This is a genomic window from Moraxella lacunata, assembly GCF_002027545.1.
Classification (GTDB): Bacteria; Pseudomonadota; Gammaproteobacteria; order Pseudomonadales; family Moraxellaceae; genus Moraxella; species Moraxella lacunata.
The window spans coordinates 1-55,052 of the sequence record NZ_MXAN01000055.1 but is presented as its reverse complement, the minus strand read 5'-3'; the positions used below and the strand labels follow the sequence as shown (position 1 = coordinate 55,052).

Annotated in this window: 68 protein-coding genes (1 of these 68 running past the window's edge); 21 read left to right on the top strand and 47 right to left on the bottom strand. The window is 45.3% G+C overall.

Annotation, left to right across the window (positions count from 1 at the left end):
- From bioB to rnr, 3 genes are all read right to left on the bottom strand, one after another.
- A protein-coding gene (bioB, locus tag B5J94_RS08435) for a biotin synthase BioB (RefSeq protein WP_062499690.1) crosses the window boundary here: on the bottom strand, window positions 1–210 show its start. Its footprint begins 846 nt before the window's first position; 210 of the gene's 1,056 nt are visible here — the first part of the coding sequence; the start codon lies at window positions 208–210; its stop codon lies beyond the left edge, outside the window.
- 148 nt (window positions 211–358) lie between these two features.
- On the bottom strand, window positions 359–739 hold the full coding sequence (locus tag B5J94_RS08430; RefSeq protein WP_062499698.1) for a roadblock/LC7 domain-containing protein: 381 nt from the start codon (window positions 737–739) through the stop codon (window positions 359–361).
- Between the two features lie 389 nt (window positions 740–1,128).
- On the bottom strand, window positions 1,129–3,369 hold the full coding sequence (rnr, locus tag B5J94_RS08425; protein ID WP_062499700.1) for a ribonuclease R: 2,241 nt from the start codon (window positions 3,367–3,369) through the stop codon (window positions 1,129–1,131).
- 83 nt (window positions 3,370–3,452) lie between these two features.
- Between rnr and rimI the strand changes: the two genes are divergently transcribed.
- Window positions 3,453–3,920, top strand: coding sequence for a ribosomal protein S18-alanine N-acetyltransferase (gene rimI, locus B5J94_RS08420; protein WP_062499702.1), 468 nt, complete (start codon window positions 3,453–3,455; stop codon window positions 3,918–3,920).
- Window positions 3,921–4,037: 117 nt separating this feature from the next.
- On the opposite strand, the gene B5J94_RS08415 is transcribed toward rimI, so the two are convergent.
- Complete coding sequence (locus tag B5J94_RS08415) at window positions 4,038–4,781, bottom strand: RluA family pseudouridine synthase (protein WP_062499704.1); 744 nt, start codon at window positions 4,779–4,781, stop codon at window positions 4,038–4,040.
- A 223-nt stretch (window positions 4,782–5,004) separates the two neighbouring features.
- Between B5J94_RS08415 and trxA the strand changes: the two genes are divergently transcribed.
- Window positions 5,005–5,331 (top strand): thioredoxin, encoded by a 327-nt coding sequence (gene trxA, locus B5J94_RS08410; RefSeq protein ID WP_197035900.1) that lies wholly within the window; start codon window positions 5,005–5,007, stop codon window positions 5,329–5,331.
- A 111-nt stretch (window positions 5,332–5,442) separates the two neighbouring features.
- Here trxA and B5J94_RS08405 read toward each other — a convergent pair whose 3' ends face one another.
- Window positions 5,443–5,934, bottom strand: a complete 492-nt coding sequence (locus tag B5J94_RS08405; RefSeq protein WP_062499708.1) for an RNA pyrophosphohydrolase — start codon at window positions 5,932–5,934, stop codon at window positions 5,443–5,445.
- Window positions 5,935–6,415: 481 nt separating this feature from the next.
- On the opposite strand from B5J94_RS08405, the gene B5J94_RS08400 reads away from it, so the two are divergent.
- The 6 genes from B5J94_RS08400 to B5J94_RS08375 all read left to right on the top strand — a co-directional run bounded on the left by B5J94_RS08400 (window position 6,416) and on the right by B5J94_RS08375 (window position 11,925).
- A complete protein-coding gene (locus B5J94_RS08400; protein WP_079364061.1) occupies window positions 6,416–6,829 on the top strand; it encodes an OsmC family protein in 414 nt (137 codons plus the stop codon).
- A 2-nt stretch (window positions 6,830–6,831) separates the two neighbouring features.
- Window positions 6,832–7,257: an MAPEG family protein gene (locus tag B5J94_RS08395; RefSeq protein WP_062501433.1), complete on the top strand. Its 426-nt coding sequence runs from the start codon at window positions 6,832–6,834 to the stop codon at window positions 7,255–7,257.
- Window positions 7,258–7,659: 402 nt separating this feature from the next.
- Window positions 7,660–8,730 (top strand): 5'-nucleotidase, encoded by a 1,071-nt coding sequence (locus B5J94_RS08390; protein WP_062501431.1) that lies wholly within the window; start codon window positions 7,660–7,662, stop codon window positions 8,728–8,730.
- Between the two features lie 208 nt (window positions 8,731–8,938).
- Window positions 8,939–9,256: an H-NS histone family protein gene (locus tag B5J94_RS08385; RefSeq protein WP_062501429.1), complete on the top strand. Its 318-nt coding sequence runs from the start codon at window positions 8,939–8,941 to the stop codon at window positions 9,254–9,256.
- A 487-nt stretch (window positions 9,257–9,743) separates the two neighbouring features.
- The gene (locus tag B5J94_RS08380; protein WP_079364057.1) at window positions 9,744–10,532 is read left to right on the top strand and encodes a single-stranded DNA-binding protein; all 789 of its coding nucleotides are present in this window, start codon (window positions 9,744–9,746) and stop codon (window positions 10,530–10,532) included.
- Window positions 10,533–10,692: 160 nt separating this feature from the next.
- Window positions 10,693–11,925 (top strand): beta-ketoacyl synthase N-terminal-like domain-containing protein, encoded by a 1,233-nt coding sequence (locus B5J94_RS08375; RefSeq protein ID WP_062499859.1) that lies wholly within the window; start codon window positions 10,693–10,695, stop codon window positions 11,923–11,925.
- A gap of 113 nt (window positions 11,926–12,038) precedes the next feature.
- Here B5J94_RS08375 and B5J94_RS08370 read toward each other — a convergent pair whose 3' ends face one another.
- Both B5J94_RS08370 and B5J94_RS08365 read right to left on the bottom strand, forming a co-directional pair.
- On the bottom strand, window positions 12,039–12,374 hold the full coding sequence (locus tag B5J94_RS08370) for a type II toxin-antitoxin system HicB family antitoxin (RefSeq protein WP_062499857.1): 336 nt from the start codon (window positions 12,372–12,374) through the stop codon (window positions 12,039–12,041).
- Between the two features lie 15 nt (window positions 12,375–12,389).
- On the bottom strand, window positions 12,390–12,677 hold the full coding sequence (locus tag B5J94_RS08365; protein ID WP_062499861.1) for a type II toxin-antitoxin system HicA family toxin: 288 nt from the start codon (window positions 12,675–12,677) through the stop codon (window positions 12,390–12,392).
- A gap of 134 nt (window positions 12,678–12,811) precedes the next feature.
- On the opposite strand from B5J94_RS08365, the gene B5J94_RS08360 reads away from it, so the two are divergent.
- The 4 genes from B5J94_RS08360 (at window position 12,812) to B5J94_RS15025 (ending at window position 16,996) form a co-directional block, all read left to right on the top strand.
- The gene (locus tag B5J94_RS08360) at window positions 12,812–14,167 is read left to right on the top strand and encodes an anthranilate synthase component I family protein (protein ID WP_062499855.1); all 1,356 of its coding nucleotides are present in this window, start codon (window positions 12,812–12,814) and stop codon (window positions 14,165–14,167) included.
- 121 nt (window positions 14,168–14,288) lie between these two features.
- Window positions 14,289–15,407, top strand: coding sequence for an acyl-CoA dehydrogenase family protein (locus B5J94_RS08355; protein WP_062499853.1), 1,119 nt, complete (start codon window positions 14,289–14,291; stop codon window positions 15,405–15,407).
- Between the two features lie 21 nt (window positions 15,408–15,428).
- Window positions 15,429–16,784 carry an FAD-dependent oxidoreductase gene (locus tag B5J94_RS08350; RefSeq protein ID WP_062499851.1) on the top strand — a complete coding sequence of 452 codons (1,356 nt, stop codon included), beginning with the start codon at window positions 15,429–15,431 and terminating at the stop codon, window positions 16,782–16,784.
- An 89-nt stretch (window positions 16,785–16,873) separates the two neighbouring features.
- The gene (locus B5J94_RS15025) at window positions 16,874–16,996 is read left to right on the top strand and encodes a hypothetical protein (RefSeq protein ID WP_265734267.1); all 123 of its coding nucleotides are present in this window, start codon (window positions 16,874–16,876) and stop codon (window positions 16,994–16,996) included.
- Between the two features lie 256 nt (window positions 16,997–17,252).
- On the opposite strand, the gene B5J94_RS08345 is transcribed toward B5J94_RS15025, so the two are convergent.
- A complete protein-coding gene (locus B5J94_RS08345) occupies window positions 17,253–17,798 on the bottom strand; it encodes a porin family protein (RefSeq protein ID WP_062499850.1) in 546 nt (181 codons plus the stop codon).
- 782 nt (window positions 17,799–18,580) lie between these two features.
- Here B5J94_RS08345 and B5J94_RS08340 point away from each other — a divergent pair.
- Window positions 18,581–19,231, top strand: coding sequence for a phosphoglycolate phosphatase (locus tag B5J94_RS08340; RefSeq protein ID WP_062498698.1), 651 nt, complete (start codon window positions 18,581–18,583; stop codon window positions 19,229–19,231).
- A 72-nt stretch (window positions 19,232–19,303) separates the two neighbouring features.
- On the opposite strand, the gene B5J94_RS08335 is transcribed toward B5J94_RS08340, so the two are convergent.
- The 34 genes from B5J94_RS08335 to B5J94_RS08170 form a co-directional block, all read right to left on the bottom strand.
- Window positions 19,304–20,830 (bottom strand): fumarate hydratase, encoded by a 1,527-nt coding sequence (locus tag B5J94_RS08335; protein ID WP_062498699.1) that lies wholly within the window; start codon window positions 20,828–20,830, stop codon window positions 19,304–19,306.
- 474 nt (window positions 20,831–21,304) lie between these two features.
- Window positions 21,305–21,664 carry a 50S ribosomal protein L17 gene (gene rplQ / locus B5J94_RS08330; protein ID WP_029102652.1) on the bottom strand — a complete coding sequence of 120 codons (360 nt, stop codon included), beginning with the start codon at window positions 21,662–21,664 and terminating at the stop codon, window positions 21,305–21,307.
- Window positions 21,665–21,682: 18 nt separating this feature from the next.
- Window positions 21,683–22,687, bottom strand: a complete 1,005-nt coding sequence (locus B5J94_RS08325; protein ID WP_062498700.1) for a DNA-directed RNA polymerase subunit alpha — start codon at window positions 22,685–22,687, stop codon at window positions 21,683–21,685.
- Between the two features lie 22 nt (window positions 22,688–22,709).
- A complete protein-coding gene (gene rpsD / locus B5J94_RS08320; RefSeq protein ID WP_029102650.1) occupies window positions 22,710–23,351 on the bottom strand; it encodes a 30S ribosomal protein S4 in 642 nt (213 codons plus the stop codon).
- A gap of 11 nt (window positions 23,352–23,362) precedes the next feature.
- Window positions 23,363–23,755 carry a 30S ribosomal protein S11 gene (gene rpsK, locus B5J94_RS08315; protein WP_003656963.1) on the bottom strand — a complete coding sequence of 131 codons (393 nt, stop codon included), beginning with the start codon at window positions 23,753–23,755 and terminating at the stop codon, window positions 23,363–23,365.
- Window positions 23,756–23,775: 20 nt separating this feature from the next.
- A complete protein-coding gene (rpsM, locus tag B5J94_RS08310; RefSeq protein WP_029102649.1) occupies window positions 23,776–24,132 on the bottom strand; it encodes a 30S ribosomal protein S13 in 357 nt (118 codons plus the stop codon).
- A 128-nt stretch (window positions 24,133–24,260) separates the two neighbouring features.
- On the bottom strand, window positions 24,261–24,377 hold the full coding sequence (rpmJ, locus tag B5J94_RS08305) for a 50S ribosomal protein L36 (protein ID WP_036364264.1): 117 nt from the start codon (window positions 24,375–24,377) through the stop codon (window positions 24,261–24,263).
- 14 nt (window positions 24,378–24,391) lie between these two features.
- Window positions 24,392–25,714: a preprotein translocase subunit SecY gene (gene secY / locus B5J94_RS08300; RefSeq protein ID WP_062498701.1), complete on the bottom strand. Its 1,323-nt coding sequence runs from the start codon at window positions 25,712–25,714 to the stop codon at window positions 24,392–24,394.
- A 3-nt stretch (window positions 25,715–25,717) separates the two neighbouring features.
- Complete coding sequence (gene rplO / locus B5J94_RS08295; RefSeq protein WP_062498702.1) at window positions 25,718–26,158, bottom strand: 50S ribosomal protein L15; 441 nt, start codon at window positions 26,156–26,158, stop codon at window positions 25,718–25,720.
- Window positions 26,158–26,337 (bottom strand): 50S ribosomal protein L30, encoded by a 180-nt coding sequence (gene rpmD / locus B5J94_RS08290; RefSeq protein ID WP_062498703.1) that lies wholly within the window; start codon window positions 26,335–26,337, stop codon window positions 26,158–26,160. The genes rplO and rpmD overlap by 1 nt, the downstream gene beginning before the upstream one ends.
- Window positions 26,338–26,352: 15 nt before the next feature.
- Window positions 26,353–26,850, bottom strand: coding sequence for a 30S ribosomal protein S5 (gene rpsE / locus B5J94_RS08285; protein WP_029102645.1), 498 nt, complete (start codon window positions 26,848–26,850; stop codon window positions 26,353–26,355).
- A gap of 2 nt (window positions 26,851–26,852) precedes the next feature.
- Complete coding sequence (gene rplR, locus B5J94_RS08280; protein WP_062498704.1) at window positions 26,853–27,203, bottom strand: 50S ribosomal protein L18; 351 nt, start codon at window positions 27,201–27,203, stop codon at window positions 26,853–26,855.
- Between the two features lie 15 nt (window positions 27,204–27,218).
- Window positions 27,219–27,752, bottom strand: coding sequence for a 50S ribosomal protein L6 (gene rplF / locus B5J94_RS08275; protein WP_062498705.1), 534 nt, complete (start codon window positions 27,750–27,752; stop codon window positions 27,219–27,221).
- Window positions 27,753–27,936: 184 nt separating this feature from the next.
- The gene (gene rpsH / locus B5J94_RS08270) at window positions 27,937–28,335 is read right to left on the bottom strand and encodes a 30S ribosomal protein S8 (protein ID WP_029102642.1); all 399 of its coding nucleotides are present in this window, start codon (window positions 28,333–28,335) and stop codon (window positions 27,937–27,939) included.
- Between the two features lie 11 nt (window positions 28,336–28,346).
- The gene (gene rpsN, locus B5J94_RS08265; protein ID WP_062498706.1) at window positions 28,347–28,652 is read right to left on the bottom strand and encodes a 30S ribosomal protein S14; all 306 of its coding nucleotides are present in this window, start codon (window positions 28,650–28,652) and stop codon (window positions 28,347–28,349) included.
- Between the two features lie 10 nt (window positions 28,653–28,662).
- Window positions 28,663–29,199 carry a 50S ribosomal protein L5 gene (rplE, locus tag B5J94_RS08260; protein WP_029102640.1) on the bottom strand — a complete coding sequence of 179 codons (537 nt, stop codon included), beginning with the start codon at window positions 29,197–29,199 and terminating at the stop codon, window positions 28,663–28,665.
- 20 nt (window positions 29,200–29,219) lie between these two features.
- The gene (gene rplX / locus B5J94_RS08255) at window positions 29,220–29,537 is read right to left on the bottom strand and encodes a 50S ribosomal protein L24 (protein WP_029102639.1); all 318 of its coding nucleotides are present in this window, start codon (window positions 29,535–29,537) and stop codon (window positions 29,220–29,222) included.
- Between the two features lie 18 nt (window positions 29,538–29,555).
- Entirely contained in the window at window positions 29,556–29,924 is a 369-nt protein-coding gene (rplN, locus tag B5J94_RS08250) for a 50S ribosomal protein L14 (RefSeq protein ID WP_029102638.1), read from the bottom strand.
- A gap of 131 nt (window positions 29,925–30,055) precedes the next feature.
- Window positions 30,056–30,328: a 30S ribosomal protein S17 gene (gene rpsQ, locus B5J94_RS08245; protein WP_029102637.1), complete on the bottom strand. Its 273-nt coding sequence runs from the start codon at window positions 30,326–30,328 to the stop codon at window positions 30,056–30,058.
- On the bottom strand, window positions 30,325–30,522 hold the full coding sequence (gene rpmC / locus B5J94_RS08240) for a 50S ribosomal protein L29 (protein WP_062498707.1): 198 nt from the start codon (window positions 30,520–30,522) through the stop codon (window positions 30,325–30,327). Before rpmC ends, rpsQ begins: the two co-directional genes overlap by 4 nt.
- Window positions 30,522–30,935: a 50S ribosomal protein L16 gene (gene rplP, locus B5J94_RS08235; protein WP_029102635.1), complete on the bottom strand. Its 414-nt coding sequence runs from the start codon at window positions 30,933–30,935 to the stop codon at window positions 30,522–30,524. The genes rpmC and rplP overlap by 1 nt, the downstream gene beginning before the upstream one ends.
- A gap of 3 nt (window positions 30,936–30,938) precedes the next feature.
- The gene (gene rpsC, locus B5J94_RS08230) at window positions 30,939–31,664 is read right to left on the bottom strand and encodes a 30S ribosomal protein S3 (RefSeq protein WP_029102634.1); all 726 of its coding nucleotides are present in this window, start codon (window positions 31,662–31,664) and stop codon (window positions 30,939–30,941) included.
- Window positions 31,665–31,666: 2 nt separating this feature from the next.
- On the bottom strand, window positions 31,667–31,996 hold the full coding sequence (gene rplV, locus B5J94_RS08225) for a 50S ribosomal protein L22 (RefSeq protein WP_029102633.1): 330 nt from the start codon (window positions 31,994–31,996) through the stop codon (window positions 31,667–31,669).
- 8 nt (window positions 31,997–32,004) lie between these two features.
- Window positions 32,005–32,280, bottom strand: a complete 276-nt coding sequence (gene rpsS, locus B5J94_RS08220; RefSeq protein ID WP_062498708.1) for a 30S ribosomal protein S19 — start codon at window positions 32,278–32,280, stop codon at window positions 32,005–32,007.
- 12 nt (window positions 32,281–32,292) lie between these two features.
- Window positions 32,293–33,120: a 50S ribosomal protein L2 gene (gene rplB / locus B5J94_RS08215; protein WP_062498709.1), complete on the bottom strand. Its 828-nt coding sequence runs from the start codon at window positions 33,118–33,120 to the stop codon at window positions 32,293–32,295.
- An 11-nt stretch (window positions 33,121–33,131) separates the two neighbouring features.
- Window positions 33,132–33,461, bottom strand: a complete 330-nt coding sequence (gene rplW, locus B5J94_RS08210; RefSeq protein WP_029102630.1) for a 50S ribosomal protein L23 — start codon at window positions 33,459–33,461, stop codon at window positions 33,132–33,134.
- Window positions 33,458–34,060: a 50S ribosomal protein L4 gene (gene rplD, locus B5J94_RS08205; protein WP_062498710.1), complete on the bottom strand. Its 603-nt coding sequence runs from the start codon at window positions 34,058–34,060 to the stop codon at window positions 33,458–33,460. The genes rplW and rplD overlap by 4 nt, the downstream gene beginning before the upstream one ends.
- Window positions 34,061–34,074: 14 nt before the next feature.
- Window positions 34,075–34,713, bottom strand: coding sequence for a 50S ribosomal protein L3 (gene rplC / locus B5J94_RS08200; RefSeq protein WP_062498711.1), 639 nt, complete (start codon window positions 34,711–34,713; stop codon window positions 34,075–34,077).
- Between the two features lie 44 nt (window positions 34,714–34,757).
- Window positions 34,758–35,069 carry a 30S ribosomal protein S10 gene (gene rpsJ, locus B5J94_RS08195; RefSeq protein ID WP_003656991.1) on the bottom strand — a complete coding sequence of 104 codons (312 nt, stop codon included), beginning with the start codon at window positions 35,067–35,069 and terminating at the stop codon, window positions 34,758–34,760.
- A gap of 477 nt (window positions 35,070–35,546) precedes the next feature.
- Window positions 35,547–37,235, bottom strand: coding sequence for an Rne/Rng family ribonuclease (locus B5J94_RS08190; RefSeq protein WP_062498712.1), 1,689 nt, complete (start codon window positions 37,233–37,235; stop codon window positions 35,547–35,549).
- A 142-nt stretch (window positions 37,236–37,377) separates the two neighbouring features.
- Window positions 37,378–37,968 carry a Maf family protein gene (locus B5J94_RS08185; RefSeq protein ID WP_062498713.1) on the bottom strand — a complete coding sequence of 197 codons (591 nt, stop codon included), beginning with the start codon at window positions 37,966–37,968 and terminating at the stop codon, window positions 37,378–37,380.
- Window positions 37,968–38,456, bottom strand: a complete 489-nt coding sequence (mreD, locus tag B5J94_RS08180) for a rod shape-determining protein MreD (RefSeq protein ID WP_062498714.1) — start codon at window positions 38,454–38,456, stop codon at window positions 37,968–37,970. The genes B5J94_RS08185 and mreD overlap by 1 nt, the downstream gene beginning before the upstream one ends.
- A 31-nt stretch (window positions 38,457–38,487) precedes the next feature.
- Window positions 38,488–39,339 carry a rod shape-determining protein MreC gene (gene mreC, locus B5J94_RS08175; RefSeq protein ID WP_062498715.1) on the bottom strand — a complete coding sequence of 284 codons (852 nt, stop codon included), beginning with the start codon at window positions 39,337–39,339 and terminating at the stop codon, window positions 38,488–38,490.
- Between the two features lie 93 nt (window positions 39,340–39,432).
- Entirely contained in the window at window positions 39,433–40,464 is a 1,032-nt protein-coding gene (locus B5J94_RS08170; RefSeq protein ID WP_062498716.1) for a rod shape-determining protein, read from the bottom strand.
- A 593-nt stretch (window positions 40,465–41,057) separates the two neighbouring features.
- Here B5J94_RS08170 and gatC point away from each other — a divergent pair.
- The 6 genes from gatC to B5J94_RS08140 all read left to right on the top strand — a co-directional run bounded on the left by gatC (window position 41,058) and on the right by B5J94_RS08140 (window position 48,742).
- A complete protein-coding gene (gene gatC / locus B5J94_RS08165) occupies window positions 41,058–41,345 on the top strand; it encodes an Asp-tRNA(Asn)/Glu-tRNA(Gln) amidotransferase subunit GatC (RefSeq protein WP_062499658.1) in 288 nt (95 codons plus the stop codon).
- A 14-nt stretch (window positions 41,346–41,359) separates the two neighbouring features.
- Window positions 41,360–41,962: a hypothetical protein gene (locus B5J94_RS08160; protein WP_062499660.1), complete on the top strand. Its 603-nt coding sequence runs from the start codon at window positions 41,360–41,362 to the stop codon at window positions 41,960–41,962.
- A 26-nt stretch (window positions 41,963–41,988) separates the two neighbouring features.
- On the top strand, window positions 41,989–43,473 hold the full coding sequence (gene gatA / locus B5J94_RS08155) for an Asp-tRNA(Asn)/Glu-tRNA(Gln) amidotransferase subunit GatA (RefSeq protein WP_062499661.1): 1,485 nt from the start codon (window positions 41,989–41,991) through the stop codon (window positions 43,471–43,473).
- Between the two features lie 3 nt (window positions 43,474–43,476).
- A complete protein-coding gene (locus B5J94_RS08150) occupies window positions 43,477–43,983 on the top strand; it encodes a GNAT family N-acetyltransferase (protein WP_062499663.1) in 507 nt (168 codons plus the stop codon).
- 93 nt (window positions 43,984–44,076) lie between these two features.
- Entirely contained in the window at window positions 44,077–45,546 is a 1,470-nt protein-coding gene (gene gatB / locus B5J94_RS08145; RefSeq protein ID WP_062499665.1) for an Asp-tRNA(Asn)/Glu-tRNA(Gln) amidotransferase subunit GatB, read from the top strand.
- 334 nt (window positions 45,547–45,880) lie between these two features.
- Entirely contained in the window at window positions 45,881–48,742 is a 2,862-nt protein-coding gene (locus B5J94_RS08140) for a TonB-dependent receptor domain-containing protein (protein ID WP_062499666.1), read from the top strand.
- Window positions 48,743–48,852: 110 nt separating this feature from the next.
- Here the strand turns inward: B5J94_RS08140 and B5J94_RS08135 are convergent, their stop codons facing one another.
- On the bottom strand, window positions 48,853–49,359 hold the full coding sequence (locus tag B5J94_RS08135) for a hypothetical protein (RefSeq protein ID WP_143821937.1): 507 nt from the start codon (window positions 49,357–49,359) through the stop codon (window positions 48,853–48,855).
- Window positions 49,360–49,379: 20 nt separating this feature from the next.
- Here B5J94_RS08135 and B5J94_RS08130 point away from each other — a divergent pair, with 20 nt between their 5' ends.
- Window positions 49,380–49,646, top strand: coding sequence for a hypothetical protein (locus B5J94_RS08130; protein ID WP_370582810.1), 267 nt, complete (start codon window positions 49,380–49,382; stop codon window positions 49,644–49,646).
- A gap of 92 nt (window positions 49,647–49,738) precedes the next feature.
- On the opposite strand, the gene B5J94_RS08125 is transcribed toward B5J94_RS08130, so the two are convergent.
- From B5J94_RS08125 to B5J94_RS14805, 4 genes are all read right to left on the bottom strand, one after another.
- Window positions 49,739–50,446 (bottom strand): hypothetical protein, encoded by a 708-nt coding sequence (locus tag B5J94_RS08125; RefSeq protein ID WP_062499672.1) that lies wholly within the window; start codon window positions 50,444–50,446, stop codon window positions 49,739–49,741.
- A gap of 229 nt (window positions 50,447–50,675) precedes the next feature.
- Window positions 50,676–50,888: a hypothetical protein gene (locus B5J94_RS08120; RefSeq protein ID WP_065255104.1), complete on the bottom strand. Its 213-nt coding sequence runs from the start codon at window positions 50,886–50,888 to the stop codon at window positions 50,676–50,678.
- Between the two features lie 254 nt (window positions 50,889–51,142).
- On the bottom strand, window positions 51,143–52,420 hold the full coding sequence (locus tag B5J94_RS08115) for a glutamate-5-semialdehyde dehydrogenase (protein ID WP_062501163.1): 1,278 nt from the start codon (window positions 52,418–52,420) through the stop codon (window positions 51,143–51,145).
- 227 nt (window positions 52,421–52,647) lie between these two features.
- Window positions 52,648–53,499 (bottom strand): hypothetical protein, encoded by an 852-nt coding sequence (locus B5J94_RS14805; RefSeq protein WP_228144565.1) that lies wholly within the window; start codon window positions 53,497–53,499, stop codon window positions 52,648–52,650.
- A 242-nt stretch (window positions 53,500–53,741) separates the two neighbouring features.
- Between B5J94_RS14805 and argA the strand changes: the two genes are divergently transcribed.
- Window positions 53,742–55,034 (top strand): amino-acid N-acetyltransferase, encoded by a 1,293-nt coding sequence (argA, locus tag B5J94_RS08105; RefSeq protein ID WP_062501165.1) that lies wholly within the window; start codon window positions 53,742–53,744, stop codon window positions 55,032–55,034.
- Window positions 55,035–55,052 lie beyond the last annotated feature (18 nt).

Here is a 55,052-nt window from a genome sequence, read left to right as displayed (position 1 = left end):
TGTCTTATCACGATGATGTCCCGACTGCGAGCAGTAGCCACAGTCCTCAGGGCAGTTACCTGTTTTGATGGATAGTAGCGTGCTGATTTGTACCTCGTTGGCATTAAAATGCCTGCGATGAACGCTTTGGGCTTGCATGAGCAAATCCATGAGCGGTAAATCAAACAGATGAGCGATGTCCTGACGAGTGATTGGCTTGGCTGGCAACATGATTTCTCCCCAATCAATGATGACCTAATCGGTGAATAAATGATTATTTTAAAAAATAAGTGAATGATTGTAAAGTTTTTTGTGGTTTTATAAATGATATGGTCAAAAAAACGGCATTATCTGCCGTCTTTTGATTGTGTGGTACTGCCTATGCCATTTGACCGTTTAGCAGCTCTTGCACGCTTTGCGATGTTTTGTTGATGTCATGAAAGACCATACCCAGTTTGGCACTTGGACATGCCATGACAGTCAATAGTAAGTTCTTGGCCGTGGCACTGACGATGACATAGCCTGCTTTACTTTGCACAATCACACGTTCACTTTTGTTGCCAAGTAGCGTCTCAATCATGCGTTCACTGACTGACAGTAAGGCAGCACTCATGGCACTGATGCGTTCTTCGTTGACCGCCACAGGCAGATGTGATGCCATCATCATGCCATCGTCGGTGATGATGGCTGAGGCTTCAATTTCAGTAGAGTTGGCATGTAATTCATCTAGGATGTTGTTAAATTGAGTAATGTCTAGCATGGTTTAGCTCCCCCATTTTGCACATTTGTGTTCTGACACACAAAAACCAATACGATGGATAATAGACAAGATAAACTAATTCAAAAAAACAAATTATAAAAATTATCATCGTTGATTAAATTAATTAATATCAAGTCTTGTCATTATACACCCCATACGTTCAAATGCAAGTCATTTTTGGAGAAATCCATAAAAATTTTAATGAATTTATCATGATATAAGTTATTGATAAATATGAATTAAAATTCGTCAATGTTTATTAATATTTTCTAAATGATAAAAACATGATGACTAAAAATACAAAAATTTTATCTCATTTTTGGCTTTATTTTATTTCATCGTTTGACCAATAAAGGTGAATTATCTGTCTTTTACTTTGATAAGACAAATTATCTTTTTTTGCCACTCATTTTTCTCTTAGTAGGTTTTGCCATCTTCTCACCCCCCACTTTCTCCATCAACGCAAAATCCACTTGCAATAAGTCCATATTAACCCCTACCACTTTGACGTTAAGCTCCTCGCCCAATTTAAAGGTTGAGCCTTTCTCGCCAATCAGGGCTTGTTCACGCTCGTTGTACTCATAGTACTGGGCAGATAGGTTTGAGATGTGAATCAGTCCGTCAATGAACAATTCATTTAACGTAACAAACAAACCAAAACTCGTTACGGTGGTAATCGTCCCCACAAACTCATCGCCCAAATGCCGTTGCATATAATGGCATTTTAGCCATGTTTCTACATGACGAGATGCCTCTTCGGCACGGCGTTCGGTGTTGGAGGTCTGCTCGCCTGCGTCATCTAGGGTTTTATAAATGGTAGCTTTGGGTTTGGTATTGGTAACCTTATCCTTAATGGCTCGGTGGAGCATGAGGTCAGGATAGCGGCGAATGGGGCTGGTAAAGTGGCTATACTCATCATACGCCAAGCCAAAATGCCCGATGTTGTCAGGACTGTAATTCGCTTGCATCATGGAGCGAAGGAGCATGGAGTGAATGCTCTCGGTATCCGCTCGCCCTTCGGTTGCTTTGATGATACGCTGATAGTCGGCATGGGTGGGCGACTCGGTGGGAAAAGACAGCCCAAACGATTTGACGTACTCGGACAGTTTGGCGGACTTTTCATCGCTGGGCTTGTCGTGGTTGCGATACAAGACGGGTAATTTATGTTCTAAGGCAAAATTTGCCCCACAAGTATTGGCAAGGAGCATCATCTCTTCGATGAGCTTATGGGCATCACCACGTGTGCGTTTTTTGATGTCTTTGATGTCGCCGTCTTCGCCAAATACGATGTAGCTTTCGGCAGTTTCAAATGCCATCGCACCACGCTCTTCCCGTCTTTTATCTAGAATTTGATAAAGCTGATACAAGGTATCTACCGATTTACATACATCAGGATTGTTGACCAAATCATCGGGCAGGGTTTCGTTGGTGGGGTCGTCAAAATAAGCATTTACCTGATTATAGGTGAGTCGTGCTTGTGAATGCATGACCGCAGGATAAAACTCATAGCCTGTTATCTTGCCTGCCCGAGACAGCTTGATATCAGCAACCATACACAATCTGTCCACTTTTGGGTTTAGCGAACACAAGCCATTGGATAAGACCTCTGGGAGCATGGGGATAACACGATGAGGAAAATACACACTCGTACCACGCTCATAAGCATCCACATCAAGGGGAGATTGGGGGGTTACATAATGGCTGACATCAGCGATGGCAACCACAACACGGTAGTTACCGCCAGAGCGTTTGCAAGCATAGACTGCATCATCAAAATCACGTGCATCTTCGCCGTCTATCGTGATAAGTGGCAAATCTTTCAAATCCACACGCCCTTTAAAATCTGTCTCGGTTGGCTCGCCATAGCTGTCGGCTTGTTCTAGGGTGGCTTTGCTAAACTCATGCGGTATGGCGTGGTTTAGCAAGGTCGTCTCGATGATAAGCTCACGGTCGTTTAAGTTGGTTAAAATCTCATCAATCTTACCTGTGGCGTACTCTTGATAAGTGGGCATGTCAATGATGGCAACTTTCACGCTATCGCCCACGTTTACCCCATGATAAGACACATCATCATCACTTAGAGTAATGGGCTGATGAGCGTTCGCCCCTGATAACTGAACAAAATAGCCGTCATCATCCCTATCAAGCACGCCCACAAATTCGGTGCTGGCACGGTGTAGCACGGTTTGGATACGGGCCTCAGGCTTGCCACGAAACTCGGTGGCAACTGCTTCTACCGTGTCGCCGTCAAAGACCACACGCATTTGCTTTTCATGGATAAATAGGTCGGGCATATCATCAAGCACGACAAAGCCAAAGCCCTTGGCACTTGCTGATACCTTGCCTGTTACGGTGGTGGGTAGGGGGGCAATGCTAAAATGAATGCCGTCCGTGCGTTCTAGTTGGTTGTCCCGTAGCATGGCTTTTAGGCGGTTGGTTAGGGCAAAAAACCGCTCATCATCGCCCAAAATCTCAAAATGCAGTCCCAAACTCTCCGCCGTGGCAGGTTTGCCGTCATTGTTCATTTGGGCGACAGTTTGTAAGATAAGCAGGCGAGAGGGAATGGGGTTTTGATATTTGTTGGCTTCATCGGTGGCGTTGGGGTCGTTCCACGTTGGTGTTTTTTTCATGCGTTTCTCTTTATAAAAAATTTGGTTAAATCTTAATGTTTGAGTTATCATAACATATTTAGCCACGAAATCATGTAACTTTTATGACAGTTTTTTTAAATTTTGCCACGCCCGACACCGCCCAATCATCAGGCTATGTGTCCGACATTGCACGGGTGGAGCGTGAGCTGTTTGATGACGCTTGGGACGGCTTGGCGGTGCATTCGGTGCTGGGGCAGTTTGGGGCGGGGGTGCTTATCGCTTGTGATGACGATGATGAAATGCTCGGCTATTGTATTTATCAAATCGTTTTTGAGACGGCAGAGATTTTACGCATTGCCACAGACAGCCGTTATCAACAGCAGGGCGTGGGCGGTGGTTTGCTGACCGATTTTGTCAAATTAGGTAAGGACAAAGGGGCAGAGCGGATACTCTTAGAAGTGCGAGCCGACAACTCGTCCGCCATACGTCTGTATGAGCGACATGGCTTTTATCAAATAGACGTGCGAAAAGGGTACTATAAAGACGAATGGGGGCAAACGGACGCACTGATTTTGCAAAGGGATTTGTAAATTTTTAAAATGGGTAAATGATAGGCATGCAAGGGCAAATCACATCCACCCCCATGACAACAATTTTAGCATGAATAAATTACCCCACACCCCAATTTAAGCCTTTTTAATAACACCTTAAAACGGCACTTCACTTTCCCAATCCAGCCAAGCCCCATGCGTGGGGTGTTTTAGGCGAAGTTTGTGGGCGTGCAGATTGAGACGTGGGGCAAGCTCCAAGGCAGTATTTTCAGCATAAATCGGGTCGCCAATCATCACATGACCGATATGAACACAGTGAACTCGTAGCTGATGACTTCTGCCCGTGATAGGGCGTAGAGTCAGACGAGTTACGGCATGAGCCTTACCTGCCTTATCGGTGCGTAGCTCGTGGTGCATGACTTCATAATGCGTCAAGGCTCGCTTACTCCAACTCATGTCCACGATATGACGGGGCTTAGTGGTCGGCTCGTAGCGGACGGGCACGTCAATCACGCCTTTTTTGTCGTCCGCCAGTACCGTGCCAAACACCACCGCTTGATACTCTTTGCTGACCATACGGTCAATGAACTGCTTGGCAATGTGGCTTTGGCTGTGTTCGTTTTTGGCAAAAATAATCAGCCCTGAGGTATCCATATCAAGGCGGTGAATGAGCTTGATATTGGGATAAACCCGCAGCAGCCGTGATTGCAAGCTCACCTTCAACGTGCGTCCGTCCACACTAAGAAGCCCTGCCGGCTTATCCCCCACCCAAATGTCATCGTCTTCATAGACGGTGATTGAGCGGATAAAATTTTTAAAAAATTCATCATCATACTCACGCTCTTGGGCGTTCATCAGGGAGATTTTGTCATCAGATAGGCGGTCGTGGCGGTCGGTCATGGGTTTTATGATAGTTTAATGATTTGGATTAATGGGGCGAATTGATGATTTTTGTAAATTTAATCATCATTTGCCAAAAAGTTTGTTATTATAGCACGAAGTTTTGGGGATATTGCGATGATTTGATTTGCCCTAATCCACCGATTAATAGGACTTATCATCACACACTTGAAAGTCATCAAGACACCCCCATTATACACACATTCACTTATTTACAAAGGTAATACCCATGAGCATTATTAACACCACCGATGCCAACTTCGACCAAGACGTACTACAAGCCGACAAGCCCGTTCTCGTGGACTTTTGGGCGGCGTGGTGCGGTCCATGTAAAGCCATTGCCCCTGTCCTAGAAGACCTAGATGCCGAATATGGCGACAAATTCCAAATCGTCAAAGTTAATGTAGACGACAACCCAGAGACATCAGCACGCTTTGGCATTCGTAGCATTCCAACTTTGTTCGTGTTCAAAAATGGCGAGAAAGTCGATACCGTGGTTGGTAGCCGTCCTAAGTCAGAGTTTGTTGAATTGCTAAACAAGCATTTATAATATCAAACACACCCAAAAGCCTGCCCTGTGCAGGTTTTTTTATACCCCCATAAAAAACAAGCCATGACTATCATGACTTGTTTTTATGACTTAACTTATATCACAGCCTTATCAAAGCCTTAGCCCCTTTTTTAGGGGCAACCGCTCGGCAAGTTCTAACAATGCCTTTTGGTACACGCCCCGTTTAAACGGCACAACCTGCCCCAAAGGATACCAGTAACTCACCCACGCCCATTCGTCAAACTCAGGGGTTGCGGTGTCAAAGCGGATAAAGTCGGTGTTTTTTTCATCTAAGCGTAGCAAAAACCACTTTTGTTTTTGCCCGATACAGAGTGGCTCTTGCCCCAGTCGCACATAACGCTTGGGCAGGCGGTAACGAAGCCAGTCATGCGTTACCCCTAGCACTTCCACGTGGTGCGGACATAAGCCCACTTCTTCATACAATTCACGGTACATCGCATCAAGCGGTGTTTCACCCCTGTCAATCCCACCTTGTGGAAATTGCCAGCTGTCGTGTCCGATTCGTTTTGTCCAAAGCACTTGCCCTTCTGTATTTGCCAAGATGATACCGACATTGGCTCGAAAGCCGTCTGAATCAATCATGACCAACCTTAATGTAATAAATTGAAAGAACGCCAAAATTTTGGCAAATTATTGCTGTCTATTAAACCAAATTTTTACCAAAAAGTGTAACATTATTTTGCTTAAAAATGTTGCAAATGGTAAATAATGGCAATAAATGCCGATTTTGGGCGTGTTTGTTGGCAAAATTAACCTATTTATCATTGTCATTATTGTCAAAATACTGTCAAAATGCACAAAAATCAAACCCAACCTTTAACGCTCAAAAATTTACCGCTCTGTCATTTTGTGCTACAATGCCCCATTATGTTTAATTATTTTGGTAGCGGTCTAAAAAGTATGCTGAATTAGGTTTTCCGTTCGCCCTGAGCCATGCCTGCGGGTAGGAAAACCGTTATGGTTCGACAAGCTCACCACGAACGGTTTTCCTTGTAGCATACTTTTTGAACCAGAGCCATTATTTTTATTAAAATTTATCAAAAAAGGTAATCCCATGAGCGACATGAGTGCCAGTGTAACATGGCTAAATAACGAAGCGATTAATTTTGAGACCGTAAGCGGTTCGGGGCATAAAGTTATCCTTGACTCAGCCCAAGAGCTTGGGGCAAGACCGATGGAGCTTATCCTAATGGGGCTGGGCGGTTGTGCCAGTTATGATGTGGTGAGCATTCTAAAAAAATCCCGCCAAGCCATTAGCGATGTTCGCTGTGAAGTATCCGCCCGCCGTGCCGACAGCGTGCCTGCGGTATTTACCGACATTCATCTGCATTTTATCGTAACAGGCGAGAACATCAAAGAATCACAGGTTGCCAAAGCCATTGAACTATCAGCGGATAAATACTGCTCAGCGTCAAAAATGCTCGCTGATGGCGGGGTGAATATCACCCATGATTTTAAAATTGTGGCGACTGCATAAGCATGAACTGGATTTTGCACGTGCCTTATGACACACATTATGCGATTGTGGCTCTCATGGTCGCTTGTGTGTTGCCTTTTGTTTTTGCGTTTTTGGCAAAGATGGTTAGCGGATTTGACTTTAAAACCGACAACCAAAACCCACGAGCGTTCCTAGCACAGACCACAGGGCTATCGGCTCGCCTAAATGCCGTGCAAGCCAACAGTTTTGAGAGCCTGCCTATCTTTATCGGGGCGGTGCTGGTCGCCATGTACTGTTTTGTCCCCCAAAACGTGGTCAATGGTATGGCGTGGCTTTATGTCGTCTTACGCCTTATCTATGGTGTGGCGTATGCCATGAATCTGGCGACCTTTCGCTCGGTGGTGTGGGGCTTGTCGCTGGTTTGCTGTTTGCAGTTATTTTATTTTGCCATAAAGATGATTTGGTAAAAAGCCTGTCCTGTGGATGGGTTTTTGATTTTGGGGCAGGTGTTTGTTGTTTGAAATGGTTGTTTTTCATGGATTAAATTAAACGTGATGGATAAACATAACAGATAAATGGCGTTTGGTGGAATTTTTCATATTTAAAAATCCATACATTAACCATATTAATAAAGGCAAAATTTACCCACCTATTTTTATATCCCTTTTTATAACCATTTAATCATTATAAATAAATCTTAAAATCACGCCTTAATCCCATTCTCAACTTTGTATAAGTGATTGATTTAATCAAGGACGAATTGCAATTCGCCCCCACAACTCAGAAATATTTATTGAATAATCAATAAGTTGTAATTTTAAGTTGAGAGTGAAATACGACTTACATTTATTTAAAACTAGGACTTTATCATGGCGGTTAATTTTTCAAACACACTCATCGTGGCAATCTCAGCGACGGCATTATTTGACCTAAAAGAGCATGATGAGATGTTAAAACGCTTTTTGGCAGAAGACAAAGCCACCGCATCTGCTCGGTTTAGCGACTACATGAAATCGGTCGAAAACGAGCCATTACAAAAAGGGACAGGCTACCCACTCATCGAAGCCCTGCTAAACCTAAACAAATACCAACCGCCCAAAGACTACCACGATGAGTCGCCTTTTGTCGAAGTCGTCATCGTCTCAAAATCCACCCCCGACCTAGGCATACAAGTGCTAAACGCCATACGCACGCATGGTTTGGGTATTACTCGCTCGGCATTCATCTCGGGGGCGAGTGTGGCGGACTATATTGATGATTTTGATGTGGATTTGTTTTTGACGACCAACGTCGATGATGCCCAAGCCGTCACCGATGCTCGCCTGTGTGCCTGTGCGGTGCTGGATGCCACGCCTGTGGAGATATTGGAGCTGGACACCGAACAGCTTCGCATTGCCTTTGATGGGGATGCGGTGCTGTTTGACGACTCAGGCGAGCTGGTGTTCAAACAAGAGGGGCTACAAGCCTTTCATCATCGCGAAGAGAGCATGGCGGATTTGCCCATTGACAAAGGTCCTTATGCCGACTTTTTAATCAAGCTCTCCGCCCTACAAAAGAGCCTGCCCCACGACAGCCTAGACAGCACTCATAACCCGATTCGTATCGCCCTTGTGACCGCTCGTAATGCCCCTGCCGACATGCGTGCCATTAAGACATTAAGGGAGTGGGGCGTGGATGTGGATTTGGCGTTTTTCTTGGGCGGTATTGAAAAAACAAGGGTATTAAAAACATTTGCCCCGCATATCTTTTTTGATGATTCTATTAAGCACATTGACGCCGCCAAATCAGTTGTGCCGTCTGCCTTAGTGCCTTATCATTCCACGTCTTTGCTTAATGAATATCACAGTCCTGATAAAGCGGTCATTGATAATATCGATAATGCTCAATTTGTCAAAACCGATAAAAAAGTGTTAAAAAGCCCCAAAAAGGCGAATAAATGATTTGTATTTTTAAAATAAAATGTGTTAATATAATCATGCGATAAAAATCAGCGTTTTTATCTTTTTAAATAGAGATATTTTAAATTTATTTTTAATAAACCTAAAATATCCCAACTGGCACCACCAATAATCATCGGACGTATTGATGTATGCACATTGATGGATTTGCCTTTGATTATTCTCACGGTTATTTTAAAGAGGAAATACCATGTCTAATGTAAATATTGACGCACTTAGCGTAGAACAGCTAGAAGCACTTACCAAAGATGCCCAAGCAAAAATCAAACAAAAGCAAGCCCAAGGTCTAAAAGACGCTTACTTGCAATTTAAACAAATTGCCAAAGAAAACGGCACCACCATCGAAGAGATTCTAAAAGTAGGCAAAAAAGCTCACAAAGAAGCGTCAGTTGCTTACCGTGACCCACAAAACCCAAAAAATGTTTGGGCAGGTCGTGGTCGTAAGCCAGGTTGGTTAGAAGAAGCCCTAGCCAAAGGCAAAAAACTAGAAGACTACAAAGTAAAATAAGCAGTAAAATAAGATAAGAGATTATTAGGGCGTGTTGAACTTTGGTATTTGCAATGAAAAATGAGAAAAATCGCCCGTTTTTCAAGGAAAAGTCCGCAGTTGATATTGAAATATCAACAAGGATTTTGACGATGAAAAACAAGATTTATCCATTTTTCATGCAAAAATTGACAAAACAATAAGTTTTACCTCATTTTTATAAAATGTTATCAATGTTCAACACGCCCTACCTTGACTGCAAATAAATAAGTCAGGATATCTTATTCTGACTTATTTTAATTAGTCATCGATGACATCAGATAATGGCAACACAATGCACAAATAAAAGCGATGGCATGCCAAAAGACAAAACCAAAAAGCAAATCCATTTAGTGAAAATATCGTAACGCTAAATATGTGAATTTAACCGTTTATTTAAAACAAATTTATCTTAGTTTATGAACTAATCAAATCATTATTTTTAAACATCAAAAGTTGAGTGACTATCATGGCAAGTATTAATAAAGTGATTATCGTTGGTCGTTTGGGTCAAGACCCAGAAGTACGTCAATTCCAAAATGGCGGTAGCTTGACCAGTATTAACGTGGCGACTTCTGACCGCTGGACGGACAAAAATACAGGCGAGCAAAAAGAGCAAACCGAATGGCACCGTATCAGCCTATTTAACCGTCTGGGCGAGATTGCTGCTCAGTACCTACGCAAAGGGTCGCTTGTTTATATCGAAGGCAGTCTGCACACTCGCAAATACACCGACCAACAAGGCATAGAGCGTTATAGCACCGAAGTGCGAGCCAATCAAATGCAAATGCTTGACAGACGTGATAACAATGGCGGCGGCAATGGTGGCGACTGGCAGGGCAATCAAGGCCACAACAACCGCAACTTTGGCGGTGGCTACAACAACCAACAAAATAACCAATGGGGCAACCAAGGCGGTCAACATGGCGGTTATCAAGGCAATAATGGCTTTGGTGGCAGTGCACCGCAACAAGGTGGCTATCAAAACGGCTTTAATAATCAGCCCCAAAATGGCTTTGGGCAAAATACCCCAAACTACCAAAATAACAACCCCAATCAAGGCTTCGGGCAAGCCCCACAGCACGCCAATCAAGGCATGAACCAAAATGCCAATCAAGGCGGTCAAACTGGGCAAGGCGGTCAGGATAACGCCCCCACCCAAAATGGAGCCAATCCATTCATGGGCGACAAACCCGCCCCCAAAGCGGTAACCCCACCGTCAGCCAGTGGCGTGGCAGATGATGACATGCCTTTTTAGGGATTATTTGACAATAAAACGGTGGCTACGGTCGCCGTTTTTTATGCTCTTTTTTGCCCTTTTTGGTGTGTATGATAAATTTGATTGAAAATTTTACCTTTTTAAGTCATAATTTGTTACAATATCAGCATTACATTTGTAAACATTTTGGAAAATATTTATGAAAAGAGTCGTCATCACAGGCATGGGCATTGTCTCAAATATTGGCAATGACTTAGCCACCGTTACAGGCAACCTAAAAAACGGCAAATCAGGCATTATCTTTAACCAAAGCTATGCCGATAATGGCTTTAAATCGTGCGTGTCGGGCTCTATTGACCAAAGCACGCTTGATGTGTCAGGCATTGACCGCAAGCTAAAACGCTTTATGTCAGACGCAAGCCTATACGCCTATGTGTCCGCCTTATCCGCCATAGATAACGCAGGTCTGTCCCTTGATGATGTGGCAGATAACGTGCGTGTGGCGGTCGTGGCAGGCTCAGGCGGGGCAAGCACGGCAGATGTGGTCGGCTCGGTGGATAACATGAAAGCCAAGGGGCTTCGTGGCGTGGGAGCAATGGCAGTGCCAAAAATCATGAGTAGCACGGTGTCTGCCACGCTTGCCACGGGGTTAAAGATTAAAGGCATTAGCTATTCTCTGTCGTCTGCGTGTGCCACGTCCAGTCATTGTATCGGTCATGCCATGGAGCTAATTCAGCTTGGCAAGGCGGACATGGTCATCGCAGGGGGAGCAGAGAGCGAGCATTGGACGCAGTCGTGTATGTTTGATGCGATGGGGGCGATGAGTACGAGCTACAACGACACGCCCACCACTGCAAGTCGCCCGTATGATGCCACCCGAGACGGCTTTGTCATCGCAGGCGGTGGTGGTATGGTGGTCGTGGAGAGCTTAGAACACGCACAGGCTCGTGGAGCGAACATTTTGGCGGAAATCGTGGGCTATGGAGCAACATCAGACGGATCGGAAATGGTCGCCCCAAGCGGAGAAGGGGCAACTCGCTGTATGCAAATCGCCTTGTCGCAGGCAGGGCTTGATACGGTGGATTATGTCAATTCGCACGGCACATCAACACCGCTTGGCGACATCACGGAGCTACACGCCATTGCAGACGTGTTTGGCGGTGCGGACAAAACCCCGCCCATTAGCTCAACCAAATCCATGACAGGGCATAGCCTAGGAGCGGTGGGCGTGCAAGAGCTGATTTATTGCGTGCTGATGATGAACAACGACTTTATCGCCCCAAGCATTAACATTACCGACATGGACGAAAAAGCCAAGCCTTTTGACATCGTCCAGACCACACGTCAAACCGAGATTAACACCGCCATGAGCAACAGTTTTGGTTTTGGTGGGACAAATTCGGCGTTGGTTGTTAGGAAGTTTAAAGGTTAAAATAAAAACCCAACTTGCTATGAAGTTGGGTTTTGGTTTGTATTTGAGAAATTTTGTAGGGGTAAATGGCAATCTATCCTGCCCAAAAATTACCCCCACAAAATTTAAACCTATCAAACAGACACCGACATTCGCCCTAACTTTTCGCTAATGGCTTGCCCCACAAAAGCATTTAAACTGCTATCACGGCTTGCCATATAAGCACGGCGGTGCAACTCGCTGTCAATGCGTACATTAAATGACCCTTTAAATGGCTTGTCAGGCTCTATCTCCCGCTCATCACAAAACGCCAAATAATCGTCCACGCTGTCATAAAACGCCTGTTTTAGGTCGTGGGCGTTGTCGGCTTCAAAGGTAACAAGCTGATTGATACCGATGAGCTTGCCATAAAACATCTCATCATCATTATCCAGCTCAAATTCGCCCACATAGCCTTTATAAGTCATCATCGTTTGGCTCCTTGTCTAATTTTGGTTCGTTGATTGTTCGGTTTGGGGTTCGTCAAAATAACCTTTTTCGCTCAAATAGGCTTTGACTGCTTTTAATGCTCCGCCCTTAATGGTATTTTCGGGGTGGGGTTTGTGCAAGTGAATGCGGTCGCTGTCGTCATCGACATGAATAAAAATAACCCTTGACCCTGCCCGCTCGTGCATTTCATAGCCGAATTGTGATAATAGCGTTACCAAATCACTAAACACAAAGGTGCTAATATCGCCTTGCAACTTGGCTTTTAGCTTATCTTTTTTGGTCATGGCTTGCCTTGTAACTGTATTTAGTTGCATTATATCGCCCATACTACCCCTTGTCAAACTCAAAATCAACGCCAAACCCCTTTCCCTTTTTTTCATTTTCCTTTAAAATCTCCCTTTTTCCTTACCCTTTAAAAATGCTCACACACCCCATTACCACCACGCACACCCCAAGCCAGCTTGTCGCACTCATCGCCACGCACCGCCCTGATTGGCAGGTGTGTTTTTTGCACAACGCCCATCGCCCCATCATCGGCATTTGCCCTGCTGTTTCGTGGACTGCCGTCTTTGCAAATGGCTTATCCATTCACAAAACAACTCGCCAAAACGACAACCACACTTACCCCACCACCTATACCGATTGGCAAAACGAGCTTATCGCCTACTGCCAAGCCCACGCCCCAAGTCCCACACGCCAAGGCGACTATACGCACGGCTTAATGGGTTTTATCGGTTATGACTTATCGGCTCATGAATTAAATCCTAACATCGCTATCAAGCCTGACCAGCCTTGTGCCTATTTTGGGCATTATGACATTTATATAAAACCGTGCAAGCATGGGTTTGAATTGATTGGCATCAATGCCGATAAAGAGATTTTTGATGAAATAAAAAATAATTTAACTGAGTTATTAAATCAACAATTACCAAAACCAAAACCTGCACAATTTATTTCATCATGGCAAAAGCAAGATTATAATCACGCCTTTAACCAAACCCAAGAATACATCAAAGCAGGCGACACCTATCAAATTAACCTTACCCAAAAATGGCAAGCGGATTTGGATAATTTAGTCAGTCATTTGCCCCAACTGCAAGATAAAATCAATGCTCCATTTGCAGGGTATTTAAAATTGGGCAGATTTGAAATTTTATCGGTATCGCCTGAATTGTTTTTTGAATTTCATCAAATCAATGATAACATTCATATCATCACCAAACCCATAAAAGGCACACGCCCACGCCATAATAACGCTGATATAGACAATGCGTTAAAAAATGAACTTGCAAACAGCGAAAAGGACATGAGCGAAAATTTAATGATTGTGGATTTACTCAGAAATGACTTAGGAAAATACGCCCATATCGGCACGGTAAAAACCCCCAAACGCTTTGCCATTGAAAGTTTTAAAAACGTACATCACATGGTTAGCACCATTACCGCCCAATTAAAAGACGTGCATGGCTTAGAAGTCTTATTTGGCAGTCTGCCCGCAGGGTCAATCACAGGCACACCCAAAAAACGGGCGTGCGAGATTATTCATGAATTAGAAATCTCCCCCCGTGGGGCGTATTGTGGGACAATGGGTTATATGAATTTTGACGGTACGGGCAATTGGAATGTACTCATTCGCACTTTGCAAAAATGGCAAAAGACGGAACTTTGGGCAGGGGGCGGTATTACCATAAAATCGGATAGGGAGAGTGAATACCAAGAATGTTTGGATAAGGTGGGGAATATATTGCAGATGATACATGGCGAGTGCGAATAAATGTACACACTCCTATCGCCATGTTCCCAAATATGCTATACTTATGCCAAATCGGAAAATAATAAGCCCATTCTTTCATTTTATAATACCACTTATTCCAAAACGACATAAGAGCCTTTTCATGTTTCACTTTACCGACCAAACCGCCTTTTTAGACAACATCGCCACACTCGCCGACACGCACATCGCCCCCAAGGTTATCGATATTGACAAGGGTTATTACCCCCTTGCCGAGATGGCAGAGCTGGGCAAGGCAGGGCTGTTCGCCCCACACCTAAACGCCCACGGCAACCGCTTTGATTTGGCAATCCTTGCCAATGCCAACGTGGGACGAGTGTGTGGCACGACCGCTTTTTTGACGTGGTGTCATCAGGTGATGGGGCTGTATATTGACCAATCGGACAACAGCCTATTAAAGGGCGAGTTTTTGGACAACCACGCCCTTGCCAACACCTTTGGCGGTACCGCTCTGTCCAACCCGATGAAGACATGGGCGAACATCGAGAACATGAAATTTGTCGCCAAAAAGGACGGCAACGGCTACAAAGTCAGCGGTATCCTGCCGTGGATTAGCCACATCAAAGACGGTCAATACTGCGGTGCCGTGGCACAGATAGACGGCACGGACGATGAAGTATTTTTCCTATTGCAGTTTGACAAGGCACGCCAAGACTCATGGCGACTGCACCCCTGCCCTGCGTTTAGTGGTATGGAAGGGTCTAGCACGCTACGCATTGAGCTGACCGACTACCCCATCGGCACCGATGACATCATCGCCTTGCCCTGCAAAGATTTTATCGCCCGTATTCGCTCGGCGTTTGTACTCATACAACTTGGTATCGGGGCAGGGATTATCATGGGAGCCATTGATGACATCAAAGAAGGCACGGCAGTCTCCAACGCCTTTTTAGAAGACCAAGCAGGCAGTCTGACCTTGGAGCTTGACAATCTGGTCGCCAAAACCCTAAGCCTTGGCAAAGACCCCTTTAACAGCGACAAAGAGTTTTTCTTAGACGTGCTAAACGTGCGTGAACAAGGGGCAATGCTCACCCTAAAAGCCACCCAATCTGCCATGCTTCACCAAGGAGCAAAAGGCTATCTGATGACCGCCCACCCCCAACGCCGTCTGCGTGAAGCCCAGTTTGTGGCGATTGTCACGCCTGCCATCAAGCATTTGCGTTATCTGTCTCATCAGCTGATGGATGAACCCAAAGTTAAACCGATTGAATATTTCATTTAAATTTATATAAAAAAGGTAATCATGACAACTTCCCCCACCGATGGTCGTGGTGCATGGCGTAAATTCATCTGCCTTGCCTGTGGCTATATCTACGATGAAGAATTAGGCGACCCCGAAGATGGCTTGCCTGCTGGCACTCGTTTTGAAGACATTCCCGATGATTGGCAATGCCCACTATGTGGCGTACGCAAAAGCGACTTTGAGCCTTATGAAGAGACGAGCCACGTCGCCCCTGCTGTCGTCTTTGACCGTACCGAGCGTGGCGTGGTCATCGTTGGGGCAGGTCTTGCAGGTTGGGCGATGGTAGACGCTTTGCGTGCTTTGGACAAGGATTTGCTCATCACACTCATCAGTGCCGATGACGCCGACCGCTATCACAAGCCCATGCTGTCGGTCGCCCTATCTCAAGGCAAGGGACGAGCCGAACTGGTGCGTGCCACGGGCAGTCAGTCCGCCCTTGATAATAACGTACGCCTACTTGCCAACACCTACGTCACCAACATTGACACCCACACCCAGAGCCTGCACACCACCCGTGGCACGGTGTATTATGATAAGCTCATTCTTGCCATCGGTGCCAGCCCTGCCTATCCGCCCACCATCGCCAAAGAGATGGCATGGCACGTCAATCACTTGGAGCGGTTTGACGAACTCAAATCTCGCCTAACCACCCCCAAGCACGTCGCCATCATCGGGGCAGGCATGATTGGCACTGAGCTGAGCGAAGATTTGATAAAGGCAGGTCACAAGGTCAGTCTCATTGACGTACACCCCAGACCTTTATCCGCCCTACTGCCTGCCGTGGCGGGCGAGCGGATTTTAAATGCCATCGAAGCCCTTGGGGTAAATTGGCTTGGTCATAGCATGGTCAAAGGCGTAAATGCCACCGCACACGGCTATGAGATTGACTTATTTGACTGCGACAGCGAGACGGTCAGTCCCTTGTTGGTCGATGAAATCATCGTCGCCACAGGACTTCACGTTCACGAACGCCTGCCCTTGCGTGCCAATCTGACCTTTAACAAACACACAGGCATTGCTGTCAATCCCCAAACCCTGCAAACGAGCGTGCCTGACATCTACGCCCTAGGCGACTGTATCAGCATTGATGGCGTGCCTTGTCGCTATGTCGCCCCCCACCGCTCACAGGCGAGCGTGATTGCAGGGCAAATCATCCAGCAAGACGGGCAAAGCACCATCTACAAACACACCCCACCGATGATTCGCCTAAAAAATAAATGCATCAGCGTCACCGCCAACGGTCTACCCAAAGGCGTGGGCGACTGGCATGTGCTTAGCGATGATGAAAACGGGCTTGTGTTAGAGATGAGAGAGCATGGCAATGTCATGGCGACAGCAACGATAAAATCACCATAGCAAGCAAAAATAAAAAATACTAAAATAAAAAAATTGGGGCGATGATTTGCCCCTTTTTTATTAGGGCGTGTTGAACTTTGGTATTTGCAATGAAAAATGAGAAAAATCGCATGTTTTTCAAGGAAAAAACGCAGGCTGATAGTCATTCTATCAGACAAGTTTTTGACGATGAAAAACAAGATTTAGCCATTTTTCATGCAAAAATTGATTGAAATTGTCAAATTTTCATCTTATTTTATAAGAATGTTATCAATGTTCAACACGCCCTAACTACGATATTTTATAGTAAATTAAGCCCAATTTGCACCAATGCCAAATCTTGAAAAATACCTTGTAGGGGCGTGTTGAACACGCCCTTTGGTGGTGTATTTTGAAGTTAAACGATTATAATTGAGTTTACGATACTTTGAACAACAAAAAACAACCGTAAATCGCTTTACGGTTGTTCTTGATATTGCTCAGTTTGACTTAGAAAGTTAGGTGAGTACCGATACCCCACATGTTCGCATCAGAGTTTAAGTAGTTATAGCCTGCTTCGATACCGAAGTTAGCGGTTGGTTGGAAACCCAGACCCACGCCACCAGCGACAGAAGTTTTGTCTTGGTCTAGTACGATGTTACCGCTTGTGCTTTTGGCTTCGGTTTTTGCCACACCCAATTTGCCTTTGGCATATACAGGGCTACCTGCGAACTGATAACGGTAAGTACCATAAGCACCATAAGTTTTGGCATCGTACTCACCCTTACGAGTCGCTGTGGTGATGTCTGCATCATCAGTGCCTAGGTATTCAGCTTCAACACCGAAATTTTGGTCGAAGTTATAACCACCGTACACGCCATAAGCTGTCGCTTTGTCAGCGTTAGCACCATCTACATCTACGTCAATTTGACCTGCTTTAACACCGATGTAAGGTTGCCCTACACCATTAACACCGTAGCTCACGGCAGCACTGGCACTCATTGCCAATAGTGATGACGCACCAAGAGCTAGTAGGGCTTTGTTTAATGTTTTCATGGTTTCTCTCCAATTATGGTGCAAGCACCGAGTTTGTTTATTATGTCGCCATCTGACGAATTCATCATCAGTGCCGATGTGTGTATAGTAACAAAATATTTCTAAAAAACTGTGCGTATTTGTGGTGTTAAATGTAAAGTTTTGCAAAATTTACCCCCACCCCTTTTTACATTGGATGTCTTTTGCAATATTTTGTTACTTTTATCACAATCCACGCTCAAATATTGCGTTATTTTGCCAAAATTATGCCAAAACTCATCTTATTTACCCCATTTCACACCCAAAATTCGCAAAATATCGCCATTTTTAAAATTTTTTTGATAAATTTTTAAAAAATACATTCAACCTTTTGGTAAAGCACACCATCAAAACAGTCAAATTTGGGCAAAATCGGCAAATTTTACATAAATTGTTACAATTTACGCCAAGTTTTCATGATTTTTTGGTCAATGTTACAGGGCGTGCCTGCCTTTGGTATTTGCCATGAAAAATAGGAAAAATCGCACGTTTTTCAAGGAAAAGTCCGCAGTTGATATTGAAATATCAACAAGGATTTTGACTTCGAGCCACAATCCGACCACTTAAATTTAAAAAATTAAGTAAAAACCTTAAAAATTTACACGATTTAAGTGGTCAGATAGCCATTTTTCCTGCAAAAATGGATTGAAATCATCAAATTTTTACCATATCTTATGAGAATGCTATCAACGGTAGGCACGCCCTAATTTTTTGATAAAATTTAGGGTAAATTTTTTGGTAAATTTTAAAAAATAGGCAAATTTATGACAAAATCACTCATCATTTTTGATTTGGATGGCACGCTCATCGACAGTGTGCCTGATCTGGCGGACGGCGTGGATAAAATGCTTGCTCATTTTGACAAGCCCCCTGCTGGCACCGACAACGTGCGAACATGGGTGGGCAACGGCTCCACCAAACTCGTAGAACGGGCGTTGGTATGGGCGGGTTTATCACTTGATAATTTGCACCACGCCCATGAGCTGTTTTTGACAGAATATGCCACTTGTCAAGATAAGACAGTAGAGTATGACGGGGTAACAGACGGGCTAAATCGCCTTATCAAACAAGGCTTGACGCTTGCCCTGTGTACCAATAAGCCTGCTCAATTTTTGCCCGACATTTTGGCAAACATGGGCTGGACGGACAAATTCGCCTGCATCATCGGGGGCGACAATTTGCCTACTAAAAAGCCTGACCCTGCTCCGCTTTTGCATATTTGCACCACGCTTGGCATAGACAAATCGCAAGCGGTCATGGTGGGCGACTCCAAAAATGACATCACAGCAGGGCAAAATGCAGGGATAACCACGCTCGCCCTAACCTATGGTTATAACTATGGCGAGCCGATTGCGGACAGTCGCCCTGATGGGGTATTTGATAATTTTGGCGATTTGGTTGCCTTTCTTTTATGACCTAAAAAACACACCCCAAAGACCTTGCCTTGGGGTGTGCTGCGGTTTATTTATCAGACATTTATCAAGCGTTTAGCCTGCCACCACAGGGATTTTACCGATTTTGGCTTGCCAGATTTTTGGGGCGGTGGCGTGTACCGATACGCCATTACTATCTACCGCCACCGTTACGGGCATATCTTTAACTTCAAATTCATAAATCGCTTCCATGCCAAGCTCGGGGAAAGCAACCACTTTGGCATTTTTAATGGCTTTTGAGACCAAATATGCCGAACCGCCCACCGCCATGAGATAGACTGCTTTGTTGTCGGCAATGGCTTCACAGGCGATTTTACCACGTTCGGATTTACCAATCATACCCAAAAGACCAGTTTGTTCTAGCATTTGACGGGTAAATTTATCCATACGAGTGGCGGTTGTCGGTCCTGCCGGCCCCACCACTTCATCACGCACAGGGTCAACAGGCCCAACGTAGTAGATGAGCTTGTTAGTGAAGTCCACAGGCAAGGTTTCGCCATTATTTAGCATGTCAGTCATGCGTTTGTGAGCGGCGTCTCGCCCTGTGTAGATTTTGCCGTTAAGTAGTAGCACATCGCCTGTTTGCCATGTCGTCACTTCTTCTTTGGTTAGGGTGTCTACATTGACACGCTTACCGCTATCGGGGCTGTAAGTAATGTCAGGATACACGTCCATGCTTGGCGGTTCTAGGTTTACCGCCCCTGTGCCGTCAAGCTCAAACTCCACATGGCGAGTGGCGGCACAGTTAGGAATCATCGCCACAGGCTTAGATGCGGCGTGCGTTGGATAATCTAGGATTTTGACATCAAGCACGGTGGTAAGACCACCCAAGCCCTGAGCCCCAATGCCAAGTGCGTTTACCTTTTCAAACAGTTCAAGACGTAGGCTCTCTGTGGTAGATAGCTCTGCTCCGCTTTCGGCTTTGGCTTTTAGCTCATGAATGTCAATGTGACTCATAAGACTTTCTTTTGCCAAAAGGGTTGCTTTTTCGGGCGTGCCACCGATACCAATGCCCAAAATACCCGGCGGACACCAGCCTGCACCCATTTCAGGAATGCTCTTTAACACCCAGTCCACAATGCTGTCAGACGGGTTTAGCATGGCAAGTTTGGATTTGTTCTCACTACCACCCCCTTTGGCAGCACAGGTAACTTCCACCTTGTCGCCTGCCACGATTTCCATGTGAATGACGGCAGGGGTGTTATCTTTGGTGTTCACTCGTTTACCCGCAGGGTCGGCGAGTACAGACGCTCGCAGGGTATTATCAGGGTGATTGTAGGCACGGCGAACACCTTCGTTTACCATGTCCGCCACGCTCATGTCAGACTCCCAAGTTACGTTCATGCCAACTTTTAGGAACACGGTCGCAATCCCTGTATCTTGGCAAATCGGGCGTTTGCCTTCGGCACACATACGGCTGTTTACCAAAATTTGGGTCATGGCATCTTTGGCGGCAGGGTTTTCTTCACGCTCTAAGGCTTCGGCTAGGGCTTGGATATAGTCGGTGGGGTGATAGTAGCTGATGTATTGAAATGCATCTGCAATGGACTGGATAAAGTCGTCTTTTTTGATGACAGTCATGGTAATCTTCCTTTTGGCTGGCTAAAAAGCTGGCTAGATTTTGCTAAAAAGCGGTGTTATTGTAGCATAGATTATCACTGCTTTAAAATGTTTTTCCCAATTAGCGCACAGAGCAATCATACCACACCCCACCAAACAACAACTGTTCAAGATAAGACCCATTTTACAAAGTTCTCATTCTATATTTAATAGAAAGTTTGACATGACCACTTACTAAAATTAAATTTAATACAGCACAAATTAACAAGACGCACTCACTATTGGTAATATTTTTATAGACATGATAAAAATTTGATGATTCAATCAATTTTTGCATGGAAAATAGCAAAGTCAGACTCGTCCTAGTTTTAAAGTTTTCAACTATAATTTGACATCAATCGTCTTTTTATTTGTCAAAAACACCAACAAACCAAAATCCATGCAATAAAAAAACCAAACCTTAAAAAGGTTTGGTTTTCGTAGAAATAGTGACTATTATGGACGGTCAACCAATTCCACATAAGCCATTGGTGCATTATCGCCATCACGATAACCGCATTTGATGATACGCAAATAACCACCTGGGCGAGTCTTGTAACGTGGTCCTAGCTCATTGAAAAGCTTACCAACGGTTGCCTTGTTACGAGTACGGTTAAAAGCAAGACGGCGATTAGCAACGCTGTCTTCTTTTGCCAAAGTGATGAGTGGCTCTGCTACACGACGTAGCTCTTTTGCTTTTACCAACGTGGTTTTGATTAGCTCATGTTCAATCAATGAATTGGTCATGTTTTGGAACATAGCCTTACGATGGCTGCTGGTGCGACCCAGCTTGACTCCGCTATTACGATGTCGCATGGTCAGTATCCTTTAAAATTAACGGCTACGGTAAGAGAAACGGTCATCAACTCGCAAATCGCTTGGTGGCCAGGTCTCTAAACGCATGCCCAACTCCAAACCTTTTGACGCAAGTACGTCTTTGATTTCAGTTAATGATTTCTTACCTAAATTTGGTGTTTTTAGAAGTTCAGTCTCAGAACGTTGCACCAAATCACCGATGTAGTAAATGTTTTCAGCTTTCAAGCAGTTTGCTGAACGAACCGTTAGTTCAAGGTCGTCCACTGGGCGTAATAGCACAGGGTCAATCTCTTCTTTTTCTTTAACTGGTTCAGGGGCTTCTTCAGCTTCTAAATCAACGAAGATTGCAATTTGTTGTTGCAAAATCGTAGCAGCCTTACGAATCGCCTCTTCAGGGTCAATCGTACCATTAGTTTCAAGCTCAATGATAAGCTTGTCAAGATCAGTACGTTGCTCAACACGAGCATTTTCAACGTCATAAGCCACACGCAAAATAGGGCTAAAACTTGCATCAAGCTTCAAACGTCCAATCGCTTTAGAATTGGCATCTTCACGACGTTGATTGGCAGGCTCATAGCCACGACCCGTTACCACACGCAAACGCATTTTTAAATGTCCACGTTCACTTAATGTACCAAGTACCAACTCAGGATTGGCAATCTCAACATTATGTGGCAGCTCAAGGTCAGCAGCAGTTACGACACCTACACCCTTTTTGTCCAATGTTAAATAAGCTTCGTTTTGGTCATGTAAAATGATTGCCAAACCTTTTAGGTTCAAAAGCAAATCCAATACATCTTCTTGCAAACCTTCTAGTGTTGAATATTCATGATCGACGCCTTCAATTTCAGCTTCAATCACGGCAGCACCAGACAACGAAGATAAAAGAATGCGACGAAGAGCATTACCTAATGTATGCCCAAAGCCACGTTCTAACGGCTCGAGCGTGACCTTAGCAGTCGTTTCATTAACCGTATCTACATTAATTGCAGACGGTGTTAGAAACTCAGTTACATTTGTCATAAGTCACCTCGATTAGTTCGGATTATTTAGAATATAGTTCTACAATCAAGCTTTCGTTAATTTCAGCAGGTAGGTCACTGCGATCTGGTGCAGTTTTGAACGTACCTTGTAGTTTGCTGTGGTCAACTTCTAGCCATTCTGGAATGCCACGTTGAGTCGCAAGCTCTACTGCGTTTTTAATACGAAGTTGTTCTTTTGACTTCTCATGCACAGCAATCACATCACCGTCTTGAACTTGGATTGAAGGAATGTTCACACGAACAAACTCATCACGACCTGCTTTTTTTAGCAGGATTGCACGGTGGCTCACTAACTGACGTGCTTCTGCACGAGTAGCACCAAAGCCCATACGATAAACAACGTTATCCAAACGGCGTTCTAGCATGCCAAGTAGGTTTTCACCAGTAGCACCACGCATACGAGCAGCTTCTTTATAGTAGTTTGAGAATTGACGCTCAAGCACACCATACATACGTTTTACTTTTTGCTTCTCGCGAAGTTGTAGGGCGTATTCAGAGGCTTTATTTTGGCTATTGCCATGCTGACCAGGTACGCGACCTGATTTTTTTGTCTTAACGTCGTAAGCTTTTACACCTGATTTTAGTTGCAGGTCAGTACCTTCACGGCGAGACAATTTTAATTTTGGACCAATATAACGGGCCATGAGTTATCTCCTTAAACGCGGCGTTTCTTAGGCGGGCGGCAGCCGTTGTGTGGAATTGGGGTTACATCGCTAATGCTGTTAATTTTATAACCCAATGCACCTAATGCACGAACCGCAGACTCACGACCTGGTCCTGGACCTTTAACCAAGACATCAACGTTTTTAACACCATAGGTTTCTTGTGCTGTTTTACCAGCAACTTCAGCAGCAACCTGTGCAGCAAAAGGCGTTGATTTACGTGAACCACGGAAGCCTTGTCCACCTGAGGTGGCCCAAGCCAATGCATTACCCTGACGATCGGTAATGGTTACAATGGTGTTATTAAAAGACGCATGAATATGGGCGATACCTTCAGATACCGAACGACGTGCCACTTTTTTGCGGCTACGAGTGTCTTTTGCCATCTTTTAGCTTCCTAAATTAGTTACTTTTTAATTGCTTTGCGAGGACCTTTACGGGTACGCGCGTTGGTTTTAGTGCGTTGACCACGAACTGGAAGACCACGGCGGTGACGAAGACCACGGTAGCAACCCAAATCGACCAAACGCTTGATGTTCATTGAAATTTCGCGACGAAGGTCACCTTCGGTAGCGTAATTTGCAACTTCTGCACGAACAGCATCCAGTTGTGAATCATCTAACTGACCAATTTTGGTGGTCTCGCTGATACCTACGGTTGCCAAGATTTTCTTAGCAGTAGTGCGACCAATACCAAAAATGTAAGTTAGCGAAATCACAGCGTGTTTGTTGTCCGGAATGTTTACACCGGCAATACGAGCCATTGATTTCTCTCCGTTAGCACAAATGCTAGGCATTTGCTGTTTTACTCTACTGCTATCCTAGATAACAGCATGGCAAGTAGCGGATAATACAATATCCGCTACAAAATTGCAAGTATTAATTTGTAAAATTAACCTTGACGTTGCTTATGACGCGGCTCTGAACTGCAAATAACCAATACTTTACCTTTACGGCGTACGATTTTGCAACTGCCACAGATTTTTTTTACAGACGCTTGAACTTTCATGTCTACTCCTAATGTCATTTAGACTGGATTAAAGTTTGATCATGGTATTGATGGGTCATCAGATGTGCTTGCACCTGTGCGATGAAGTCCATGAGCACAACCACCATAATCAATAAAGATGCACCACCCAACTGAAAAGGCACGCCAAATGACGTTTGAATCACCATTGGCATTAGGCAAATGATTGCCATATACATCGCACCAATAAACGTTAGGCGATTTAGGACAAAATCCAAATATCGTTTCGTTTGCTGTCCTGGGCGTATGCCAGGAATATAAGCACCACTACGTTTTAAATTCTCTGCCACCTCACCTGGGTTAAACATCAATGCTGTATAAAAATAACAGAAAAAGATGATTAGCACACCAAACAGTAATAGATACAAAGGACTGCCTGGCTGCAAGATGAGTGAGATATTCTGCATGATATTTTGCAGTGTGGTTGGATTCGCCGAAGAACCTGACCATTGCCCTAAACTTGCAGGCAACATCAGCAATGAGCTGGCAAAAATCGCTGGAATCACCCCTGCCATATTGAGTTTTAATGGCAAATGTGATTGTTGCTGAGCATAGACTTTGCGTCCTTCTTGCTGTTTTTGGGCATAATTAACAGGCACACGACGTTGCGCACGTTCAATATAAACAATGCCAGCTGTCACAGCCAAGCCCAACAAGGCAAAGATAAGGACAACCATTAAGTTCATGTCTTGACTAAATGCACCTGCAATCATGCCAGGGGCACTTGATATGATACTGGCAAAAATAAGCATGGATATGCCGTTGCCAATGCCACGCTCAGTAATCTGCTCACCAAGCCACATCAAGAACATCGCTCCTGCAACCAATGAAGTCACCGCAGGAATCATAAAAGTCAAACCAGAGCTTAATGTCAAACCACCAGCAACAAGACCTGCCGACATACCGACCGCTTGCACAAATGCCAAAGCAAGTGTACCCTGTCTGGTGTATTTATTCAAAATACGCCGACCTGACTCGCCTTCTTTTTTTAGGGCATCAAGCGAAGGTATCACCGCCGACATCATCTGCACCACAATAGATGCTGAGATATAAGGCATGATACCCAGTGCCATGATGGACATACGCTCCAAAGCACCTCCAGAGAACATGTTAAACATACCCAAAAAGGTGTTTTGACTGCCATCAAAAAATTGAGCGAGACGAATGGGATTCATGCCTGGCACAGGAATATGCGAACCCAAACGATAGACAACCAACGCCCCAAGCAAAAATAACATGCGATGCCATAGCTCATCGTATTTACGAATAAAAGCTAATGGATTTAATGGAATGCCTGATTTAGGCGTTGATTTAGACATGGATTACTCCTCGACGCTACCGCCAGCGGCAACGATGGCTTCTTTTGCACCTTTAGTAACTTTTACGCCTTTAAAGGTTAAAGCACGGCTAATCTCGCCTGATAGGATAATACGAGCACGCTTCATGTCATCACGGATGATGTTGGCAGCTTTTAGCGTTTCAAGTGTTACCTCATTGCCTTCAATTTTGTTAAGCTCTGATAAACGCACTTCGGCTGTTGTCAAGGCTAATTGACTGGTAAAACCAAATTTTGGCAAACGGCGATAGATAGGCATTTGACCACCTTCAAAGCCTGCTGGAATGCTTGAGCCTGAACGTGAAGTTTGACCCTTGATACCACGACCACCAGTCTTACCTAGACCTGAGCCAATACCACGACCACGACGTTGGGCAGTCTTTTTTGCACCCACTGCTGGCGCAAGTTCATTTAAACGAAGACCCATTACGCTTCCTCCACTTTAACCATGTAATGTACACGATTTACCATACCACGAGTAGATGGTGTATCTTCTACTTCTACGGTATGACCGATGCGACGTAGTCCCAAACCTTTTAGGCAGGCTTTATGGCTTGCCAAACGGTGTGAGCTAGACTTAGTTTGAGTAATTTTCATTGTTTTCATAACACTCACCTACTCTTAGCCCAAAATTTCTTCAACAGATTTGCCACGTTTAGCAGCAACTTGCTCTGGTGAAACCATGTCACGCAGACCTTTAAAAGTTGCATAGACCACGTTGGCAGCATTGGTAGAACCATAGCATTTTGCCAATACGTCTTGAACGCCAGCAACTTCTAGCACAGCACGCATTGCACCACCAGCAATAACACCAGTACCTTCTGATGCAGGTTGCATGTATACTTTTGATGCACCATGACGAGCATTAATAGGGTGTTGTAGTGTTGTGCCAGCAAGCTCAACAGTAATCATGTTACGCTTAGCAGCTTCTAGTGCTTTTTGGATGGCAGCAGGCACTTCACGAGCCTTACCACGACCAAAACCAACACGACCATTACCATCACCAACCACTGTCAAGGCGGTGAAAGAGAAGATACGACCACCTTTTACAACTTTTGCCACACGGTCAACGGCAACCAATTTTTCTACCAAACCGTCAGTTTGTTCAACTTTTGCCATGATTAGAACTCCAATCCGTTTTCACGAGCAGCGTCAGCTAATGCTTTAACACGGCCATGATATTTAAAACCACTACGATCAAATGCAACCTTAGTGATGCCCGCAACTTTTGCACGCTCTGCAATCAGTGCACCCACAGCTTTTGCTGCTTCAACATTACCAGTCGCACCTGAGCGAAGGGTTGAGTCAAGGGTTGATGCCTGAGCCAAAACCACACCACCTGTTGGGGCGATGATTTGGGCATAGATGTGACGTGGCGTGCGAGTAACGGTCAAACGGTTAGCGCCTAATTGACGGATATGGGCACGGGTTTTTTTTGCTCGGCGAAGACGAGCTGATTTTTTATCCAACATGTTTGCTCACCTTACTTATTTTTTCTTAGCTTCTTTACGAAGAACCACTTCATCGCTATAACGAACACCTTTACCTTTATAAGGCTCTGGCGGACGGAAGCTACGAATCTTAGCTGCTGCTTGACCCAATTTTTGCTTATCGTTTGATTTTAGAACGATTTCAGTTTGGCTTGGGCTTTCGGCAGTCACACCTTCGGGAAGATTATAAGCAATCGGGTGAGAGAAACCTAGGTTAAGGTTTACCACGTTGCCAGCAACTTGGGCACGGTAACCAACACCGATAAGTTGCAAACGACGCTCAAAACCTTCACTCACACCTTGAACCATGTTGTTCAACAATGCACGCACAGTACCTGTGTGCATCCACGCTTCTTTGGTGTCTTTGACAGGAGCAAGAGTAACCACGTTATCTTCTTGCTTTAGCTCGACCAAATCATGCAGGCGTAAAGGCAAAGAACCGTTCTTGCCTTTAACTTCAACCTGCTGACCGTTCAAAGTAACGCTGGTACCTGCAGGTAGCGTTACTGGGGCTTTAGCCACACGAGACATAGGAATTTCCTTTAATGATAAAAACAACCATCGATAATTGATGGCAATGAATAATAACCAACTCTTATTATCCAAGATAATTTAAATTGGTTAAAAAAGCAGGGTATTATAACACAAAAAATCCTTAGAGTAAACTAAGGATTTTTATTTTTGTCACTTTAAATAAAAATAATAAATAAAGTGATTAGGCAACCAAAGCGATAACTTCACCACCAATGCCAGCTGCACGTGCTGCACGGTCGCTCATGATGCCTTTGCTGGTAGAGATGATGGCAACGCCCAAGCCTTTTTGAACGCTTGGTAGTTCATCTTTACCACGATATTGGCGTAGACCAGGACGGCTATAACGCTTAAGCTCAGCGATAACACCTTTGCCTTGGTAGTATTTTAGTTCAATATTTAGAACTTTTTTGTTGTTTTCGCCGTCAACAACTTCAGCAGAAGTTAGATAGCCTTCAGCAACCAATAAATCAGCAATTGATTTACGTAGCTTAGAAGCAGGCATTTCTACACTTGGCTTGTTTCTTGATTGTGCGTTGCGAATGCGGGTTAGCATATCAGCAACTGGATCTTGCATACTCATTGCGATACTCCTTACCAGCTAGCTTTACGAACGCCAGGTACATCACCTTGCATTACACGCTCACGCAACTTGTTGCGTGATAGACCAAATTTACGGAAATAGCCGTGTGGACGACCAGTCAAGCCACAGCGATTACGCAAACGAACTGGTGATGAGTTGCGTGGCAGTGCTTGTAGAGCAAGCATTGCGTCTAGACGCTCTTCGTCACTGGCATTTACATCACTGATAACTGCTTTTAGCTTTGCACGCTTCTCGGCGTACTTAGCAACTGTTTTTTCGCGTTTTAATTCGCGATTAATCATGCTTTTCTTAGCCATAACGTTTACCTTATCTAAATGGGAAGCCGAATGCTTTTAGCAATGCACGACCTTGGTCGTCATTAGCAGCAGTCGTTGTGATGGTGATGTCAAGACCACGAATACGGTCAATTTTATCAAAATCAACTTCAGGGAAAACGATTTGTTCTTTGATACCTAGCGAGTAGTTACCACGACCATCGAATGCTTTTGCAGAAAAACCACGGAAGTCACGAATACGAGGAATCGCAATGGCAATTAAGCGGTCTAAGAATTCGTACATTTGGTCGCCACGAAGGGTTACTTTACAGCCAATTGGCCACTCTTCACGAATTTTAAAGCCTGCCACTGATTTGCGTGCTTTGGTAACAACTGGCTTTTGACCAGCGATGACAGTCATGTCTGCCAAGGCACCTTCAAGTAGTTTTTTATCTTGTGCTGCACCACCAACACCCATGTTCAGAGTGATTTTGGTGATTTTTGGCACTTGCATGACATTTTCTAAGCCAAGCTCATCTTTGATTTGTTGCTTTAGCTTATCATTGTATAAAGATTTTAATCTTGCCATTACTATATACCCTTAGTATCTTATGCAGTCGCCACTACTTCACCAGTAGAACGATAGATACGGACTTTTTTGCCCTCTTCGTTTACTTGGTAAGCAACACGATCTGCTTTTTGGGTTGCTGCGTTATAAATTGCAACGTTTGAAATGTGTAGAAATGCTTCTTGCTTAACGATGCCACCTTCTTTACCTAGCATTTGGTTAGGTTTTTGATGTTTGGTTACAATGTTAATGCCTTCAACTTTTACACGGTCTGCTTTAACCGCCAAAATTGTGCCTTGCTTGCCTTTATCTTTGCCAGCAATCACAACCACGGTATCGCCTTTGCGTAACTTTGCCATAGGATAGCCTCTAAAAGTTTACAGTACTTCTGGTGCTAGTGAAACAATTTTCATGAATTGTTCACCACGTAGTTCACGGGTAACAGGTCCAAAAATACGAGTTGCGATAGGGGCTTTGTTATTGTTTAGAATAACTGCCGCATTATCATCAAAACGTAGTACAGAACCATCTGGACGACGTACGCCTTTTTTGGTACGTACAACAACCGCATTCATCACGTCGCCTTTTTTAACACGACCACGAGGAATGGCTTCTTTTACTGTTACCTTAATAATATCGCCAACTGATGCATAACGACGATGCGAGCCACCCAGCACTTTAATGCACTGTACACGTCTTGCACCACTGTTATCTGCAACTTCCAGCATTGTTTCAGTCTGAATCATCGCATTACTCCATAAATAATAATACAATAAAAGCCATTCGCTCCAATTTATGCTATTTTGCACAAATTTGGTAGATGAACGCCAATAAAGACGTTCATTATACTAGCAAATGACTTTTAATGCAAATAACTTTAAATTTTTACCGCAGTTTCAACCACGTCTACCAAAGTCCAAGTTTTGGTCTTTGAGATAGGACGTGTTTCTTTGATACGAACGATATCACCTTCTTGACAAACGTTGTTCTCATCATGAGCTTTTAGCTTGGTAGAACGACGAACTTGCTTGCCATACATTGGGTGACGAATTTGGCGTTCAACAAGGACAGTGATAGACTTGTCCATTTTGTTGCTGATAACTTTGCCAGTCACAACACCGACTTCTTGAGTTTGGTTATTCTCGCTCATGCATCGCCTCTTTGTTTTTCGTTAAGCAAAGTCAAGATTTTTGCAATCGTGCGACGATTTGCTTTAACTTCGTGAGTGTTACCTAGCTGACCCGTTGCTTTTGCCATACGTAGGCGAAATGCATCAAGTTGCTTTTCGTCAAGCAATGTAGCCAGCTCTTCTACTGATTTTTCACGTAATTCGCTTATTTTCATTACATTACCGTCCGTTTAACAATGGTGGTTTTGAAAGGCAGCTTAGCAGAAGCCAATGTTAGGGCTTCACGCGCAAGCTCTTCGCTCACACCTTGGATTTCGTATAGCATTTTACCTGGCTTGATTTCAGCCACCCAGTACTCGACTGGACCTTTACCTTTACCCATACGAACTTCCAATGGTTTTTCGGTAATCGGTTTGTCTGGGAACACACGAATCCAAATTTTACCGCCACGCTTGATGCGACGAGTAATGGTACGACGAGCTGCTTCAATTTGACGAGCAGTCATGCGACCACGACCGATAGATTTTAGACCAATCTCACCAAATGCAACGGTATTGCCACGTTGGGCAAGGCCTGTGTTACGACCTTTGTGCATTTTGCGGAACTTGGTACGTTTTGGTTGTAACATGGCTTACCCCTTGTCTGAATTACGACGGTTGCTGGTACGACCACGGCGTTTTGGTGCACGAGTCTTCTCTTCTGCAACTGGATTGTAAACGCTGTTCATGCCGTCTAGAATTTCACCACGGAAAATCCAAACTTTCACACCGATAGTACCGTAAGTGGTCTCTGCACGAACTTCTGCATAATCAATGTCAGCACGCAATGTGTGTAGCGGTACACGACCTTCACGATACCACTCAGTACGAGCAATCTCAGCACCGCCTAGACGACCTGACAGTTCAACTTTGATACCGCCAGCACCAGCACGCATGCTGTTTTGCACGGCACGTTTCATTGCACGGCGGAACATCACACGACCTTCAAGCTGTCTGGCAATACCAACAGCAACCAAACGTGCGTCTAGGTCAGGCTGAGTAATCTCTTGGATATTTACCTGAGCAGGAACGCCCATAAGTTTGGTTAGGTCTTTTTGAAGTGCTTCAATGTCAGCACCTTGTTTACCAATAATCACACCAGGACGTGCTGAATGAATGGTAATCTTAGCGGCACCCGTAGGACGCTCGATGCTGATGTTGCTTACCATGGCTTCTTTTAGTTTGTTGCGTAGAAAATCACGCACTTTGAAGTCATTTAGCAAGTATTCTGAGTATTGCTTTGGGTTTGCGTACCAGTTAGCGTTGTGCTTTTTGATAACGCCCAAACGAATACCAATTGGATGTACTTTTTGACCCATGATTATGCTCCTACTTTAACAGTGATGTGGCAAGTGCGTTTGCTGATACGGTCAGCACGACCTTTGGCACGGGGCATAATACGCTTCAAAGTAATACCTTCATCCACATAAATGGTAGAAACACGTAGTGTGTCAATATCTAGACCATTGTTGTGTTCAGCATTTGCAATCGCTGATTGTAAGCATTTTTTAACAAGTTTAGCACCTTTTTTGTTGCTAAATGTCAAAATGTCTAAAGCACGCTCGATTGATTTACCACGAACTTCGTCCGCAACCAATCTTACTTTTTGTGCCGAAATAGCGGCACCACGTAATTTTGCAGTTACTTCCATGGTACACCTTATCTCTTAGATTTCTTGTCAACGCCATGACCACGATATGAACGGGTTGGGGCGAATTCACCAAGTTTATGACCAACCATTTGCTCACTCACGATAACAGGTACATGGGTACGACCGTTGTGAACAGAAATGGTCAAACCGACCATTTGTGGTAAAATCATGGAACGACGAGACCAAGTTTTGATTGGCTTACGGCTGTTTGTTTCTAGGGCGTTTTCTACCTTAGCAAACAGATGTGCGTCAATAAACGGGCCTTTTTTTAACGAACGAGGCATAAAACTCTTCCTTTATTTCTTGGCACGACGGCGACGGATAATCATACTGTCAGTACGCTTATTAGAACGGGTTTTAAGACCCTTAGCTTTCTGACCCCAAGGACTGGTTGGATGTTTACCAAAGTTACGTCCTTCACCACCACCGTGTGGGTGATCAACCGGGTTCATTGCCGTACCACGAACGGTAGGACGAACGCCACGCCAGCGTGCTGCACCTGCTTTACCAAGTGATTTCAGGTTATTTTCAGTGTTAGACACTTCACCAATAACCGCACGGCAATTTGCGTGAATACGACGGGTCTCACCCGAACGTAAACGAACAATCACATAAGCACCATCACGACCAAGCAGTTGAACCGCTGCACCAGCAGAACGTGCAAGTTGTGCACCTTTGCCGATTTTTAGTTCGATGTTGTGAATGACGGTACCCACTGGGATATTTTTAAGTGGCAAGCAGTTACCTGGACGGATAGGAGAACCTTCGCCAGATTGAACCTGATCGCCTACTGCCAATTTTTTAGGTGCGATGATATAACGACGCTCACCGTCTGCATATTTTAGTAGAGCAATGTGTGCAGTACGGTTAGGGTCATATTCAATACGCTCAACAGTTGCAATGATGCCGTCTTTATTGCGCTTGAAGTCAATTAGACGATAATGTTGCTTGTGACCACCACCGATATGACGGGTAGTGATACGACCGTTGTTATTACGACCACCAGTTTTTGCTTTTGATTCAACAAGCGGTGCATAAGGACGACCTTTATAAAGGTGTGGATGCACAACTTTTTCAACAAAGCGGCGACCTGGTGAGGTTGGTTTTGCTTTTACGATAGGCATGGTTATAATCCTTATTCGTTAGTCGCTGTTTCGCCAGTGGCTTCTTCACCAGCACCGATTTGTACGTCTGAACCTGCTTTTAGTGTTACATACGCTTTTTTAACGTCAGAACGCTTGCCAACAACACGACCAAAACGCTTGGTTTTACCTTTGGTATTTAGCGTGTTTACTTTGACAACTTCAACGCCTTCAAACATAAGCTCAACGGCTTGTTTGATTTCACGCTTGGTTGCACTGCTGTCCACTTTGAAAACTTGAACACCTAGGCTATCACCCAAACGTTGAGATTTTTCAGAAAAAACAGGGGCTTTTAGTACTTGATATAGTCTTGCGTTACTCATGCTAGTGTCTCCTCAAATTGCTTGGCGGCTTCAACCGTCATGATAACTTTGTCGAAAGAAACCAAGCTAACTGGGTCAACTTCACGAGTACCTAGTACATTCACGTGTGGAATGTTGCGAGCTGCCAAGTATAGATTCTCATCAACTTCGTGAGTAACAATCAATGCACGTGGGGCATTTAGCTCGGCAAGTTTAGCAACCAAACCTTTGGTTTTTGGACTATCAACACCGATAGAGTCCACCAAAACCAAACGCTCTTGGCGTACAAGTTCCGCTAGGATACATTGCATGGCACCACGATACATTTTGCGGTTTACTTTTTGAGACCAGTCTTGTGGTTTGGCGGCAAACGCACGACCACCACCTACCCAAATTGGTCCACGGATAGAACCCGCACGGGCACGACCAGTACCTTTTTGACGCCATGGTTTTTTACCGCCACCAGATACTTCGCCACGAGTTTTTTGTGCACGAGTACCTTGACGAGCACCAGCTAGGTAAGCAGTTACGACTTGGTGTACTAGGGCTTCATTGAACTCACGACCAAATGTCGTCTCTGATAGTTCAACCGCCGCACCTGTAACAGTTTTTAAATTCACGTTAATCCCCTCAACTAGGCTTTGACTGACGGACGTACGATAACATCGCCACCATTAGCACCAGGCAAGGCACCTTTGATGACCAGTACACCTTTTTCGGTATCAATAGACACAATTTCAAGGCCTTGAACAGTAACACGTTTGTTACCCATTTGACCTGGCATTTTTTTGCCTTTGAATACTTTACCTGGTGTTTGGTTCTGACCGGTAGAACCAAGTACACGATGCGACACAGAGTTACCGTGTGTGGCGTCCTGAGTGCGGAAATTATGACGTTTTACGCCACCTTGGAAGCCTTTACCCTTAGACTGACCAGTGACATCAACCAACTGACCAACTTCAAATAAATCCACCAAAATGTCGCCGCCAACTTCACGACCTTCAAGTTCGCTTGCGTCAGCTCTAAATTCCCAAACACCACGACCAGCGACAACGCCAGCTTTTGCGAAGTGTCCTTTTTGTGCAGCAGTTACACGGCTTTCACGACGCTCACCTGTGGTGATCTGAATTGCGTCATAACCGTCAGTGTCTACTGTCTTGATTTGTGAGATACGGTTTGCGTTAACCTCAACCACTGTTACAGGAATAGATGCACCTGCCTCAGTGAAGATTCGGGTCATACCACGCTTAATACCGACTAAACCAATCGCCATTTTAGACCTCTTACTTATAATCGTTTATATTAAACCAGTTGTTCTTAGCCTAGGGCGATTTGAACATCAACACCGGCCGCCAAATCTAACTTCATCAATGCGTCTACTGTTTTGTCAGTAGGTTGAACGATGTCAATCATGCGTTTGTGGGTGCGAATTTCATACTGGTCACGAGCGTCTTTGTTGACGTGTGGTGATGTCAATACGTTGAACCGCTCAATACGAGTCGGCAAGGGAACAGGACCACAAACTTGTGCACCTGTACGCTTTGCGGTATCGACAATCTCTTGTGCCGACTGGTCAATCAGACGATGGTCGAAAGATTTTAGTCGGATACGGATTCTCTGGTTAGCCATGCCAACAAGCTCCTAAATTAAGTGCTTTATAAAACTTCCATCGCTTGGATTTCAGTCATGTTATTTTGATTAAATTTTGCCCTATAACCGCTTTGGACAAAATAATACAATCCCTGTCCGCCAGACATGAAGTTGGCAACAGAGCTGTTGTTTATAGTGCCAAAATCGATGCTTCGGCTGTGGCGTTGATTCGCTTTGGGGCAAGCCCTACTCACTACTTGCAATATATCCGAAGATAATCACTCATCTAAGCCAAATACAGTCAAAAATAGACTTTTGCTTAAATGCAACGCTAAACAAGAAAAGTGTGCGTATTATACACGAAAAATCGGATAAAGCAAGAGCCATGCTTTATTTTTGGATAAAAAAGTGGCTAAATTCGCTTGTCTTTGCCTTAAAATTCATCAAATTTACAAAATGTTACAATTTTAATAAATTGATTGATTTTTAGACAGCTCTACTGGTGAAAAGTCATTTTCACTCCACCAAAATCGCATATTGTTCTTGATGATAAGATGTGTTTATGGATAGATGAATGGATGTATTTGTTAATTTTTGTAAATTTGATAAATCCTGATGTGATGACAAATAGTCGGCCACCGACTGACTGACCTTTATCGTTACGTTAGACTTTTTAAAAGAAGTGCTGTTTGCTAGCCGACTCATGAGTGACCTTAGAATTTCAAATGCCACTGTCTGCACGCTTTTGATTTTGCCCGTGCCATGACAGGTGGGACAGGGTACACACAGCTCATCAGACAGACTGGGACGGGTGCGTTTACGAGTCATCTCAACCAAGCCCAACTCGCTGATTTGGGTGATGTTGGTCGTGGCAGGGTCGGCTTTTAATGCATGGGCAAGCATGTCTAGCACCGTTTGCTGATGGGCGGATTTATCCATGTCGATAAAATCTAGAATGATAATACCGCCAATGTTACGCACCTTTAACTCACGAGCGATGGCAGTGACCGCTTCTTTGTTGGTCTCATACGCCACGTCCACGCCTGCTCTGGACTGTGAGCCTGCCCTGCTCTGCCCCACATACGAGCCTGTATTGACATCAATGGTCGTCATCGCTTCGGTATGCTCAATGATGAGATAACCGCCCGATGGCAACGGGCAATGCCGTGACAAGGCGTGTGTCAGCTGAGTCTCAATGTCAGGCGTGGACGAGCGATGCTCATCAGGCACAGACTGGGCAAACAGTGGGGTCGGTTTATCATGATGATAAATGACAGATGTAATGGACGGCATGAGTGTGTGACCGGCATGCCGTACTCGCTCATAAGCCGCCCTATCGTCAATCCACACGCTTTGGATGTCATCAGTAATGATGTCACGCAAGGCACGCTCAGCCAAGGGCAGCTCTTGGTAGAGTAAGGCGTACCTGGCTTTATGTAGGCTCGCCTGTGTGCGTGCTTGGCTAATATCCGCCCACAACACACCTAAATGGTTAAGCTCTGCCTGCATACGCTCGCCCATGTCTGCCAATACCCCATCATCGCCAAGTGCCTGCTCACACGCACTACGGGCGATGAGTCCACATGTATGCGATGATTGGCTAAGCAAGCTCGTCAAATGGGCTTTTAGCTTGGTGCGATAAGCCTTGGTGCCAATGCGAGTGGAGACACCGACCGACTGTGGCGACGTGGGCAGATAGACCAAATACCGACCCACCAATGCGATGTGCATGGTCACACGCACCCCTTTGTTGCCAAACTCATCTTTGGTGACTTGGACGACGACTCGCTCGCCAACCTTGGGTAGGAGTTTGGGCAGAAGTCGGGGATCAAGTTTGGGCTTGGTAGGTTTGGGCTTGGATTGGGATTTGGATTTAGGCTGAGACTGTGCAGAGCTTTCATTTCCTGTCTGATGAGCCATGGGCAATGTCGTGATGGGCGTGGGCGTGACAACATCATCTTGGGATGACAGGCGAGTCGGTAGCATGATGTCGCTTTGGTGTAAAAATGCCGAACGCTCACGCCCGACGTCAATAAACACCGACCCCATGGCAGGCAGTACCCGCACCACCGTCCCCAAATAGACATCCCCCACCAAACTGCGTGCCTGTACCCGCTCGATAAACACTTCATCAAGCCTGCCATCATCAATGATAACAAGGCGTGTCTCAAAGGGCGTGGCGTTGATTAGGGCGTGTTTTGACATAAAGATGGTGTGGGGTTTGAATTAAGTTAGGGTAAGTTGTTTAAGATGGTTGGTTTGGTAGACTAATTGAAAGCTGATTGGGCAAATTAGCAGTAAATCACTTGGCTGTTATAATGGGCTGATTTTGTCATCATTTAAATCATCAATCAGTCAATCTCTGCATACAGTCATCAATCAGCTCTGCCGTCTCGGCAAGGGGTAAGCCCACCACGTTGGTATAACTGCCATGGATAGACCACACCCATGCCATGGCTCCGCCTTGAATGGCATACGCTCCTGCCTTGTCGGTAGGTTCGCCTGTTGTCCAATATTGCTCTTTTTGGTAGTCGGTGAGTTTGATGAAGGTGACTTGGGTGGCAACTTTAATCATTTTTTGAAAAATGATTTGCCCATCTTTGACAGTGCTGGCACACACCGCCGTCCAAATCTCGTGCGTATTACCTGATAATTTATCCCACATGGCAAAAGCATGAGCCTTATCGGCAGGTTTGGTTAAAATCCCATCATCTGCCACACCAATGGTATCTGCCGTGATGATGATGGCTGATGACACGTCCGCACACGCTTTGTCCGCTTTGGTCTTCACCATACGCATGATATAGTCGTGTGGGTTTTCGCCAGTATCAATACGCTCGTCAATCTGGACTGACTTGACCGTAAAGGGGATGTACAACTGTGTCAATAACTCATGCCGTCTGGGCGATGTGGATGCTAGGATAAGGGGCGTGTTCATCAGTAGGCTCGCTCTTTTAGTTGGCGGTTTATCCAGTACAGCGGATACCACATCACAGGAAACAGCACAATACTACTCATGAGCGACCCCATGCCTGTCCACACAAACTGAGCATGAGAAAATGCCTGTAATATCCACAGCGACACTTGATAGACACTCAGGGCAATCACCCCCAATACCCACGCCTGCGATAAGGCAAGCTCTTTGGCATACAGCAGTAGTGCCCGTATGACAAACGCCATAAGCACCGCACTAAATGCCTGATGCCCCAAATGCGTACCCAACAACAAATCCGAGACCAGTCCCACCAAAAACACCACCCACACCCCCATCATGGGCGAGCGATACATCACCCAAAAGGCAAGCACCATCGCCAAAAACATGGGGCGAACGCTTGCCATGTCATACCCCAAAGGGTAGACATTGAGCATGGATGCCACCACGAAACTGATGATGATACCGATGATTAAAAAGGGTTTTGAGTTCATAAGTGGGCTTTATGAGTCCTATATGGCGTGATTAGCTGTTCTTTTTTGGGGCGGGATTATCTTTGGGCTGTAAAATCAGCACATAACTGCTGTTTAGAAAATCAGCGGCAGGATTGACACGAATGTCGGCAAAATTATCGGTGCGAGTGGTGTCAATGTCCGAGACTTCCCCCACTTTATAACCCGCAGGAAAACGCTCACCAAGCCCTGATGAAATAAGCTCATCGCCCACTTTGACATCGGCAGTCTTAAAGATATAATCTAGGCTCAGACTGTCAGGCTTGCCCCCACCCGAGACCATCGCACGCTGTCCTGTGCGTGCCACCACGACCGCCACCGACTGCTGTTCATCGGTAATGAGTAGCAGGCGAGATGTATTTGGGTAGGCATTTAGCACCTGCCCGATGATGCCATGCTCATCGATGACCGTCTGCCCGATTTGCACGCCATCATTGGTGCCTTTGTTAAGCACCACCACTTGCTTTAAGGGGTTGGAATCCGTGCCGATAATGCGTGCCAGCAGTAGATGATGTTCGCTGGACTGCGTGGTGCTGAGTACGCCTTTTAGGCGGGCGTTTTGGGCAAGTAGATAATCTTGGGTTTGGAGTTTGGCACGGGCTTGGAGTAGCTCGGTTTGCAAACGGATATTCTCACGACGCAAGGCTTCTTTGGTATGGACCGCATGACTGGCATATTCCATGGCATAAGACGGCCCTAGAGACGCTTGATAAATGGGTTGCATGGATGCATGGCTTAGGCGACGAATGCCATCAAACCACTGGGGGTTTTTGCTGTCAAGCAACATAAAAATCAAGGCAAGCACCAAAAACGCAACCGTCATGCGTGCAAATACAGGTTTTTGTGAAAATATACTTGGGAGCATTGCCAGACCTTTTTTATGTACTTATGAACAAATAAATTCACAAGCCCAAAACACAAAAAGCGGTGCGTAAACACCGCTCATGATTTCGTAGATTTAGACAAAAATCATCGAAAGTGACTTATCATGAATAAAGTCAAGTGCCTTACCACCGCCACGAGACACGCAGGTCAATGGGTCTTCGGCGACAAACACAGGCAGTCCTGTCTCTTTGGAGATGAGCTTATCTAGGTTACGCAGTAACGCCCCACCCCCTGTCAGCACCACGCCATGCTCGGCGATGTCTGATGACAGCTCTGGCGGGGTTTGTTCCAAGGCAAGTTTGACCGCATCGACAATACCCGAGACAGGCTCGGCAAGTGCTTCTTGGATTTCTTTGGAATTGACGGTAAAGGTCTTTGGCACGCCTTCTGCCATCGAACGTCCACGCACTTCAACTTCTAGGTTTTCTTTATCATCAAAAATCGCTGTACCCACTTCTTTTTTGATACGCTCGGCAGTCGTCTCACCGATAAAACAGCCATGGGTCTTTTTGACGTGATTGATGATGGCATCATCAAATTTATCACCGCCAATGGTAATAGAATCTGAGTACACACAGCCCGACAGCGAAATCACGGCAATCTCGGTCGTACCACCACCGATGTCCACCACCATCGAACCACTGGCTTCATGCACAGGCAAACCCGCCCCAATCGCTGCCGCCATCGGCTCTTCTAGGATATGCACGCTGTTCGCCCCTGCCGAACGCACCGCTTCTTCAATGGCACGTCGCTCCACCAGTGTGGATTTGCAGGGCACACACACGACCACATTCGGGTCTGCCAAAAAGCGTTTGACCTTAACCTTTTTGATAAAATGCTTTAACATCTGCTGGGTGACTTCAAAGTCAGCAATCACGCCATCTTTTAGGGGGCGAATGGCGGTGATGTTATCAGGGGTACGCCCAAGCATCTGCTTGGCATCGATACCTACCGCCGCCACCGTTGGGTTTTGGGTGCGGTTAGAACGCAGTGCCACCACCGTTGGCTCATCAAGCACAATGCCCTTACCAGGGGCATAAATCAAGGTGTTGGCAGTACCCAAGTCAATGGCAATGTTGGTCGATAAAAATCCCAGCAGGTTCATAACGCATGATTCCAAAAATATGAAAGTGGCAAGGCATTACTCATCTTAATTCATGAGCAAAAATATGATTAAAAATTAGCCAAATGCCAAATAGTTAAAAATTGTGGTAAATTATACCGATTTACGACAAAAAAATCATGATGATTTATGAAAAATTTTGCCTAATTTGCAAGAAATTTTTGCAAAATGGGTTAAATTTGCCGATTTTTAACTAAAGTTACTAAATTTTACCAAAAATTAAGATAAACGTAAGAATATACCTGAGTAAATTTTAACCGACTTATTTTACTTAAATTTTAGTTTTTTGAAATGCTTAGGGCATGTTGAATGTTGATATTTGCAACGAAAAATGAGAAAAATCGCACGTTTTTCAAGGAAAAAGCTTGTTTGATAGCCATTCTATCAAACAAGCTTTTGACGATGAAAAGCAAGATTTAGCCATTTTTCATGCAAAAATAGACTAAATCACCAAGTTTTATCAAGCATCAATAAAATGTTATCAATGTTCAACACGCCCTAATTTATGGTAAAATTAGCCAGTCTATTCGCTTTTATCAAACATTAACATTTTAACTGTTATTTTAGGAAAATTTATGACAATCACCGCCCAAGATGTGCAAAATTGTGCCAACCTATCTCGCCTTGCCATTGACGACACCACCGCCCAAAGCTACGCTGGTAGCCTTGACAAAATCCTTGCGATGATGAATGTCTTGTCCGATGTCAATACCGATGATATTAAGCCCCTTGCCAACATTCACGAAGCCTGTACCGAGTTACGTGCCGATGTCGCCAACCCTAATATTGACCGAGACGGCTTTCAGGCGGTTGCCCCTGCGGTGCAAGACGGCTTATATCTTGTGCCACAAGTGATTGAGTGATTAAAGGACGCATCATGAAATCATGGGCAAGTGCCTTATCGGGCTTAATCTTACCATTGTTGGTCATGACTACAGTCGTGCCAACCGCTCATGCCGATACCATCACAAACGTGCAACAAGCCCCTTTTGTGCAGAACGCCCACGCCATCAAACAAGCACTTTGGCAGGGCAATTATCATGCCATCACGCCCCACATTCACCCCAAAAAAGGCGTGCGTTTTAGCATGTATGCCCACATTGACCCAACGACAGATAAGGTATTTAGCCGAAGTGATTTTCATCACTACCTAAAACGCTCTCGGATAAAATTCACATGGGGAGAGCAAGACGGCAAAGGCGACTTACTCATCACCACCTTGCCTGATTATTTGGCAAATTGGGTGGTGCGTGATGTGTCGCTTGATTTTGACAGCGTTGCCATCAATGAGTTTTATCATGGGGGCAATAGCCTAAATAACCTAAAACAGATATATCACAAGCATGATTTTGTGGAATTTGGCTTTAAAGGCTCTAAACGTTGGGATTATCTTGATTGGCGAGTGTTAAGATTGGTTTTTGAACATCATCAAGGTCGCCCTTATTTAGTTGCCATCATCACAGACGAATGGACAATTTAAACTTTCACTTTTAACAAAGGCATTTTATGACAGACCTACACCACCTATCCGTCCATGAATTAGTAGACGGCTTAAAAAACAAACAATTTAGCAGTCAAGAACTGGTCAAACATTTTGCCAGTCGCATTGACAGCCTAGACGGGCAAATCAACAGCTTTATTACCAAAGATTTTGACAACGCCCTAAAACACGCCGAACTTGCCGACAAACTGCGTGCCGAAGGCGACACTCGCCCCCTGCTTGGCGTGCCAATGGCTCACAAAGACAACCTATGCACCCAAGGCGTGCTGACATCAGCAGGCTCAAAAATCCTATCCAACTTCGTCTCGCCTTATGATGCAACCGTTGTGGAAAACATCGCCAACGCTGGCTTTGTCAGCCTAGGCAAGCTCAACATGGACGAATTTGCCATGGGTTCGGACAACGAAAGCTCATACTTTGGGGCGGTACACAACCCTTGGGATACCGCCCGTGTACCAGGGGGATCGTCTGGCGGGTCAGCAGCGGCGGTGGCAAGCGGTTTTGTGCCTGTGGCGACAGGCTCGGACACGGGCGGTTCTATCCGCCAACCTGCGTCATTTTGTGGCATTACAGGCATTAAGCCCACCTATGGGCGTGTGTCTCGCTATGGCATGATTGCTTATGCGTCAAGCCTTGACCAAGCAGGGACTTTTGGCAAATCCGCCCTAGACTGTGCCTACCTACTCGCCCCGATGACAGGACACGACCCCAAAGACGCAACGTCTATCAACCGCCCCACCGAAGATTATGTGGCGGACATTTTGGCGACCAAGACAGACGGCAAACCCCTAGCAGGCAAAAAAATCGGCGTGGCAAAGGCGTATTTTGGGGCAGGTCTTGATAGCGAAGTAGAAAAATCCATTCGCACCGCCCTAGCCAAATACGAAGAGCTGGGGGCTCAGATTGTGGAAGTGGACATCACCGACCCTGCCATAACCCTTGCCACTTATTATCTGCTTGCCCCTGCCGAAGCCAGCTCAAACCTGTCTCGTTATGACGGCGTACGTTTTGGCTATCGCTGTGAAAACCCCAAAGACTTGCACGACTTATACACCCGTTCACGTTCCGAAGGCTTTGGGGCAGAAGTGCAACGCCGTATCATCATGGGAACATACGCCCTATCGGCAGGGTATTTTGACGCTTATTATACCAAAGCCCAAAAGGTTCGCCGTCTCATCGTGGACGACTTTAAAAAGGCGTTTGAAAAATGCGACATCATCGCAAGCCCCACCGCCCCAACGCCTGCCTATAAATTGGGCGAAAGCCTTGACCCTGCCAGCATTTATTTGCTTGACGTATATACCATTGGCGTAAACTTGGCAGGTCTGCCCGCCCTATCGCACCCTGTGGGACAAGCGAACGGCTTGCCTGTGGGCTTGCAACTCATTGGCAAACATTGGGCGGAAAGTGAACTTCTAAAAACCGCTCATACTTATCAGGCGAATACCGATTTTCACACAGAATTATCTGGCATCGCAAAGCAAGGATAATCCATGACTCAAGTAATCATTCGAGCGACAGAACATTACGACTTTCAAGGCTTATACGATCTATACCGCCAAGAACAAGTCGCCTGCCAAATGCTAAATTTACCCAATCAATCTCTACACACTTGGGAGAAGCGATTGGCGAACATTCCTAGCAATGTGCATTCTTTTGTGACTCTGCTGGATACCGATGACGATTATCAAATTATCGGCAATGCCGCCCTGACTGTCGCCAATAGCCCGCGCAGACAACATACAGGCGAGCTTATCATCGCAGTCAAAGAAGAATTCTGGCGCATGGGCGTCGGCAACCGACTCATGAAGCAGATGATTGATCTTGCTGATAATTGGCTCAATCTTCAACGCATAGAATTAACTGTCTATACCGATAACGAGCACGCCATGGCACTTTATCGCAAATTTGGCTTTAATATCGAAGGTGAAGCCAAGAAATTTGCGTTTAGAAATGGCGAATTTGTTGATACTTATTACATGGCAAGAGTTAAGGGATAATATTAGCGAGATGCTGAGCAACCCTGAGTATCTGATGACTTACCCGAATTGATTGGTGCAAGGCATGCACCCTATATTAAAAGAGAACACATTATGACCCAACAAGCCCCCCTAATTGACGGCTATGAAGTCGTGATTGGTATTGAGATTCATTGCCAATTAAACACCGACAGCAAAATCTTTTCAAACGCCCCCACCGCCTTTGGGCAAGAACCAAACACCCAAGCCACCATTGTGGATTTGGGCTTTCCAGGGGCGTTGCCTGTACTCAATGAAGGCGTGATTGAGCGTGCCTTAAAATTTGGCATGGGTGTCAATGCCGAGCTTGGCACATACAACACCTTTGACCGCAAAAATTACTTTTATCCTGACCTGCCCAAAGGCTATCAAATCACGCAAATGGCAAATCCCATTGTGGGCGAGGGTTATATTGACATTTTGGTCAATGCAGGGCAAAAGGATGAATACACCAAACGCATTGGTATCACACGAGCTCACCTAGAAGAAGACGCTGGTAAATCGGTGCATGATGCTGTACCGCAGATGACGGGTGTGGATTTGAACCGTGCAGGCACCCCGCTCATTGAGATTGTCTCTGAACCTGACATGCGTTCGGTTGATGAGGCGGTTGCTTATGTCAAGACCATTCACGAACTGGTTACATGGCTGGGTATCTCGGACGCTATCATGGCAGAAGGCTCGTTCCGTGCGGACATCAACGTGTCGGTACATAAGCCAAACACGCCTTTTGGCACTCGCTGTGAACTTAAAAACCTAAACTCGTTCCGCTTTATTGAGCGTGCCATTAAATCCGAGATTGAACGGCAAATTGACGTAATTGAGGACGGCGGAAAAGTTGTGCAAGCCACACGCCTATACGACCCCGAAAAAGACGAAACTCGTGCCATGCGTACCAAAGAAGAAGCCAACGATTACCGCTACTTTCCAGACCCTGACCTGTTGCCTGTCATCATATCAGATGAGACACTTGCCAAGGTGCGTGCCGATATGCCAGAGCTGCCAAGCGTACGCAAAGAGCGATTTGTGAGTGAATTTGGCTTGACCGCCTATGATGCCAATGTACTAAATGGCAGTCGTGAACTGTCGGATTATTTCTTGCAAGTACTTGATGTCATTGGCAAAAATAACGCCAAAATCGCGGCCAACTGGGTCATGGGCGAGCTGTCAGGCTCACTGAACAAAAATGAGCTGACCATTGACCAATCACCCATCAGTGCCAAGCGTTTGGCGGGGCTGATTGTGCGAATTTTGGATGATACCATCAGCGGTAAAATCGCCAAAGAGGTGTTTGGTCATCTGTGGGAGTCTGACAAAAGTGCTGATGAAATTATCAGCGAGCATGGACTAAAACAAGAGACCGACACAGGGGCAATTCAAGCCATCATCGCCGATGTGCTTGCCAATAACCAAACCATGGTGGATGAATACAAAGGCGGAAAAGAAAAAGCCTTTAATGGACTGGTCGGACAAGTGATGAAAGCCAGCCGTGGCAAGGCAAACCCCGCTCAGGTCAATGCGTTGTTAAAACAGATGATCAGCTAAGCACACGACTGTTTTATCTTAAAAAGCCAAGCCCTTATAAAACCCAACCTTGTATGTTGGGTTTTGTTAATTTATGTCCCAATCTGTCCATGCCCAAACACCACCCATTTTTGATTTAAAATGGATAATTGATTGCCATGCTTGAAAATTAAATGATAATGATGTATATTATCGTCTTTTACATTTTGACAAACTTTTTAACAAATTCTGCCTGCTTTTGTGATGATTGGTAATAAAAGCAGGCACAATGTGATGGCGTTTGCCATTGTTAAATTGTTAAATTGTTAAAATGATTAACACAGTCAGCAAAGCGATGATGATAACAGGTAATACTATGAACCAAATCTTTCATTTAACGACACAAACCAAACATAAAAATCATGCTAAAAAGGTACTAAAACTTAGCATGCTGTCCTTGTGTTTGCTACACATCACCCAAGCCGCCATGGCAGATGATGACCCCAAAGCTACAAAGACAACCGATTTTTCTGTTGTCTTAGATGAGGTTATCGTAACAGCACCCCACGGCACCAAAAAATCCCAAAAACCCTTTACCAAAGCATCAGCCACCAGTGTGCGAGAAAATGTATTTAATGCTAGTGAGAATGTTGATGCCATTGTGCGTAGTATGCCAGGGGCGTTCACTCAGCAGGATAAATCCTCTGGGCTGGTATCATTGAATGTGCGAGGCGATAGCGGATTTGGGCGTGCCAACAGCATGGTTGATGGTGTAACCCAAACCTTTTACAGCACCTCAACCGATGCTGGGCGTGGGGGTGGCACCTCACAGTTTGGTGCGGTGATTGACCAAAATTTCATCGCAGGCGTTGAATTAAACAAAGGCAGTTTTAATGGTAAAGGTGGTCTAAATACCTTAACAGGTTCGGCCAATTTTCGTACGCTAAATGCTGATGATGTGATTAAAGATGACAAGAATTTTGGCGTCATTGCCAAGGGTTTGACCGGTAAAAATGTGACGGATAAAAATTTTATGCTGGCAGCTGGCGGACGTGGATGGCTTGATAATGGCAGTATCAGTGCTTTATATGCTTATAGCCACAAAGACATTAGCCAAAATTATAAAGTTGGTGGTGGTGGGACGCACATTGGCAATGTTGGTGATGACTTGCTACTTAGTAAACAAAAACAAGTTTTTGCCAAAGAGCATGTACTCACTTACGATGAAGCCAGCCGTTCCTGGCAAAAAGATTTGACCAAATTAGATGAAGAAACAGGCAAGCCTTTATGGGACAGAAAATATCGATTTGGCGGTAAGTGCTATGGGCTGGGCTGTATTGATACAAAAGAAAAATTTGATGACTATGTTGCTGATAAGCAGAAACAATGGCAAGATTATGGTGCAAAAGAGTACAGCATCGCCCCCATTGATATCACCGCCCTAAACCAAACCTCAAAAAGCCATTTGGCAAAAATTAACTATAACAACGATACCAGCGATGTTGGTCTACAACTGCGTAAAATGGACACCACGATAGGTAGTCGCCATATCAGCAATGATAATTATCAGCTTGATGTTGCTTACAACCCAAATGAGATCATTGATTTAAAAGTGTTGGCAGCTCATAATGTGGGCGTACAAAAATATCCCAAAGGTTCAACTTTTACAGGCTGGAAATTGGATAAAGACTTTGAAGCCAAAAACACTGCCAATCTTTTTGACCTAAACAACACTCACACCTTTAATCTGCCAAAGCAAATGGATTTGACCACAACCATTGGGCTTAACATATTGCATAATGAATATTCAAAAAATCGCTTCCCAGATGAGCTTGGGCTATTTTATACCAATGATTTATTATGTGGCGGCGGTTATGATGCCTGTGGTGGTCGTTTTCAGGGGACAAGCAGCACATTGCCAAAAAAATCGGTGATTGTACAGCCCTCAGGCAAACAGCGTTTTCATTCTATTTATTTGGACACATCATTACAAAAAGACAAATATCAGTTAGATTATAGCGTTAATGCCAGTCAGTATCGTTTTAGTGGTGAGCATGCCAGTTATTATAGCAGCGAAAAAGAGTTTAAAGATAAGTTTGGTGAAGATTCGCAAATTTATAAACAGCACTGCTCGCCAAGTTGTGATGTGTATGAGCCTTTGGTAACCACTTCTGGTAAAAAACACGCCGTCAACCATTCTGTTACTTTAAGTGCCAAATATGACACAGGTTTTATGCCTTTTGTCAGCTTTGCACGCACGCACAGAATGCCCAACATTCAAGAAATGTTCTTTTCTCAAATTGGTGATGTTGGTGTCAATACCGCATTAAAACCAGAACAAGCCAATACATATCAGTTGGGTTTTAATGTTTTTAAGCGCAATCTATTGACAGACAACGATACTTTGGGGCTAAAAGTATTGGGTTATGAAAGCCGTATCAACAATTACATTCATAATGTTTATGGCAAATGGTATGACACAAAAAATCCACCCAGTTGGGTTGCCAGTGGTGCATTAAAAGGCAATACCATACAACATCGCAACTGGCAAATGCCTGTGCATAAACAGGGCTTAGAGCTTGAAATAAACTATGATGCTGGGCGATATTTTACCAATTTGTCTTATGCCAGACAAAAGACCGACCAGCCAACCAATTATAGCGATGCCAGCGAGTCCCCACTAAATAGCTCAAAAGAAGACCAATTAACCCAAGGCTATGGGCTAAGCAAAGTGTCAATGTTGCCCAAAGATTATGGTCGTTTTGAGTTTGGTGTGCGTGCATTTGATAATAAACTCACCGTGGGCAGTATGGTGCGTTATTATGGACAAAGCCCACGAGCGACCATTGAACCCAGATACATTGATGGCACGCATGGCGGTAATACATCGCACTCAGATGATAAAGGCGCCCATGTCATCAAACAAATTGAGATGCTAAAAAGACAACCTTTGGTGCATGATTTTTATGTTGCTTATGAACCGACAAAAGATTTGGTGATGCGTCTTGATGTGCAAAATGCGTTTGATAAACTGTATATTGACCCCTTAGATGCCAACAATGATGCCGCCACTCAGCGTTATTATCATTCATATTATAATGATGCAGATGAAGGTGCACCTTGTGCAGCGGGGCAGTTGTGTAAGCCTGATGCAAAATACGGCGGTACTACTCGCTCGGTATTGACCAATTTTGCCAAAGGGCGTTCTTTATTATTTTCAATGACTTATAAGTGGTAGTTGTTTGATTGATGAGTAATCTTAAACAATTGGTGTTAATTGCTTTTGTGTGATATAACAAAGCAATTAACATAAAACAAAAATGACGACTCAAAGCCGTCATTTTTGTTTTATTTTAGCTTAGCACGATATTTGACAACACTTGTACCGCCAATACCAATGTCCTCCAATGTCCATCTTAGGGCTTTATAGTCAGACAAGGGCAATTCTTGAACTTGTCCACCAATATTAGCACGAATCGGTGAACGAATAAAACGGCTGCCATCAATGGTTGCATGGGGGAATTTGGGATGAATGCCACCAACCAACACCAAACCATCAGCGATGCTTAGGGTAACCTCCATTGAACGCACACGCTCTGGGCTGTTGTTGGTGAATAGACCTTGATACTCTAAGGTATCGCCTGATTTGACGGTAGTGTCAGCATTGATGGGCGTGAGCGTCTCTTGACCGTTGATATTTTGCACGACAAACGCATTAACCACGCTCCAAATGCCTGCTGATGAGCCTTGTTGGGGGGTTTGGGGGGGACTAACCGTCATGGGCATAACGGTAGGAGTGGGGCTTTGACCCAGTGGATTTTGGATGAAGATACTTTGTGGAGCGACTGCTGCCATTTTGCCTGTCATTGAGACATTTGATTTGGCTTGGGGGTTGGCAGTCTTATCGCACGGACGAGCAAGAGACACGCCTGCACGAGTTTTTGACGACCCACCAAAACCCTGTCGTCATCGAGATTGGGGCAGGGACGGCAATACCAACCGTAAGGCGGTTTGGCGATGGCTTTGCCCCACGCCTGATTCGTATTAACCTGCGAGAGCCTACCACGCCCCAAGGCGGTATTGAGCTTGGTATGACGGGCATGAATGGATTAGATGAGATTTGGCGGGCGTTGTGTGAGTGACTGGTGCAATAGACAATGACTGATGGGTAATAATGACAACAAAGGCGTTTCTACACACCTTTGTTATTCATGGCTTGCCTTACTTGCCTTTATCAAAAACGCTTTTCGTCCATACCACCTTCAAAGATTTGAAACGCCGAGTTTGCCCCCGTGCTGACCTGTTTGCCTTCAATGGTTGCTGTGGCGGTAAAGTCAATGCCCCCGCCTGCATTTTCGCCCGTGGCTAGGTTTGGCAGAGTAAATGAACGTACCACGACTTTTTTGTCATTGACAGGCACGTCTTTTTTGGTAAGTTTTTCGCCACGGGGCTTAAATGCTTGACCTTCAGCAAGGGGTGCATTTGGGTCGTCATAGATAATGTCTAAATCCAGTAGTACCGCCTTATCCAACGCCACTTTACCACCCACCACAGGAATGCCGATACGGGCTTTTGAACCACGATGAATCATGCGGTTATCAATGACCTTACCATCTTTTAGGGTGCGTCCTTCCACCGCCACCGATGACGCACGGTTCATCACCATGATACGATAGCCTGCCACAGGGGTGTCCGCCTTACCGTCAAAAATATCGTCCACGAGCAAGGGCTGACCATCCGCCCCTACCAAAATGCGTGCGGACGTTTCGCTAACAGGAAAAGATACGCCGTCAATCGTCATGTGGCGTTCGTTTTTGTAGCTGGTGTTGGTGGTGGCAAGGGCGGTGGCGGTGGGCTTGATTTGGGCTTGTGCGGTGTGATGACAAGCAGTCATGCCAAACGTGGCAAGGCTTAGGGCGGAGATTGCGATAAGTTTTTTCATGATAATTCCTTATAAAAATGAAAGGGCGAAATTACCCAAATGAGCAATTCCACCGCACACTATATCCCAAAAAGTAATAATTATCAATCAATATTTAGCATGATTATCAATTCAAATTAGGCTAGCCCACTCTTTTTATTAAATCTCTTTCCAAACTAAAAATAAACCCTTATAAGTATTGGGGTTGAAGTTTTTAAAAATCCATAAAAATCAGGGTTTGGAAAGAAGTCTATTTTAAATCATCTAACTCTGGAAAAGATTGATACACTTCCTCCAAAACAGTCATTTGGATTTCGCCAATTAAGATACCAATGTTACGCTTTAACCGCTCTTGCACTTCTGGCGAGCATTCGGCAAATTGTTCGGCATACAAAATAGACGTTAAATGCTCCACACAATGAAGTGCGTGCTGTTTTGTCTCAATGGCAAATTCTTTATTCATGGTGTACCCATACATTCACGGTAACATTATTTTGTACCTTTAAAAGCACAAACGCATTATGCAGTAACACACTTGTGCGTTACTTGCTTTGGCAGTGGCGATAAAATGAGCTAGATTGCACCCCCATTCTCAACTTTATATAAGTGATTAACTTATCAATGGCAAATGTGATTCGCCCCTACAACCCAAAAAATAGTTATCAAATAATCTGCAAGTTGTTATTTTAAGTTGAAAATGAAATGTGTTTTTTTAATTTATATTCTAATCTCTCCATGCCCAAACACCACCCATTTTTGAGAAGTTAGCCCATGCAGTCCCACAGGCCCCCGAGCATGGATTTTGTCCGTGGAGATACCAATCTCCGCCCCCAGTCCATACTCAAAGCCGTCCGCAAAACGACTGGACGCATTGACCATGACCGAGCTTGAATCCACTTCACGGATAAAGCGTTGGCTATTCTCATAGCTATTTGTGATAATCACGTCCGTATGGTGCGAGCCGTAGTGGTTGATGTGAGCGATGGCGTGGTCTAGGTCGTCCACGACTTTGACCGCGAGCATGGGGGCAAGGTATTCGGCGTACCAGTCGTCATCGGTGGCAGGCTCTATGTTTACGCCAACATTTGCCAAAATCTCTTTGGATTTATCGCACACTTTAAACGTCATGGCGTTATCCACGTCATGCATGGCTTGGGCAATCCGTGGCAAGGCGGTATCGGCAATGTCCGCATGAACGAGCAAGGTCTCCATGACGTTGCACGGCGAGTAGCGAGACGTTTTGGCATTGACGCATACCTTGACCGCCATGTCCATGTCCGCCAGACTGTCCACATAAGTATGACAGTTGCCGTCTAGGTGCTTGATGACTGGCACACGGGCGTTATTGGCGATACGCTCTATCAGCCCCCGTCCGCCCCGTGGGATAATCACGTCCACCACGCCCACCATAGTGATGAGCTTATCCACCGCATTACGGTCGGTGGTGGTCAGTACTTGCACGCAGTCGGTCGGTAGTCCTGTCTGCTGTAAGCCTGTATGCACCGCATGGGCTAGGGCTTGGTTGGAGTGAAAGGCTTCTGAACCGCCACGCAGGATAATGGCGTTGCCTGATTTTATGGCAAGGCTCCCTGCTTCTATGGTAACGTTGGGACGGCTTTCATAAATCATGCCAATCACGCCAAGCGGTACTCGCATTTTGCCAAGCTGTATGCCACTCGGGCGGTAGGTCATCTCGCTCATCTCGCCAATGGGGTCGGCAAGGGCTATCACGTCATCAAGCGAGCTTAATATGCCATTAAACACCTTATCACTGATGATAAGGCGGTCAAGTAAGGCAGTATCTAGCCCCTTATCCTTGCCGTTTTGTACATCTAGCTCATTGGCGGATAAAATCCCATCTTTTTGGGCGATAAGAGCCGATTTGATACAGGCTAAGGCGTGGTTTTTGGTGGCAGTGTCGGCTCGGACAAGCGTGGCGGATGCGGTCTTGGCACGCACTCCCACGTCATTCATGTAGGTCGTTAGGTCGGTCATGATAATCCTTGATGTGAGTGATGGGCTTATATTAAAGGCATTTTTTATAAAAAGCAACTTTTATAAAAACACCCGTAAAAACAGCCTTATCTCGCTGGCATGTCATGACTTTTTAAAAACATCTTTTCACACCACACTTTTAAACCATGATTTTTAAAAACAAACACACAAAAAATGACGACCCAAAGCCGTCATTTTAAAGTTTTAAAACCATATTTGTTTGTGGTTTATTTTACCTTGGCACGATATTTAACCACACTCGTACCACCAAGACCGATGTCTTCTAGCGTCCATCTTAGGGCTTTATAATTCGACAGGGGTAACTCTTGGACTTGTCCGCCCACGTTGGCACGAATGGGCGAGCGGACAAAGCGACTGCCATCAATGGTCGCATGGGGAAATCTGGGGTGGATACCGCCAACCAACTCCAAACCATCGGCAATGCTTAGGGTAACATCCATCGAACGCACCCGCTCCGAGCTGTTGTTGGTGAACAAACCTTGATATTCTAAGATGTCGCCTGACTTGACGGGCGTACCAGCATTAATGGGGGTTAGCGTCTCCTGACCATTGATGTTTTGCACGATGAACGCATTCACCACGCTTTGAATCCCTACTGATGAGCCTTGACGTTGGGGGGTTTGGGTTTGAGCAAGGTTTTGGGTTTGAGTGGGGACTTGTTGGGTTGGGTTCTGAATGCCAGTTGCATAAGCTGTCGAAGCAGTCGCAGGTGTGGCAGGACTGGCAGGGATATTGGGTGCAGGAAATGCCACAGGGGCTTGCAAGGGACTGACCGCCATCGGGGTGACGGCAGGGGTAGGATTTTGAGCCAATGGATTGTGAATGGGGGTGCTGTGCGGTGTGACCGTGACCACCCTGCCTGCCGTTGGGGTGTTTAGCGTTGGGGCATTCGGATTGGCTTGGGGGTTGGCAGTATAGCTAATCTCGCCCCCTGCATTTGTCTGGTTTAGGGCGGGGGCCTCGGTCGGGGTGGGTAGCATGGCATGGGCTGACACGGCAACCGACAAGGCGGTCAGGGACAACACGGCAACACCGCCACGCAACATTTGGATGGGCATAATCATTCCTTCATTAACTCTATGGTAAAAATAAATGTCGCCCATGATAGCATGAAAAGCTGTTGCGTGCGTTAAGCGTGCGTTTATTTATGGTAACTTTCTGCCAAATTTTGACCAAATGGTAAGACATAACAAAAGACGGCACGATAAAAAAGGCACAAAAGACAAGTCATGAGACAATAATTTGATGAGTTTTGCTGATTTTATGATAAAATTCATCAAAAACACCATCATAGCACGCCATGACCCACCCAAACCCCATCCACTGGTTTCGCCACTCCTTGCCCTACATCAATACCCACAGGGGCAAGACCTTTGTCGTCATGATGACCAGTGAAGCGGTCGCCCATGACAGCTTTGCCACGCTGGTGCAGGATTTGGCACTACTGCACAGTTTGGGTATTCGCTTGGTGCTGGTGCATGGGGCAAGGGTGCAGATAAATGATGCCCTAGCACGGGCGGAGCTCACCGATGACACGCCCTTTTGTCATGGCGTGCGTGTTACCCCCACATCTGCCATGCCGACCATTTTGGCGGTGGTCGGACAGCTTACCCTAAAAATCCAAGGCGAGTTTTCCAAAGGACTTGCCAACACGCCCCTATTTGGGGCAAAAATCAGCACAGTAACAGGCAACTTTGTCAATGCCAAGCCTTTTGGCGTACGTCATGGCGTGGACTTTATGCAGACGGGCGAAGTCCGCCGTATCGACACCAAAGCCATCAAACACAGCCTTGACAATCATCACATCGTCATCGCCAACTCCATCGGCTTTTCGGCAACGGGCGATTTGTTTAACCTTAATGCCCTAGATGTCGCCACGCACATCGCCACATCGCTGGTGGCGGATAAGCTCATCATCTTAGGTAAAAGCCTGACCGACTCGCACGGCTCGCTCATCAAGGAGTTGACCGCCACAGAAGCCCACAAGCTCATCCCCACATCCACGCTCGCCCCCACACTCACGCATGCCATTCACGCCTGCCAGCATGGTGTGGGGCGTGTTCAGCTCATTGACTTTGACAAAGATGATGCCTTGTTGGGCGAGTTGTTCACGACAGACGGGCGTGGCACGATGATAAGCCAAAGCGACTACGACCACATCAGGCAAGCCACCGCCCTTGACATCATCGGTATCATGGCAATCATTCGCCCCCTAGAAGAACAAGGCATACTCATCGCCCGCAGTCGTGAACGCCTAGAAGAGATGATAGATGAATTTAGCGTCATGGAGCGAGACGGCAAAATCATCGGCTGTATCGCCATGCATGAGCTAGACGATGAGAGCGTGGAGATTGCCAGCGTTGCCATGCATGGCGACTATCGCAGTGGCGAGCGTGGGGCAAACCTTTTAAAATTTGCCGAACAAAGTGCCAAACGCAAGGGTAAATTCCGCCTGTTTGCCCTGACCACACGCACCCTGCATTGGTTTATTGAAAATGGATTTAGCGAAACCACCCCAAATGAGTTGCCTTGTGAGCGGTTTAAACAATGGCAAAACGGGCGAAATTCTAAGGTGCTTGTTAAACACATCTAACCGTTCCAAAAAACCTAC

What these genes read in the sequence shown, in the direction of transcription:
- B5J94_RS08430 (WP_062499698.1), bottom strand. Translation starts at nt 739, where the DNA reads ATGCTAGACATTACTCAATTTAACAACATCCTAGATGAATTACATGCC.
- rnr (WP_062499700.1), bottom strand. Translation starts at nt 3,369, where the DNA reads ATGAAAAAAACACCAACGTGGAACGACCCCAACGCCACCGATGAAGCC.
- rimI (WP_062499702.1), top strand. Translation starts at nt 3,453, where the DNA reads ATGACAGTTTTTTTAAATTTTGCCACGCCCGACACCGCCCAATCATCA.
- B5J94_RS08415 (WP_062499704.1), bottom strand. Translation starts at nt 4,781, where the DNA reads ATGACCGACCGCCACGACCGCCTATCTGATGACAAAATCTCCCTGATG.
- B5J94_RS08405 (WP_062499708.1), bottom strand. Translation starts at nt 5,934, where the DNA reads ATGATTGATTCAGACGGCTTTCGAGCCAATGTCGGTATCATCTTGGCA.
- B5J94_RS08400 (WP_079364061.1), top strand. Translation starts at nt 6,416, where the DNA reads ATGAGTGCCAGTGTAACATGGCTAAATAACGAAGCGATTAATTTTGAG.
- B5J94_RS08395 (WP_062501433.1), top strand. Translation starts at nt 6,832, where the DNA reads ATGAACTGGATTTTGCACGTGCCTTATGACACACATTATGCGATTGTG.
- B5J94_RS08390 (WP_062501431.1), top strand. Translation starts at nt 7,660, where the DNA reads ATGGCGGTTAATTTTTCAAACACACTCATCGTGGCAATCTCAGCGACG.
- B5J94_RS08385 (WP_062501429.1), top strand. Translation starts at nt 8,939, where the DNA reads ATGTCTAATGTAAATATTGACGCACTTAGCGTAGAACAGCTAGAAGCA.
- B5J94_RS08380 (WP_079364057.1), top strand. Translation starts at nt 9,744, where the DNA reads ATGGCAAGTATTAATAAAGTGATTATCGTTGGTCGTTTGGGTCAAGAC.
- B5J94_RS08375 (WP_062499859.1), top strand. Translation starts at nt 10,693, where the DNA reads ATGAAAAGAGTCGTCATCACAGGCATGGGCATTGTCTCAAATATTGGC.
- B5J94_RS08370 (WP_062499857.1), bottom strand. Translation starts at nt 12,374, where the DNA reads ATGATGACTTATAAAGGCTATGTGGGCGAATTTGAGCTGGATAATGAT.
- B5J94_RS08365 (WP_062499861.1), bottom strand. Translation starts at nt 12,677, where the DNA reads ATGACCAAAAAAGATAAGCTAAAAGCCAAGTTGCAAGGCGATATTAGC.
- B5J94_RS08360 (WP_062499855.1), top strand. Translation starts at nt 12,812, where the DNA reads ATGCTCACACACCCCATTACCACCACGCACACCCCAAGCCAGCTTGTC.
- B5J94_RS08355 (WP_062499853.1), top strand. Translation starts at nt 14,289, where the DNA reads ATGTTTCACTTTACCGACCAAACCGCCTTTTTAGACAACATCGCCACA.
- B5J94_RS08350 (WP_062499851.1), top strand. Translation starts at nt 15,429, where the DNA reads ATGACAACTTCCCCCACCGATGGTCGTGGTGCATGGCGTAAATTCATC.
- B5J94_RS15025 (WP_265734267.1), top strand. Translation starts at nt 16,874, where the DNA reads ATGAAAAATGAGAAAAATCGCATGTTTTTCAAGGAAAAAACGCAGGCT.
- B5J94_RS08345 (WP_062499850.1), bottom strand. Translation starts at nt 17,798, where the DNA reads ATGAAAACATTAAACAAAGCCCTACTAGCTCTTGGTGCGTCATCACTA.
- B5J94_RS08340 (WP_062498698.1), top strand. Translation starts at nt 18,581, where the DNA reads ATGACAAAATCACTCATCATTTTTGATTTGGATGGCACGCTCATCGAC.
- B5J94_RS08335 (WP_062498699.1), bottom strand. Translation starts at nt 20,830, where the DNA reads ATGACTGTCATCAAAAAAGACGACTTTATCCAGTCCATTGCAGATGCA.
- rplQ (WP_029102652.1), bottom strand. Translation starts at nt 21,664, where the DNA reads ATGCGACATCGTAATAGCGGAGTCAAGCTGGGTCGCACCAGCAGCCAT.
- B5J94_RS08325 (WP_062498700.1), bottom strand. Translation starts at nt 22,687, where the DNA reads ATGACAAATGTAACTGAGTTTCTAACACCGTCTGCAATTAATGTAGAT.
- rpsD (WP_029102650.1), bottom strand. Translation starts at nt 23,351, where the DNA reads ATGGCCCGTTATATTGGTCCAAAATTAAAATTGTCTCGCCGTGAAGGT.
- rpsK (WP_003656963.1), bottom strand. Translation starts at nt 23,755, where the DNA reads ATGGCAAAAGACACTCGTAGCCGCAAAAAAGTGGCACGTCGTTCGGTA.
- rpsM (WP_029102649.1), bottom strand. Translation starts at nt 24,132, where the DNA reads ATGGCTCGTATTGCCGGTGTAAACATTCCGGACAACAAACACGCTGTG.
- rpmJ (WP_036364264.1), bottom strand. Translation starts at nt 24,377, where the DNA reads ATGAAAGTTCAAGCGTCTGTAAAAAAAATCTGTGGCAGTTGCAAAATC.
- secY (WP_062498701.1), bottom strand. Translation starts at nt 25,714, where the DNA reads ATGTCTAAATCAACGCCTAAATCAGGCATTCCATTAAATCCATTAGCT.
- rplO (WP_062498702.1), bottom strand. Translation starts at nt 26,158, where the DNA reads ATGGGTCTTCGTTTAAATGAACTTGCGCCAGCAGTGGGTGCAAAAAAG.
- rpmD (WP_062498703.1), bottom strand. Translation starts at nt 26,337, where the DNA reads ATGAAAACAATGAAAATTACTCAAACTAAGTCTAGCTCACACCGTTTG.
- rpsE (WP_029102645.1), bottom strand. Translation starts at nt 26,850, where the DNA reads ATGGCAAAAGTTGAACAAACTGACGGTTTGGTAGAAAAATTGGTTGCC.
- rplR (WP_062498704.1), bottom strand. Translation starts at nt 27,203, where the DNA reads ATGTTGGATAAAAAATCAGCTCGTCTTCGCCGAGCAAAAAAAACCCGT.
- rplF (WP_062498705.1), bottom strand. Translation starts at nt 27,752, where the DNA reads ATGTCTCGTGTGGCTAAAGCCCCAGTAACGCTACCTGCAGGTACCAGC.
- rpsH (WP_029102642.1), bottom strand. Translation starts at nt 28,335, where the DNA reads ATGAGTATGCAAGATCCAGTTGCTGATATGCTAACCCGCATTCGCAAC.
- rpsN (WP_062498706.1), bottom strand. Translation starts at nt 28,652, where the DNA reads ATGGCTAAGAAAAGCATGATTAATCGCGAATTAAAACGCGAAAAAACA.
- rplE (WP_029102640.1), bottom strand. Translation starts at nt 29,199, where the DNA reads ATGGCAAGATTAAAATCTTTATACAATGATAAGCTAAAGCAACAAATC.
- rplX (WP_029102639.1), bottom strand. Translation starts at nt 29,537, where the DNA reads ATGGCAAAGTTACGCAAAGGCGATACCGTGGTTGTGATTGCTGGCAAA.
- rplN (WP_029102638.1), bottom strand. Translation starts at nt 29,924, where the DNA reads ATGATTCAGACTGAAACAATGCTGGAAGTTGCAGATAACAGTGGTGCA.
- rpsQ (WP_029102637.1), bottom strand. Translation starts at nt 30,328, where the DNA reads ATGAGCGAGAATAACCAAACTCAAGAAGTCGGTGTTGTGACTGGCAAA.
- rpmC (WP_062498707.1), bottom strand. Translation starts at nt 30,522, where the DNA reads ATGAAAATAAGCGAATTACGTGAAAAATCAGTAGAAGAGCTGGCTACA.
- rplP (WP_029102635.1), bottom strand. Translation starts at nt 30,935, where the DNA reads ATGTTACAACCAAAACGTACCAAGTTCCGCAAAATGCACAAAGGTCGT.
- rpsC (WP_029102634.1), bottom strand. Translation starts at nt 31,664, where the DNA reads ATGGGTCAAAAAGTACATCCAATTGGTATTCGTTTGGGCGTTATCAAA.
- rplV (WP_029102633.1), bottom strand. Translation starts at nt 31,996, where the DNA reads ATGGAAGTAACTGCAAAATTACGTGGTGCCGCTATTTCGGCACAAAAA.
- rpsS (WP_062498708.1), bottom strand. Translation starts at nt 32,280, where the DNA reads ATGCCTCGTTCGTTAAAAAAAGGCCCGTTTATTGACGCACATCTGTTT.
- rplB (WP_062498709.1), bottom strand. Translation starts at nt 33,120, where the DNA reads ATGCCTATCGTAAAAGCAAAACCAACCTCACCAGGTCGCCGCTTTGTT.
- rplW (WP_029102630.1), bottom strand. Translation starts at nt 33,461, where the DNA reads ATGAGTAACGCAAGACTATATCAAGTACTAAAAGCCCCTGTTTTTTCT.
- rplC (WP_062498711.1), bottom strand. Translation starts at nt 34,713, where the DNA reads ATGGCGATTGGTTTAGTCGGTATTAAGCGTGGTATGACCCGAATCTTC.
- rpsJ (WP_003656991.1), bottom strand. Translation starts at nt 35,069, where the DNA reads ATGGCTAACCAGAGAATCCGTATCCGACTAAAATCTTTCGACCATCGT.
- B5J94_RS08190 (WP_062498712.1), bottom strand. Translation starts at nt 37,235, where the DNA reads ATGTCAAAACACGCCCTAATCAACGCCACGCCCTTTGAGACACGCCTT.
- B5J94_RS08185 (WP_062498713.1), bottom strand. Translation starts at nt 37,968, where the DNA reads ATGAACACGCCCCTTATCCTAGCATCCACATCGCCCAGACGGCATGAG.
- mreD (WP_062498714.1), bottom strand. Translation starts at nt 38,456, where the DNA reads ATGAACTCAAAACCCTTTTTAATCATCGGTATCATCATCAGTTTCGTG.
- mreC (WP_062498715.1), bottom strand. Translation starts at nt 39,339, where the DNA reads ATGCTCCCAAGTATATTTTCACAAAAACCTGTATTTGCACGCATGACG.
- B5J94_RS08170 (WP_062498716.1), bottom strand. Translation starts at nt 40,464, where the DNA reads ATGAACCTGCTGGGATTTTTATCGACCAACATTGCCATTGACTTGGGT.
- gatC (WP_062499658.1), top strand. Translation starts at nt 41,058, where the DNA reads ATGACAATCACCGCCCAAGATGTGCAAAATTGTGCCAACCTATCTCGC.
- B5J94_RS08160 (WP_062499660.1), top strand. Translation starts at nt 41,360, where the DNA reads ATGAAATCATGGGCAAGTGCCTTATCGGGCTTAATCTTACCATTGTTG.
- gatA (WP_062499661.1), top strand. Translation starts at nt 41,989, where the DNA reads ATGACAGACCTACACCACCTATCCGTCCATGAATTAGTAGACGGCTTA.
- B5J94_RS08150 (WP_062499663.1), top strand. Translation starts at nt 43,477, where the DNA reads ATGACTCAAGTAATCATTCGAGCGACAGAACATTACGACTTTCAAGGC.
- gatB (WP_062499665.1), top strand. Translation starts at nt 44,077, where the DNA reads ATGACCCAACAAGCCCCCCTAATTGACGGCTATGAAGTCGTGATTGGT.
- B5J94_RS08140 (WP_062499666.1), top strand. Translation starts at nt 45,881, where the DNA reads ATGAACCAAATCTTTCATTTAACGACACAAACCAAACATAAAAATCAT.
- B5J94_RS08135 (WP_143821937.1), bottom strand. Translation starts at nt 49,359, where the DNA reads ATGGCAGCAGTCGCTCCACAAAGTATCTTCATCCAAAATCCACTGGGT.
- B5J94_RS08125 (WP_062499672.1), bottom strand. Translation starts at nt 50,446, where the DNA reads ATGAAAAAACTTATCGCAATCTCCGCCCTAAGCCTTGCCACGTTTGGC.
- B5J94_RS08120 (WP_065255104.1), bottom strand. Translation starts at nt 50,888, where the DNA reads ATGAATAAAGAATTTGCCATTGAGACAAAACAGCACGCACTTCATTGT.
- B5J94_RS08115 (WP_062501163.1), bottom strand. Translation starts at nt 52,420, where the DNA reads ATGACCGACCTAACGACCTACATGAATGACGTGGGAGTGCGTGCCAAG.
- B5J94_RS14805 (WP_228144565.1), bottom strand. Translation starts at nt 53,499, where the DNA reads ATGCCCATCCAAATGTTGCGTGGCGGTGTTGCCGTGTTGTCCCTGACC.
- argA (WP_062501165.1), top strand. Translation starts at nt 53,742, where the DNA reads ATGACCCACCCAAACCCCATCCACTGGTTTCGCCACTCCTTGCCCTAC.